This window comes from Acinetobacter sp. UBA801 (assembly GCA_002296655.1).
Taxonomy (GTDB): domain Bacteria; phylum Pseudomonadota; class Gammaproteobacteria; order Pseudomonadales; family Moraxellaceae; genus Acinetobacter.
This window is the reverse complement of sequence record DBIN01000019.1, coordinates 1-57,671: the sequence shown is the minus strand read 5'-3', so window position 1 is coordinate 57,671 and position 57,671 is coordinate 1. Positions and strand designations below refer to the sequence as shown.

Here is a 57,671-nt window from a genome sequence, read left to right as displayed (position 1 = left end):
AAATGCTGGCGGTCACCTGCCAAGAAGGTTAAAGCATCACTAATACGCACATCTTTATCTATGCGTACATGTTTCATTTTCATGCCTTTTTCATACTTACCCGAACAAATTCGCATGAATGCAATACGGTCACGGTGTTTCGGATCCATATTGGCCTGAATCTTAAATACAAAACCACTAAAGCCTTCTTCATCAGCTTCTACAATACGTTCTTGAGTTGGATGTGCTTTTGGTGGCGGCGCATATTCACTAAAAGCATTTAATACATGATCTACACCGAAGTTACCCAAGGCTGTACCAAATAATACAGGGGTTTGACGACCTGCCAAGAATTCTTCACGGTCTAATGGCTCATTCGCCATTTGTACCAATTCAAGTGATTCTTCAAATGCAGCCCATGCCAATTCACCTACTTTTTCACGTAGGTCTGCATGGTTATAGCCATCACGCACCTCAATCTCAGTAATGACTGAACCGAAACCGGCTTTATACACGTAGAATTTTTCTTCGATTAAATTAAATACACCAGCAAAATCACGGCCAGTACCGAGTGGCCAGGTGATCGGGACACATTTAATTTTTAGAACGTTTTCAATTTCATCAAGAAGTTCGAGCGGCTCACGGATTTCACGGTCCATTTTGTTGACGAATGAGATGATCGGGGTATCGCGCATCCGACACACGTCCATCAGTTTAATAGTACGGTCTTCGACACCTTTTGCTCCGTCAATCACCATCAGTGCAGAGTCCACCGCAGTTAAAGTCCGATAAGTATCTTCTGAGAAATCTTCATGCCCTGGGGTGTCAAGCAAGTTGATCATTTTGTCTTTATATGGGAATTGCATCACCGAGGTGGTAATGGAAATTCCACGCTCTTTTTCCATTTCCATCCAGTCAGATGTAGCACCACGGTCAGACTTACGGCTTTTTACCATCCCTGCAACCTGAATAGCCTGTCCCCATAACAGCAGTTTTTCTGTCATGGTGGTTTTACCAGCATCGGGGTGGGAAATAATCGCGAAAGTGCGTCGCTGTGCGACCTGCGCCGCTAACTCATCTTTAAAACTCATGCAAGACACCTACTGCAGAACTGCAGTGTATAAGATCAAAATGATCAATATGAAAAATTGGCGATATTGTAGCAGATTTGAAAAGGATTTTAATGTTCGTTGATAGGTCTTGATTTATTCACAAATGAAAATATAGTTACTTTTTCAATCTATACTTTTGCTTTGGGCTTTTCAGTTTTTCTGGAATCGTACGTTCAATCTAACCTAATTCTATGGCAGGATTCAGATAATTCTTTTGGAACGTTGCTCGATGAGTCAATCCGACCAATTGCATCAACTCAGCGAAAGTATAGTCTCCTTGTTTCATCGCTGAAATTGGCCGCTAGCTTGAGCGGTAGCATGATCGCTAACTTAAGTCGAATGTTTAAACAACTCTTCTAAATGCTCAACATCCATAGGTAAGCCCAATAAATAGCCCTGCAATTGCTGACAGCCTAAACGGGTTAAAATTTCAGCTTGTAACGGCGTTTCCACTCCTTCAGCAGTCACCGTCAAACCTAGTTTAATCGCCAACTGAATAATACTTTCTAAAATTAATTCTTCTTTGCTGTCCAAACGTAAGTCTAAAATAAAAGCACGGTCAATTTTCAACTCATCGACGGGCAATTTCTTCAAATACAAGAAACTCGAATGTCCTGTACCAAAATCATCAATCGCCAATTGAATCCCCATTTGACGCAAACGTTCAAAACTACGAATACTCGATTCAATATGATGCATTGCTGTACTTTCAGTCACTTCAATCATCAAGTGTTTAGGTTGAATCTCATAGCGTTTAAATAAGTTTTCTAAAGTAGAAAACAGGTGCTTATGTTCAAACTGCACTGCCGATAAATTCACAGCCACAGGAAATAACGGTGCGCCCAACCTTTCCCAAATTTGAATTTGTTTAAAGGCTTCTTCTAGCGCCCAATAGCCAATTTGAATAATCAAACCCGTTTTTTCAGCCCCTTTAATAAACATATTTGGGGTAAGTAAACCATGCACAGGGTGATACCAACGAATTAAAGCTTCTACACCACAAATTTTATGGTCAGCGGCTTTAAACTTTGGCTGATAGAACAGCTTAAATTGTTGTTGTTCAACTGCTTTATATAAATCATTAATCAACTTACTTTGGCTTTTGGCCTCAAGTAACTCCAGATCATAATTAAAGACTGAACTGGTGTTACGCCCCTGATATTTAGAGGTCAGCATAGCGGCATCGGCATTCATTAAAATATCTTGCAAATTGGTACCATGCTCTGGATACATGGCAATGCCAATACTGCCTGAAATATGAATGACCTTGCCCGCAATTAAAAAACCTTGCTGAATCAGTTCCAATATTTTTTCAGAAATGGCAGTGGCTTCGGCAATATCGGTATGTTCTATCACCAAAAGAAATTCATCACCACCAATTCTTAATAACTGGGTATTTTCACCCAAGTGGGATTGCACACGTTTCGACAGCTGAATCAGTAATTGATCGCCAACATGATGCCCAAATACGTCATTCACCGCCTTAAAGCGGTCTAAGTCAATATACAAAAACGCAATTTTAGTGTTTTTTTGCCGATGTTCAGAAAAAAGCAATTGTGCATATTCGGCCAAATATGAACGGTTAGGCAATTTGGTCAGGTTATCTTTGACTGCCTGATTGGCTAATTCTCGATTGGCCAAAGACAATTGTCTGCTTTTTTCTTCTAAGCGCAGTTCCAATAAAGATACGCCCACCGCAGCAGCAAAAATAAGACTGGTCACTAAAATGACCACCAACAAGGCTGACCCTTGCCCCATCTGGAAATTCCTTGATTGAGGCAACTCGGCTGTGGAGTAAAAATGCAGTGCTTCCATGCCAATATAATGCATGGCAACAATGCTCAGACTCATGAGCACCGCAATGAAAATTTTATATTGTGCCTGACGCCGCAAGCTGTAATTCGAACGGAACATAAACCAAAAGGTAACTATTGCCCCACCAATCGCCACCAATACAGACAGTAAAACGATCGTGGGATCATAATAACTACGGTAACCTTCTACCTGAATTCCCATCATACCCGTATAGTGCATGCCTGAAATGCCCAACCCCATCAAAATGCCGCTAAGGATTAAGCGTGCTATAGACAAAGTCGATCGCGCAGTCAGCCAAACCGCAAACGTAGAGGCGATAAATGCAATAATAAAAGACAGGGTCGTAAAGCTAAGATCAAATTGATACGGTGCAGGTAATTGGCATGCCAATATGCCCACAAAGTGCATACACCACACTGCCGCACCCAGCAGCAAACCACTCATGATTAATGCAATTTTTTTGAGTTGTTGTTGTACATTTTGAAACAGCATTTGCTCAACAGACACTGCAAAATAGCAGGCCAATACTGAGATTGCCACCGAGCCAATTAACAAGCTCAAATCATAATGTACATGCATAATTAGATGTATCCATACCTGTTATATTTTATTGCTTTTCGGTTACTCAATCTCACACTCTCTTATAAACAATAACTAAAAAGCAACCTGAACGGCGGATTGATCTAACAAAGACCGCATTGCCTTTAGAATCTAATACAATTACGCCTTGGTCAATAGTCAAATATTAATATCTCATCACGAAAGAATGGCAATTTTAAACTGCGTACAGCTGTCTAACTCAAAGCTATACACACATCTTGTCACTTTACTTTTCGCTTTAGGAAAAAAAACCAGCAACTTTTAGCTGCTGGCTCTATTTGATTAAGGTTCTAAGATTTTTAAGATTGATTCGGCTCAGAAACACTTTTTTGTAACATGGCATAGTCTTGCAAAACCTGTGCTGCTTCAATCACAAAAGCTTCCTCCTCAGGCAAAGCAGGGCGTTGTGCTGCCTTCATTTTGGCACGCGCTTCTGCCAAAGCATCAATGGATGCCTGATAGCTTTCCCAATTGGCAAATGGTTTCAAACCTGTTTCCTGACGGCGTTTGTTTTCCGCAGCCAGCGTTTGTTGTTCCAAAGCCAGCAACTCGGCTCTGCGTTGTTCAATATCTAAAACAATGCTTTTGCGATCTTCAGTTTGTTTGGCAATTTGCTTACGTTGTTCTAAATATTGAAATTGTGGATCAAGCGTAACACGTTGCTGTGATAATTGACTCAACTTGGTGATATATGGCTGCACTGAACCTTCACGCTTAAATGGCGCAGTTGGAATGGTATCCCATTTCAAGGCATTTTTAGCTTTACGCTCACCAAACTCATCATTGTAAATATCAACCAGTTTAATGTCTGGAATCACACCTTTGTTTTGAGTACTGCCGCCCGTAATACGGTAGAACTTACGTTGAGTTAAGGTCGCCTGACCATAGGCCAAGGAGTCAAGTTGTACCTGCGCTGTGCCTTTACCTGTGGTGGTACTACCAATCACAATCCCGCGTTGATAATCCTGAATTGCTGCAGAATAAATTTCACTAGCAGAGGCTGAAGCTAAGTTAATCATCACCGCCAATGGGCCTGCATAAGTCTGTGCACCGCCATCGTCATCTTCAAACACACTCACATTGCCATTGCCATCACGGATTTGCACCACAGGACCAGACTTAATCACTTGCCCGAGCATACGCGCCACTTCTTCGAGTGAACCGCCAGGATTGTTACGTAAATCGACAATAATCCCTGCGACATTTTTGGCCGCCAAACTTTTCAGGGCATTGTTGGTATCTTCCGACACCGAGCGATACTCATTACCTGCCCGACGCGCACGATAATTCAAATAAAACGATGGAATTTCAATCACACCATAGGTATAGGTTTGACCATCACGTTTGATGTCAATGGTCCGCGAACGAACTCCCGCATCTTCTTCTTGAATCACATCACGTATAATGGTGACATTACGCGCCTGATTCATGGCCGCACCTGCACCCAACAATCGTACAGTGACTTTGGTGCCGCGTTTACCGCGAATCAGCCCAACAATTTCATTGCTCGGCCAACCCACAACATCCACCATTTTTTCGCCATCTTGTGCCACACCAATAATGCGGTCACCCGATTTCACCTGCCCTGTTTTGCTGGCAGGGCCACCCTCAACAATGGTTTCAATTTTGGTGTAATCTTCATTGCCCCGTTCAGGACGAATCGACACCCCAATCCCTTCCAGCTGTAAAGTCGTTTGACGGTTTAGCTCCATCGCATCAACCGGCGGAAAGAAGTTACTATGCGGATCATAAGTCAGCATCATCGCATTTAAAGTTTTGTCCAGTACATCATCACTCTTTAAACGATTCATACGCTCTAACTGACGGGTATAACGTTTGGTTAACGTTTGCACTGGAGTCAAATCTTCAGGGCTAGCCAAATCTTGCCCATTGGTCAATTCGGGATTGTCTTTAATGGCTTTTTGTTTTGCTAATTCTTCTTCTTTGCTAATGGTCAGGTTAATGAGCTGTGACACTAGCATTTTTTGCCAGTGTGCACGCATTTCTGCTTCTGTTTTAAAGAACGGTGCTTTTTCACGATCTGTTTCAATACTGACATTTGGCTGTTTTAAATTTTGTGGTTTTTTCAGCTCTGCCAACATGAAATGATAAAACTGTTTTAAACGCTCACGATACTGTGCATGAATTTGATACGGCCCAGCCAAATTCCCTGCCTTTAAGGACGCACCAAAAGTTGGGGCATATTGTTTGCGGTATTGCTCAACTTCTTTAGCCAAAAACAAAGTATGGTCTGGGTCTAGACTGTCGATATAAAAATCAAAAATGCGCTGCGACGTCGCGGCATCTAAACGCTGATTTAAATAATGCTGACGATCGACCAAGGTCGCCAATTGACGCGAAACCAATGCTTGCTCCTGCGTCGGCACAATACTGTTAGCAACGACAGCGGTATTATTGGCTGCAATTGCCTCGTTAATGGCGTGAGAAAAGAAAAAACCGCCAGTTGCTATCGCAACCGCACAAGCGATGGTTTGAAGTTTCATAAAAATATTTACGTCCTTGGTTTTTGACCAATCTCTGCTTTTCACAATGAATTGAGCAGATTCAAAATCTTATACAACTTAATTTAGGTCTGTCGTGTAGTTTTATCATAATCTGTGCTGTCAAAATGTAGCAAATCATTGCAGAATTCAGGTATTGTTTTTTTATTGATAAAAATCGAATACGGACACCCAATATGATTGGCGCATTGATGCTCGACATCGCTGGCACAGAACTTACTCAAGAAGATATTGAACTATTAAGCGCTCCGCAAGTCGGTGGCGTGATTTTATTTGCCCGAAATATCCAATCTCCTGCGCAAGTACGCGATCTGACCGACCACATGCGTCAGGTGCGCCCTGATATTTTAATTGCAGTGGATCAGGAAGGCGGACGCGTACAACGCTTGAAACAAGGTTTTACCTTATTGCCTGCTATGGGCAGATTTGGCGAGTTATATCAAAGCGAACCTGAACGTGCCTTAGATTTAGTCGAAGAATGTGGCTGGTTGATGGCCACCGAAGTATTAGCAGTAGGCATTGATTTTAGTTTTGCGCCCGTTTTAGATCTAAATGGCGTCAGTGATGTAATTGGAGATCGCGCTTTTGCTGCTTGTCCTGCCAATATTATTGCTTTGGCAGATGCCTTTTTACGTGGAATGCATCATGCGGGAATGGCAACTACAGGCAAACACTTTCCTGGACACGGTTCAGTTAAAGCCGACTCTCACGTTGCTGCTGCGATAGATTCACGTTCTTTTGCCGAAATTCAGCAACAGGATATGCAAACCTTTCTGCAACTGCAGAATCAACTAGATGCTCTCATGCCTGCGCATGTCATTTATGATCAGGTCGATCCGAACCCTGCAGGTTTTTCTGAATTTTGGTTACAGCAAGTGCTTCGCAAAGACTTGGGCTATGATGGGGTACTTTTTTCAGATGATTTAAGCATGCAGGCCGCTTGTGTAGCAGGTGATGCCGATGCGCGTATTCATGCCGCTTTAGTCGCAGGTTGTGACATGGGACTGGTCTGCAACAATCGTGCAGCACAACGATTGGCTTTAAGTGCGATTACCGATTTACCCTTGCCTAATCAGACACGTTTAGAACGTATGCGCGGTAAAATCCCCGAACTCAGTACGGAGTTTAAGATTACTGATGTTTTGGATTTAGGCGATGAATGGCGAAGCGTCCGTGATCGTATCTTGGCATTTAAAGAACAAAGTGCCGCGCTACTGGCAGCGCAAACCAGTCACGACCCGACCAATTATTCAAGTAGCACTAAAAACGCTGCAACGTGAGACAGCCACAAACTAACCATACACCTGCACTTTTTTCACAGCATTTATACGACAAAGGAACACGACAGCGTGTTCCTTTTTGATTATGATGAACTTATTCTATTTTGAGTATATGCATGACACCGCAACTTGAGTGTCAAAGCATGCCTAAAAAGACAACGACCACCATTCAAACAATTAAGGTCTAGACGAAAATGACAAAAACACTCCTGAACAGCAAAATCGCAACAGAAAAAAGCACCGAAATGCATAACTCGGATGATAAACCAACTCACTCAGACACGACTGCATTGTCCAAACATCGACATATTTCTTTTACCGCACACTACACGGGATATATCTGGTATCAAATGGGGATTTCACATCCTGTATTTGCGACCCGAAAAGGCAAGTTTTTAGCCAAATTGGTACATCCTTTAGAAAACTGGGCAGAACGTCATGTGGGCGGCAGTATGCGCAGCACCCTCAAACAACGTCACCAAATGATTGATGCACATTTGAGCCAACTGATTCAGCAGCATCCACAACTACAAGTACTCGAAATTGCATCAGGACTGTCACCACGTAGCTGGAATTTTCGACAAAAATATCCTGAACTAAATTACCGTGAACTGGATTTGCCCGATATGGCGCAAATTAAAACTCAAGCCTTACGAAAAATTGACCACGATGCACCTGAAGTGCTCACAGGTGACATTTTCAGTGAATCTTTCCAAAACATTTTTGAATATTTTGATCACTCGCAGCCCTTGGTGCTTATTAGTGAGGGTTTAATTAACTATTTTACCAAAGACATGCTACATAAGCTGTTAAATGGCATGTGTAACTACACTCAAAACTTTCCAGAACTGCATTATTTAACCGATATTTACCCTGAACCTGTAAAGAACAAGCTCGCCAACTTTATTTGGAACTGCAGCCGTTTATTGAAGTTGATATCACGCAGTGCTTTCACCTTCCACTTTCAATCTCCGCAGGAATTAACTGAATTTTTTCAAAGCGCAGGTTTTGAACAGGTGCAGCTAGAACAACCACAACTGTATTTTTCAAATACCTCTTTAGAAAAAACAACGACAGAACATTTAGGCGATTTAGTTTGGATGATTCATGCCTACAAAAAAAATAGCGTGGTTTAATACGCTATTTTTTTCTATTTGTTATGAACAATTTCAAACTCAGCCAATGATTGCACCGACTACTAACAGGCGTATTCCAAATTTTGCGCAGCCGCTTTTTGACGTTCCACATAACGTAACAAACGCTCTGCCACTTCAAAACTACCATGCTTAAATAATGCACGTAATTGTTGCCCTTGGCTTTCAAAAATTAAACATTCAATACCAAAACTGCCTTCTTCATCCTGTAATTCTAAGGCCATATCTCGTTCAAACTGTGCTGCCTGTGCAGCCAACGCAGCATTTTCAAAATCAAGCAATACACCAAAGAAGTTTAAATCGACAATGTGCGTAGCAATTTTCAAATCAGAATGACGATACTGCAAATGACTTTGTGGATTTTGCACCCGAATACGCGCTTCACCACGACGTTCCATCGTCAACAACTGGGCACGTGTCATAGGAATAATGCCATCTAATTCCTGAATAGATTCATGGCTTAAAAAGGCCGCAAATAAATTCATGGTTTCTTTACGACGCTGTAATTGCGGCACATGATCTGCATTGGCAATCATGGCAAACTCCATGTTCGGGCATTGCAACGCGAAATTGGCATTTTCATGTGGTAAGGTAAAACTGTCATATTGCCCACACGCCACCAAAACCTTACATTGTGGAATTGGCACATTGGTTAAACGCAATAAACGGTTGCAGTTCACATCGTAGCGATCTTGCTCTGTGGCGGTAAAGTCGGCCATTTGTCGGTAAAACAAACGCTTAGCAGTCGGAGACATGCGAGTTTGTTCCATTTTGGCATGATTGACCAAGTACAAAATCACCGCCTGACCAAACTCATCCATGCGTTGCTCTTTCATTAAATGCAGCGATTCTTCAAGCAACATGCGCCAACTTTTACGGGTCTTTTGCATCACCCCCATTAAAATCATGCGGTCAATCAATTCAGGGCGCTGATCTGCCAAACAGGACGCCACCACCGAACCCAATGACATGCCCATGACGGATACTTTATCTAAGCCGACAATATCCAGCCAATCACCCAACATCTGACCTAAATCATGCAGTTCTAGCGTTCCTGCAGACTCACCTGTTTCAACATTGATCATTTGCTGATTAGCCCCCATAGAAGGCATATCAATTAAAATAATCGGGCCAGCACGAAATAGTTGCTCTACGCAGTATTTATAAGAATTAAAATTCTGGAATGCCCCGCCAACAATCACAATAGGAGTTAAATGAGCAGTTTCAGGCTGTGCAATCGCCATGTATTCCACTTTCCAGCCATTGATCCAAGTGGTGCGAGCGGGTTGTTTAAAACTGTGTTTATCATAAATATCAAAAAAACAGAGATGCGAACTTGCGTCCTGTACGTCCGTGTCCATCTGGATCATGGAATTCATATTCCTTACCTCCATGCGCATTTTATTTTTATTGTGCAAGTGTTCGTCATTGAACGATTACCCACTTATCTGAATTAAAGTGGCATCTTGCTTATTGTTGTGAATGACATCAATGTCGTTATCGCATCATTCTATACAGGTGCTGATTTTATACGCAACATTTTCTATGACCGCTCATCTACTTTTAAAGTATAAAGCATTTCAAAATATTTATTTTAAAGATGAAAGCATTGAAAAATATTTAAAGATTGAACAATTTAGTCGATTTTCTACCGAGATGCTTCATTGTGCAGGCACAGACTGTTAATATCGAATTGAAATTTCTAAGTGATCAAACCGCTATGCAAGAGTCTATTGAACAATATATGCAAACGGTAGGACAACAAGCACGCCAAGCCTCTCGTGTCTTAGCAAGCGCTTCTACCCAATCTAAAAACAATGCGTTATCGGCTATTTATACGGCGTTGGAAAATAGCGAGTCCGCTATTCTAGCTGCCAACCAAATGGATATGACCAAAGGTCGTAACAACAACTTAGATAGCGCACTGCTTGATCGCTTAGAACTTAACCCCGCACGTTTTAAAGGCATGTTACAAGGTCTAAAAGATGTGATTGGCCTCATGGATCCAATTGGAGAAATTACTGATATGGCTTACCGTCCATCAGGTATTCAATTGGGTAAAATGCGGGTGCCACTAGGAGTGGTGGGCATGATTTACGAATCACGTCCCAACGTGACCCTAGAAGCGGCGTCTTTGGCGTTAAAGTCAGGCAATGCGATTATTTTACGTGGTGGTTCTGAAGCTCTGAAATCGAACCAAGCGATTGCTGCTGCAATTCAACACGGTTTAAAAACTTCGGGCTTGCCAGAAACATCTGTGCAAGTGATTAACACTTCAGATCGTGCTGCTGTTGGGCAATTAATTACCATGTCTGAATATGTAGATGTGATTGTGCCACGTGGCGGTAAAAGTCTGATTGAACGGATCAGCAATGAAGCACGTATTCCAGTGATTAAACATTTGGATGGTAACTGTCACGTATTTGTGGAAGCACAGGCCGATTTACAAAAAGCCCTGCCTATTGCTTTGAATGCAAAAACTCACCGTTATGGTGTCTGCAATGCGATGGAAACTTTGTTGGTCGATGAAGCTGTTGCTGCACAATTCTTGCCACGCATTGCCGAGCTGTATGCAGAAAAACAAGTCGAATTACGCGGCTGCCCTGCAACTCAAAAGATTTTAGGCACGACTGTCAAAACTGCCACAGAAGAAGACTGGTACACCGAATATCTAGGTCCAATTTTGGCGGTTAAAGTGGTTTCAGGCATAGATGAGGCGATTGAACATATCAATAAATATGGCTCACATCATACCGATGCCATTATTACTGAAAACTTTAGTTTAGCGCGTCAATTCTTGGCTGCAGTAGATTCAAGTTCAGTCATGATTAACGCTTCTACACGCTTTGCCGATGGTTTTGAATATGGTTTAGGCGCTGAAATTGGGATCTCTACCGATAAAATTCATACCCGTGGGCCTGTCGGTTTAGAAGGTTTAACCTCACAAAAATGGGTGGTGTTTGGTGATGGTCAAATCCGCCAATAAAATCAATCTGTAATTTTGTAATAGCCAAACATAATGTTCAGTTTCACAGTAAGCTGAACATTATTCAATTCTTTTGAACACACTATTTTAAGACACAGTTCGACTACACATTTCTACCCCCAGCTCACCTAAAATAGAAACACCATCACGATTAGAAAAATCATCAAAAAGAGTGGCGATGCTTATGTTTTATTATTTGATTATTAGTACCTTTGCTTTGGCTCTGCTGGTGTCATTCATTGTCATGCGTTTGTTTTCTAACTCCATCAATGCAATTTTGGCACGCATCATTCACGACCCAATTCATGAAGCATGGGCAAAGTACACTAAATTTGCAGGCATGGTGGTCGGTACATCTTCAGGCATTCGTATTTACGATATGGAAAAATACATTACGCCACTTACTTATGCCGAAAATGACAAAAGAATTGTGATTGAACTGACGCAAGAACGCTGGGTACTGGAAATTTACCGCACGATTATTGAAACCTTACAAGGCTTGGCGTGGATGATGTTGGTGTTTTTTATGGTGGCGCTGATTGCTTATGTGATTGTCCGTTGGTCAGAAATTAAATACGCTGCCAAATCAAAATAAACTGACAAAAGTTGAGGAAATAATTTAAAACAGTTTGCCACTCGCCTGCAGAATGAAGTGTGCTATGTTAAGAGAATACAACAGGAATTAAGCAGAAATTTTAGACCATCATTTCATGGAAAAATGAAAGTTTCGGACTGATAAATTTTAATTATTTCTGATTTCATGGTCGATAATGCTTAAGTCTAATCTCCTAAAGTCTATCTAGGAGCAATAAAAAACCCATGATAAAACATACGTAATGATCAAGATTGCAACACAATAGATTGCCATTTGCCATATATTGCAATGCAGCTTGATTGACTAGGGATAACTTCAATTAGAATTCGGGTACATAAAAGTGACTACATCAGTATTAGTGATTAACTGCGGATCTTCTTCTATCAAATATGCGCTTGTATCTGAAAGCGTTGGGGATCGTATCTTTGGTTTGGCAGAAAATCTAGGTTCTGCTGATGCGCGCATTAAAGGCATTACCTCAGGTGGTGAGCCGCTCGAACTTTCTATTCCACATGCTGACCATGAAAAAGCATTGGAAACTATTCTTGGTCGCTTATCTCAATATAAGCCACAAGCCATTGGTCACCGCGTTGTACACGGCGGTACTTTAACCAAAGCAGAATTATTAACCGAAGAAATCGTACAACGTATTCGTGAAGCAACTCCGCTTGCACCTTTACACAACCCTGCACACTTGGTAGGTATTCAAGCAACAATGCGTTTGTTCCCTGAACTTCCACAAGTGGCTGTATTTGATACTGCATTCCACCAAACGATGCCTGCACATGCTTACCGTTATGCAGTACCTAAATTCCTATATACCGACCACAACGTACGTCGTTATGGCTTCCACGGCACAAGCCATGCATACGTTTCAGAGCGCGGTTCAGAGTTGGCTGGCAGCTTTAAACAAGGTGGCTGGTTAACTGCTCACTTAGGCAATGGTAGCTCGACTTGTGCAATTTGGAATGGTGAAAGCGTAGATACGTCTATGGGCTTAACCCCACTTGAAGGTTTGGTGATGGGTACGCGTAGTGGTGATGTAGACCCAAGCTTACACAGCTTCCTTGCAAGTAACTTAGGTTGGGATATTTACAAAATTGACAAAATGCTAAACAGTCAAAGTGGTTTACTTGGTTTGTCAGGCCTATCGAATGACATGCGTACCCTGATTGAAGCATCTGAACAAGGTAACGAAGATGCAACGCTTGCCATTGAAGTATTCTGCTACCGTTTAGCTAAATCTTTAGCTGCACTTAGCTGTGGTTTACCACGCTTAGATGGCTTATTCTTCACAGGCGGTATTGGCGAAAACTCTGCTTACATCCGTGAAAAAACGGTCGCTTACTTGCCACACTTCGGCTTTAACTTCAGTAAAGAACGCAATGACAGCTTAAAACGCGGTACCGAAGGTCGTATTGATGCAGGCACAGGTGGCCCACAAATTTGGGTTGTACCAACTGACGAAGAAGGCCGTATTGCGAAAGAAACTGCGCAAGTTGCAGAGGAGCTAAAGTCAGCTGCAAAAAAGTCTGAATGTGACGCTGCGATTGCTTAAGCAATCGTAGTGCTCAGCCACTTTCAATCAGTCCCTTTACGATCTAGAAAAAATTATGAAAACAATACTTTTGGTTCCTACAGAAATTGGTGTTGGTTTAACATCAGCATGTTTAGGTTTAATTTACGCTTTGGAATGCCAAGGTATAAAAGCTGGTTTCTTAAAACCATTTTCACAAGAATTACAGCCTGAAGCAGACCGCACGACGGCATTGTATCGTCATCTGTTCAAGCATGAAACGGTTGAACCAATTACTTATGCTGCGCTGACTGAGCGTTTAAAAAATGATGAAAATGACGAATTGCTTGAAGATGCAGTCCGTTTACATCGTGAAATTTCTAAACATCACGATATCATTATTGTAGAAGGGGTTTTACCAAACGGACGTGATCCATTTGCAACTGAATTGAATGCAAATTTGGCCAAAGCACTAGATGCGAAAGTCATTATTGTCAGCAATGCCGACATCAACAACCCCGTTAAAACAGCGTCAAAAGTAGACAATCAATTACGTTTCTTTGGTGGTGCGTCTGGTGAACGTACTGCGGGCGTATTGTTCATGCGTACCAAAGGTTTGCCAGAAGATTCTGCACAAATTCCTGTTACGCTTGATCCAAGTTTACGTTTAATTAGCGACACCAACCAGTTTGTCAGCAAAATTCAAACCACACATCCAATGATTGGTAAAGACTGCATGCCAGTGATTGGCTTAGTTCCTTTTAGCAACACTTTAAGTGTACCACGCATGTCTGATTTGGCTGCGCACATTTCAGCAGAATGGATTAACCAAGGTGAAGCAGCACAGCGTCGTGTATTACACAGCAGCTTAATTGCATCGAATATTGAACACGAAATGCATAAATTCGTAGCAGGCGAACTGATTATCAGTGGTTCTGACCGTGTCGATGTATTGCTTGCCAGTAGCTTAGCCAGCAGTAATGGTATTCCACTTGCAGGTTTGGTGTTAACTGAACAAAAAGCGCCAAGCGCACAAGCTTTAGAATTCTGCCAAGCGGCAATAAAAAATGGCTTGCCAATTTTACATACTAAGTTGAGCACATTTGAAACAGCGCAACAGTTGTTAAATCTGAGCAACGAAATTCCTGTAGATGATACTGAACGAGCAGAACAAGTTACCCGTTTTGTAGCTAGCCACATCAATCAAGAGTGGTTGTCTCATTTAATTAGCGATTCGTACAAACCACGGTTATCGCCTTCTGCGTTCCGTCATGAATTGGTGCAAAAATCAATCGCAGCTAAAAAACGTATCGTGCTTCCAGAGGGTGATGAGCCGCGTACCGTTCAAGCTGCAGCGATTTGTCAATCACGTGGTATTGCCCACTGCGTATTATTGGCAAAACCAGAAGCGGTGGTTGATGTTGCCAAAGCACGTGGTATAGAGCTTCCACACGACTTAGAAATCATTGATCCTGACTTGGTTCGTGAAAATTATGTCGAAAAAATGGTGGAAATGCGTAAAGGCAAACTCACTGAAGATCAAGCACGTGAACAGCTGCAAGACACTGTCGTATTAGGTACGATGATGTTGGCACTTGATGAGGTTGATGGTTTGGTGTCTGGTGCTGTACATACGACAGCGAATACCGTTCGCCCTGCGTTCCAGCTCATTAAAACTGCACCTGAATATTCATTGGTATCTTCAATATTCTTTATGCTGTTACCTGATGAAGTCTATGTGTACGGTGACTGTGCGATTAACCCAGACCCAGATGCAGAACAATTGGCTGAAATTGCGATTCAGTCTGCAGACTCTGCAAAAGCGTTTGGTATTGACCCACGTATTGCCATGATTTCTTACTCAACGGGTACTTCAGGTGCAGGTGCTGACGTCGAAAAAGTTGCGAAAGCAACTGAAATTGCGAAACAACGTCGTCCTGACTTACTGATTGATGGTCCATTACAGTACGATGCGGCATCAGTTGAAAGTGTTGGTCGCTCTAAAGCACCGAACTCTCAAGTTGCAGGTCGTGCCAATGTATTCATCTTCCCTGACTTAAACACAGGTAATACGACGTATAAGGCAGTACAGCGTTCTGCCAATGTGGTGAGTGTTGGTCCAATGCTACAAGGCTTGAATAAGCCAGTGAATGACTTATCCCGCGGTGCATTGGTAGATGACATTGTGTTTACCATTGCATTGACTGCGATTCAGGCAGAGCAACAAGCAGCTCAATAATTCGTAAAGTTAAGTTTTACAAACCACCTGATTGAAAAATTGGGTGGTTTTTTATGTGTTATGTTTTAAAAAGTAGTATATTTTTATAAACAATCTCACAATTGCTGAGTTTATATTTGTTCACACAATCCTCCATTCCAATCACTTCGGCATTCTTTTCAGAATAAGAGTTTGATGGGAAAAATGTTTTCTGACCATTTAAACCGTATCTAAGATTCAGTTGGAATGTACCGTCTGGACGTTGTCCTTTGGTAATCACTGTACCAGGCTCTTTGTCTTTTGTGTATCCAGAAACACTAGAAATAAGCTCGGAGCATCTTCTTTGATTCTCATTTATTTGTTTGCACTCTTTTGCTGCTGAGCGCATAGCCAGTTCACGCGATGTGGCTGTATAGATCGAAAATATGCCATTCTTCGGGTCGTAAGCAACACCAGCATACCAATATTGTGGCTGATAACTACTGCTATCCCCCAACCGCATACACTGTCATCAACTGTCTGGCAGTAACCTTGGGTAGGGTTTGCTTGAACTAGTGGACTAAGACTGAGCAATCCAATTACACTTAAAGAAGCAAAAAAATAATACTCCATCTTCATTCCCTAAATTATTGTGTTTTAATTAAATAAATATATCTAAATCACGTAATTAACTCGAATAGCAGATAAGAAATTGCCTTAATAAATAGGAGGATGAAAGCCAGTAGTTGAATTACCAAGTTAAACCTTAAGCTCTAGCCCTCATGTCTAATAATACCGAATTATTCTGCGTGCTTGATGACTTTTTTCTTAAATTTGAAGCAAATTATTGGAAATTTATAAAACATAGTCCCCGCTATCCAAGAACCTGACAGGGAAACTTACTCCCTTTCAGAAATTATCTTTATCTCCATCTGGTACACATGCTCTCAATGTAATAATTTCAAAGCCCTTATTCAAATTATGGAATCATTTGCTAAAACAGAATTCGAGGTAATTTAAGATTCCTAAAATCAACATAATACACATTATAAAAATTATCATTATAAATCAATACATTAAAACCTATTTTACAACCCACTCACCCTCGAATGGGCTTTTTTATATGATTTTTCACGTTACACGCTCAATTCTCAATCATTGTTCCACATTATTATTTAGCATGACTAAATCACAACTTCTGTGCCAACCACACCGTATGCCCGGCACAGTCCTGATCTTCAGCCTGCATATCCACTACCTTAAACCCATGTTGTACTAACAATTGACGGTATTCATCCTGCGATAAACTGGCATGATAAAGTGCCTCACCAAGCATATCCCCAATCGTCTCGCCCGTAGCAGGTCCGCTGCTAAACATGAGAACCGTATTGGTGGTAGAGCATTGCGCAAATTTCTCGAACATGCAGCGCTGATCGTTTGGCGTTAAATGAAAAAAACTATCCCACGCCAAAATACCATCAAAGCACTGATTCAAGTTCACCGAGCGCATATCGGCTTCAATCCAACACTGTGTAGGAAAATGTTCTCGTGCCATTTCCAGCATGGTGTCTGAACTATCCACACCTGTAAGCCTATGCCCGTGTTGTAGTAGATACGCTGCAATTGGACGCCCCGAACCACAGCCTAAATCTAAAATTTTGGCCTGAGCAGGCAAAAAATCAAGAAAACGATCCAGCCAAGCTTTTTCATATAACAACTGACCGCGCAAGTCTGTCCACGCTTTTGCATGCCGTCGATAAATAGAGATAATCTGAGCAGCTAAATAGTCGGAATCATTCATATTTATCCCAAACATCATCGAAAAGAAGTCTTTTAACATAGCTGAATTTGTGCAGCTAGAACAGCAAAATGATGGCGCGTTTTGGCGACATATTTTTTGGATATTTCACAGACTCTCTCAAGCTGACGACTGTTATTAAACTTTCGCCCAAAGCTTGATCAAAGTGCCCACAATTGCTGCATTTTGTCTTATAATTTAGCCCGCTAGCTATCCGCCCGCTCAAGAGATTTTTGATATGACAACTATTATCAAGCAAGATGACTTGATCACTTCGATCAAAGACGCGCTTCAGTTTATTTCCTACTATCATCCACAAGACTTCATCCAAGCGATGAGCCGTGCTTATGATCGTGAAGAAAACAAAGCAGCGAAAGATGCGATTGCACAGATCTTAATTAACTCACGTATGTGTGCAGAGGGTCATCGTCCAATCTGTCAAGATACTGGTATCGTAAACGTATTCCTTGAAGTGGGTTTAGACGTTAAATTTGATTTAACGATGAGCTTGGATGATGCGATTAACGAAGGTGTGCGTCAAGGTTATCTAGAAAACTCAAACGTACTTCGTGCATCAGTATTGGCTGATCCTGCATTTGGTCGTAAAAATACCAAAGACAACACCCCTGCAGTGATTCACTACAAACTCGTTCCAGGTAACAAAGTTGATATTACTGTTGCTGCTAAAGGTGGTGGTTCAGAAAACAAATCTAAATTAGCAATGTTGAACCCATCCGACTCAATTGTAGATTGGGTACTTAAAACTGTACCGACTATGGGTGCAGGCTGGTGTCCGCCAGGTATGTTGGGTATTGGTATTGGTGGTACTGCTGAAAAAGCCATGATGCTTGCCAAAGAAGCACTCATGGAAGAAATCAACATGGACGAATTATTACGTCGTGGCCCACAAAACAAAATGGAAGAACTCCGTATCGAGATCTTCGAGAAAGTGAACGCACTTGGTATTGGTGCACAAGGTTTAGGCGGCTTAACTACAGTTTTGGATATTAAAATCAAAGACTACCCTTGCCACGCTGCAGGAAAACCAGTGGGCATGATTCCAAACTGTGCGGCAACTCGTCACGCACACTTCCAGTTAGATGGTTCAGGTGTAGCGCATATTCAAGCGCCTAAACTTGAAGACTACCCAGAAGTAACTTGGGACTCTTCTAAATCTAAACGTGTAGATTTAGACAACATTACCCAAGAAGAAATGAACTCTTGGCAGCCGGGCGATACGTTGTTATTAAACGGTACGATTTACACAGGTCGTGATGCTGCGCATAAACGCATGGTTGACATGATCAACAATGGTGAAGAATTACCAGTCGACTTAAAAGGCAAATTCATTTACTACGTTGGCCCTGTCGATCCTGTTGGTGATGAGGTCGTTGGCCCTGCAGGTCCAACAACGGCAACTCGTATGGACAAATTCACTCGCCAAGTCTTAGAGCACACTGGTTTGTTCGGTATGATTGGTAAGGCAGATCGTGGTCCTGCAGCAATTGAAGCGATTAAAGACCATAAAGCAACTTACCTGATGGCTGTAGGTGGTGCAGCTTACCTCGTATCTAAAGCAGTACGTGAAGCAGAAGTAGTTGCTTTTGAAGACTTAGGTATGGAAGCAATCTACAAATTCAAAGTGGAAGATATGCCTGTGTCTGTTGCGGTTGATGTCAACGGTACATCGATCCACGCGATTGCACCAAAAATCTGGCAAGCTAAAATTGGCAAGATTCCTGTTGTAGATGCTACGGCAGAATAATATTCCAGTTTAGCAATAAGCCAAACCAAAAAGCACCCAAATTTAGGGTGCTTTTTTATGCGGGTTAGAAATGAATGAAAGCGATGCGCGAGATAAAGATACAAGCCCTTACCACGTTCTCGGATCCCACAATTTAAAGGGTTGGGTTAAATGTACATCTTCCGCAGGGTCATATTTTTCATGCTTGATTTTTTGTGGCTTTTTACGCAACTTGCCTGTGTTTTGATCTTCCGCAACAAAGTTATAGCTTTCTGTTTTTAGTTGAGTAAATGCAATTTCCTGTTGTGCCGTACTTGCAGGCATAAGCATTAATGGCCCTGAAACTTCTTTGCGGGTACTTAGGTTTTCTTCATCATACTTAATAAAATACGACTGTCCTGCCTGCACCTGAAAATCCAAATATTTCGGTTTTTGGAAATGTAATGCCCCCAAAGGACGGCTCACACTCAGACGATACGCACCTGGTGCCAATTCAATCCAATAATAATGATTGTGTAATAAACTTGGAATCCGATGTTTGTTGATAAACATACTAGCTGCGACAATTTCCTGTCTGTTCCATTTGGAATCTGGGCGATATAAATACACGATGGCAGCATCAGCATGTTGTGCCTGAACAGGTTTAAAATTTTGCCCGAGTTTTTGATTGACCCAACCACCAATTGTCATCATGCCCAAACGGTGCTGTTCTACAAAACCCGGTTTTTGTTCTAAATTTAAAACTTTTAAGGTACTGGGTGGTTGCGTTTGTTGCACCACGTTTTTTTTGCCATGACATCCCAGCAACATTAAACTGGTCACGACCAAGATTGCGACACCACGCATGTCTATCCCTCGCTACGTTTCTTATTTTTGTAAATCAAGTTTTGAAATCAAGCTGCAAATTCATTTTGCAATTGTTGTTTTGAATAATAGGCATCCACGCCTAGGCTTAAGATTAACACTGCCTTAATTTTTTTGACAATAAAAAACGTGCCGAAACCTAGCGTTTCGGCACGTTTCAGACGAATAGCGTATTAAGCAGTTTTGCTGTCTAACACTTTTAAGTCAATTTTTTCTGCTGCAGGCTCTTCTATTTGAGGCTGACGTTCAGGCAAAAATTCGGGCTTCGCACCGTCTTCAATCACTGCTTTGGTCACCACCACCGTGCCAACATCGGTACGACTTGGTAAGTCGTACATGGTTTCGAGCAAGGCATTTTCCAGAATTGAACGCAAACCACGCGCCCCCGTATTACGCTCAAGGGCTTTTTTCGCGACTGCACGTAACGCTGCATCTTCAAAGACTAAATCGACATTTTCCATCTCGAATAAGTATTGATACTGACGGGTTAAGGCATTTTTCGGCTCGGTCAGAATTTGCATCAATGCATCTTCATCTAGTTCGTCTAGCGTTGCAATCACAGGTAAACGACCAATGAACTCTGGAATTAAGCCAAATTTCACCAAGTCGGTTGCTTCTACTTGACGGAATAAATCAGACAATTTCTTGCCTTCATCTTTTTTCTTCACGTCTGCGGTAAAACCAATACCGCCTTTTTCTTGGCGTTGCTGTACAATTTTCTCTAAACCAGAAAAGGCACCACCACAAATAAACAAAATATTTGAAGTGTCAATTTGAATGAATTCTTGCTGTGGATGCTTACGTCCACCTTGAGGAGGAATAGAAGCCACCGTACCTTCAATCATTTTGAGTAAAGCTTGCTGAACACCTTCACCAGACACATCACGGGTAATCGATGGGTTTTCAGACTTACGCGTGATCTTGTCAATCTCATCAATGTAGATAATACCTTTTTGTGCTTTTTCTACATCGTAATCGGCTTTTTGCAACAGCTTTTGTACGATATTTTCGACATCTTCACCCACATAACCCGCTTCGGTTAATGTGGTTGCGTCTGCCATTGCAAAAGGAACATCCAACAGGCGCGCCAAAGTCTGTGCAAGTAAGGTTTTACCCGAACCTGTTGGCCCAACCAGCATGATGTTACTTTTTGAAATTTCGACAGTATCGTCTGACTTATGCCCTTGCTGGGTCACTTTCAGACGTTTGTAATGGTTATACACTGCAACCGATAAGGTTTTTTTCGCAGTGTCCTGACCAATCACATACTGGTCTAGCGCAGCACGAATTTCATGTGGTTTTGGCAATGGACGTGTTGCCCAATCACCCGACTCAACTTGTTGACTGGTCTGAACCAAGTCTAAGCATACGTCCACACATTCATTACAGATGTATGCGTCCTCGCCTGCAATCAGCTTCCCGACTTCAGACTGCGTTTTACCGCAAAATGAACAATGTTTTTGTCCCTGAGGATGTTCGGACATAGTCACTCCAATATTTCAATCTTTAAAACTTATGGACGTTTTGTTAAAACTTCATCCACAAGACCGTATTCCTTCGCTGCCTGTGCAGTCATGAAATTGTCACGGTCGGTATCTCTTGCGACAGTTTCATAGTCCTGACCACTATGTTCTGCCATTAAACGGTTCAAACGCTCTTTAATGAATAAAATTTCACGCGCATGAATTTCAATATCTGACGCCTGACCACGGAAACCACCCAGCGGCTGATGAATCATAACGCGGGCATTTTCAAGACAGTACCGCTTACCTTTTGCGCCTGCATTAAGCAGGAATGCACCCATAGATGCTGCTTGTCCCATACAGTAAGTCACAACATCTGGTTTAATAAATTGCATGGTATCGTAAATTGCCATACCTGCAGTCACTGAACCACCTGGTGAGTTAATGTAAAGGTGAATATCTTTATCAGGGTTCTCAGCTTCTAAAAACAACATCTGCGCCACAATTAAGTTGGCCATATTATCTTCGACTTCACCCGTCAAGAAAATGACACGTTCACGTAAAAGACGTGAATAAATATCAAAAGAACGCTCACCACGAGAGGATTGTTCGACCACCATGGGAATTAAAGCATTTTCAATTGTTGGAACATACATAATGGTTATTTATTCCTAAATTTATGTGACACGACTCATGTTCACAATATGAGGGATAATTGTCTAAATTGCAAAATATTCACGGTTTAAATCGTAGATATTTTGAGTGAAATGCGATCACTCTCTGAAAAAACTGCAAACCGCGATGTAATAAAAAAGGCGCACGAAGCGCCTTTTTGTATCAAAGCCAATTAGCCTTGTTGACGAGCCTGCTGCTCTTTCAATAAATCGTCATAGCTTACAGTTGTATCGGTTACTTTTGCAGAAGCTAAGATGTGATCTACAACCTGGTCTTCTAAAACAACAGCTTCAATTTGTGAACGTTGTTGTTTGTCGTTTTTGAAGTATTCAATCACTTCGCTTGGATCTTCATAAGAAGAAGCCATGTCTTCGATGTAAGCATCTACACGTGCTTGATCTACTTCGAGTTTAGCATTTTCTAATACTTTGCTCACCAATACGCCAAGTTTTACAGATTTTTCAGCTTGTTCTTTGAATAATTCATCTGGAAGCATGCTTGAATCAAATGCTTTTGCACCTTGCGCACCAAACTGCTGTGTGAATTGCTGAATCATTTGTTGACGTTGACGGTCAACTTCTTGAGCAATCATCGCTGCTGGAAGTTCAACTTCGTTTGCAGCTACAAGTGCATCAAAAGTTGCGCCTTTTACTTGGTTACGTAAACCGTTTTTCACTTCACGTTCCATGTTTTTACGAACGTCGGCTTTTAACTTGTCTACGCCTTCTTCTTCAGAAATACCGAAGATTTGTAGGAATTCTGCATCAATTTCTGGAAGTTTTTGCTTTTCAACAAGCTTCACTGTGATTTTGAATTGTGCTGCTTTACCTGCAAGGTTCGCTGCCTGGTAGTCTTCAGGGAAAGTTACATCAATAACTTTCTCTTCGCCTTTTTTCATGCCCACGATACCATCTTCAAAACCAGGAATCATGCGACCAGAACCAAGTACCAGTTTAAAGTCTTCAGCAGTACCGCCTTCAAACTTCTCGCCATCTACAGTGCCTTCAAAGTCAAAAGTTACTTGCATGTCTTGTTTCGCCATGCCTTTGGTTTCTACCCAAGAAGCACGTTGCTTTTGAAGGTTTTCAAGCATTTGTTCAACGTCTTTGTCGTTCACTTCTGAAGACTTACGTTCAACTTCTAAACCTTCAAATTTCACTTCAACTTCAGGATAAACTTCAACAGTCGCTTCGTACACTAAAGCGTCGTCTTTCATTTCAGTTTTTTCGATGTTCGGCATACCCACAGCATTGATTTTTTCTTGCTGGATTGCTTCAAACACGGTGTCACGAATAATGTCGTTGATCACTTCTTGATAAATACCCGCACCGTATTCACGACGAACAACGTTTAGAGGCACTTTACCTGGACGGAAGCCGTTGATCTTCACAGTTTTGGCAGTGCGTTTCAAGCGAGCTTCAAACTGCTCGTTAATACGGCTCGTCGGTACAGATACATTTAAACGACGGGCAACGCCCGAAACCGCTTCAGAAGTTACTTGCATGGCTTCCTCGATATAGTTAGTAATAACAGTTTATAAAAAAGTGCCACATTATATGACAACATTAAAGGATATACAAAATACGTTCTGATCTTGACTGAATTTTTTTAATCGGCACGCTATTTTCTGTAAATTTTCAACTTTGTGTATATTTCCTGTCGTAAATAAGAATAATTATCATTAATATTAACCAACTCCTTCATGAATGATTCTAGTTACCGTATAGGTCTAAATTAGGTTCATTGATTCATATTAGAGATATAATTTTATGGCTAAGTTCAACCTACACCCGCTGTGTCTTGCATTACTTGGGGCAACCTCTACTACTGTTTTCGCAAATACCTCTACCGATGCGACTTCAACCCATCAACTTTCCACAATTGTGGTTTCAGCGGCAGGTTTTGAACAAGATATTAAGAATGCGCCTGCGACAATGACCGTCATTACAGCAGAAGATTTAAAGAATAAACGCATTAATTCAATTGCAGATGCCTTAAGCGATGTTGAAGGTGTCGATATCAGCCCAACAGCAGGTAAAACAGGTGGTTTAAATATTCGTATTCGCGGCATGGATTCAGAATACAGCTTAGTTTTAGTCGATGGACGACGCCAAAACAGTACAGGTGACATTACACCAAACGGCTTTGGAGAATCAAATAACAGCTTTATCCCCCCTATTTCTGCAATTGAACGCATTGAAGTCATCCGCGGTCCAGCCTCAACTTTATATGGTTCCGATGCAATGGGTGGCGTTGTTAATATCATCACCAAGAAAGTCAGCAATGAATGGACGGGTGCAGTTACTTTAGAAGGCACTTTACTTCCCAATAGTTCAGAATTTGGCAATCAACGCTCCGTTGATACTTATGTAACAGGTCCAATTATTCCAAATTTACTGGGTATTCAATTACGAGGCCGTAAAGCTGAACGCGATCAGTCTCATCTGACTCGTTCGGATGATGAAGGTGGTTCTTCTGAATTAAATATGGGCAACAACCCAACCAAGTCAGATTTAGAAACTATTGGTGTACGTCTTACTTTAACGCCAACAGATCAACACGATCTTTCTGTTGAGTATGAACAAACTGAACAGTGGTATGACAATAGCAATGGACAGTTGGGTACGCTTGGTGCAAATGGCGGCTATGATAAAGCTCAAGAATATAACCGTGACAAAATCATTTTAGCCCATACTTGGCGTAATCAAATCGGTACACTTGAATCCAGTATTGCCAATACTCAAACTGAAACTATTGGGCGTTTGATTCCAGCACGTGCGCAAAATATGTCTCAAGCCATCACGCCTCGTATACTGGAAAGTGAAGACACGATTTTTGATACCAAATTTACCACTTAATATTTTGATCGACACAATATAGCTTTAGGCGGTCAATGGTGGGATGCCAGTCTGCAAGATGGCTTAAGAGAAAACAAAGAAATTTCATTTACCCAAATCGGATTATTCGCTGAAGATACAAGGGCACTGACGGATCATTTAGCACTTACTCTAGGTCTGCGCTTTGATGATCACGATACCTTTGGAGACTTTTGGACTCCTCGTGCCTATTTAGTTTGGAAGGCGAATGATAACTGGACATTCAAAGGCGGTTATTCTGAGGGCTATAAAGCGCCACGCTTAGAGCGACTCACCAACGGTATTTATAATGTTGGCGGTCAAGGGCGTAACCCCCTCTTCGGTAATCCAAATTTAAAGCCTGAAACCAGTAAGAATTTTGAGTTCGGGACATCTTTCACCAACAATAAAAACTTCGACTATAACATCACCGCTTTTTACAGCCAGATTGAAGATAAAATTGTCAGCGGCAATACTGAATTCAGCTGTAATACCGATACAACATCAACCTCTGGAAGTAGCTGGTCTAAAGCAGACTGTGAAAAATATATGGCTTCTATTGGCACACCATGGGTGATGGGCTATCACCCAACCACTGGCAAAGCTGATTCTTGGAACGTCACACGACCTACCAATGCCGAAGATGCTGAAGTCTATGGAATTGAAACGGGGTTAAATTGGGAGTTCTATCCTGCATGGAACTTCGGTATTAACTACACGTGGACCGAAACTGAAATTAAAGATTCTAAGCTTGGTAACCCACATCTCAATGACACGCCAGAACATATGGTCAATGCATCACTTAAGTGGCAAGCTGATGACAACATTCAACTTTGGGCTCGCGGTGAATACCGAAGTGAACGCGCACGCTATACAAAAACTTATGCCAATCTGACCAAAGATGAAAAAGCCATTTACAATGCTTTAGGTGACTACAAAGCATATGCTCTTCTACATGTCGGCTCGAATTTCACTGTGAATGATCATTGGGACGTTGGTGTTGCACTTTATAACGTGTTTGATAAAAACTTCACGGATTATGAAAAAGTTGCAGATATCGGTTGGTATAACCACTATAGCAACACACAAGAAGGTCGCAGAGTACAATTAAGTACTACCTTTAAGTTCTAAAAATTTTCTTTTCCTCTAAACCCTGCTTCGGCAGGATTTTTCTATATCCACTTAAAATCATACACTTATATACAGATTGTTACACAATATCATTTATTTTCACATTTTCATCATAACTTATTATAGATAATTCCAATTATTCACAATTGCTAAACTAAACAAGAATCATTATTATTTGCATACCAATTTACAACGCTAGAACTAGATTCGTTATGACCTTCATCAAAACACGTAAAAAACTGGTTTCTTCAGCAATCGCTTCAACACTCTCTGTGGTTGCAGTCAATGCTGTTGCGCAAGATCAAATCGCGCAATTAGAAACAATTCACACGGAAGCGGCAGCAGAACAAAGTTTAAAAGTAGATAATTCTGCAAATAGCAAATTTGTTGCTCCCCTACTCGACACACCAAAGTCAGTATCTGTTATTTCTAAACAGCTGATTGAAGACACTCAAGTTACAACTTTAAGCGATGCTTTACGCACAGTGCCTGGTATCACACTTGGTGCAGGTGAAGGCGGCAACCCGAATGGTGACCGTCCTTTCATTCGTGGTTATAACTCTGAAAGTTCAATGTATGTTGATGGTATTCGCAACTCTACTTCACAAAATCGTGAAATGTTTGCGATTGAGCAAGTCGAAGTTACCAAAGGTTCTGCGTCAGCAATGGGTGGTGCAGGCACAACTGGTGGTAGCATCAACATGATTTCAAAAACCGCTAAAAAAGGTGATTTTTTAGAAGGTTCTGTGGGAGCAGGAACGGATGATTACCAACGTATTACTTTAGACGGTAACAAAGATTTTGGTAATGGTATTGCTGCTCGTGTTGCCGTAATGGGTCACCACAACGACAAAGCAGGTCAAGAAAATGGTACTGAATATGCACGTGCAGGTATTGCGCCAAGTATTACGTTTGGTCTAGACAGCGACACGCGTGCAACATTAAGCTACTACTACCTCAAAACTGATGATACCCCTGATTCAGGTGTGCCATACAACAATCCTACGGGCTATTCACAATACTCAGGAAAACCAATTGATGTAAAACAGGGTGTTTACTATGGTTGGAAAGACCGTGATTTCCAAAAACAAGAAAATCAATCAGGAACGATCAAGCTTGAACATGACCTGACTGATAATCTAACCATTTCAAATACCGCAGTTTATAACAGCTCTAAAAATAATTATCTGTGGACAAACCCAGATAGCTCCCAAGGCAACATCTATAAAAGCGGCAATGTTTGGGCGCGTGCAAACTCACGTATGGCAAATACCGATGCATTTACAGACCAATTGGCTTTAACGGGTAAGTTTAATACAGGTCGCTTAAAGCACAGCTTTAACTTAGGTGCTGAGTACTCAGGCCAAGAAACTGATCGTACCCAATATATTATTGATGGTAAAAATACAACAGGTGCTGGATACAATGCATGTACACCAGAAAACATTGCTACGGGCTGGTGTACTTCTGTCCAAAATCCTAATCGTGGTCCATGGACAGGCAGCATCAGTACTGAAGGCGCTGACCGCTATAACATTCAGAATAAAAACACTTCTGTATATTTCCTCGATAGCATTGAATTACACCCACAGTGGATCTTGGATTTAGGCTTACGTTGGGATGACTACTCAGCAGAACAAACCATGATTGCAGGTCGCTATAACTCAACCTATTCGGAAGGAACCGTTGTTAACCTTAAAAACGATTCAGACTTTGTAAACTATCAAGCTGGTTTAGTTTATAAGCCTGTCGAAAATGGTTCAATCTATGCAAGTTATGCAACCTCATCAAACCCAGTCGGTGTGGATGGTGGTGATGGTTCTGAAGGGATTACAGCAGCTATTCAAAACTTAAAACCTGAAGAAGTCCGCACTATGGAACTGGGGACTAAATGGGATGTCTTGAATGAAAAACTTAATTTAACAGCAGCCATTTTCCGTACTGAAAAAACCAATACTCGTGCAACAGCTGATGACGGTACAACCAAAAATATTGGTGAAACACGTGTCGATGGTTTTGAATTAGGTGTAAATGGTAATATCACGGACAAATGGGCATTATCTGCTGGATATACTTATTTAGACAGCGAATTAGTTGATGATGGCGCTGGTTTAAATGACGGCAAGCAAGTTCAAAACGTTGCTAAGAACTCTGCAACACTATGGACCACTTACCAAGTCATGCCACAGTTGACTTTAGGTGCTGGTGCTGTTGCGATGGATAAAGTGTATGGTAATGCGGCAAATACCAAATTTGTTCCAGGCTATGTCCGTTACGATGCCATGGCACGTTACAACGTTAACGAAAATGTTGACCTGCAATTGAATGTCAATAACCTGTCGGACGAACGCTATTTCACTAAAGCGTATGCCTCTCACTACGCCACTGAAGCAGAAGGTCGTAGTGCAGTGCTTTCTCTAAACTTTAAATACTAATCCCATATATTAGCTATGGAATTGTGATATAAAAATAGCCTCTGCCTGCAGAGGCTATTTGCATGTATAAGTTATTCTAAATAAAAGGTGTTCGTGTGATTCATCATATCCCTAATGTACTAACAAAAGAGCAAGTTCAATACTTCCGTGATGAAATGGACAAAATTGAATGGGTCAATGGAAAAGTTACCGCAGGAACTTTATCTGCGACAGTAAAACAGAATCAACAACTCCCTGAAGATCATCCGCTCACGCATCATCTTAGTAGCATTATTTTAGAGTCGCTTGGGCAGCATCCTTTATTCCTTTCTGCAGCTATTCCTTTAGATATTATTCCACCTCTATTTAACCGTTACGAAAACAATGAATCTTTTGGTTTTCATGTCGATAATTCAATTCGTCGTATTCGTGGCACCAATGAACGCTTGCGTACCGATTTATCCTGTACGGTATTTTTAAGCGAGCCTGACGAATATGAAGGTGGTGATCTCGTGGTTGAGGACACTTATGGCTATCATGAAGTTAAACTTCCTGCAGGGGACATGATCCTCTACCCTTCTACCAGTTTGCATGAAGTAACTGCGGTAACGTCGGGCTGTCGTATTGCTTCCTTCTTTTGGGTACAAAGCATGGTACGCGATGATGCTGATCGTCATATGCTGTTCAATCTTGATCAAACTGTGCAAAACCTACGTATGCAGTTGGGTGATCAACATGAAGAAGTGATTAAGCTCACCAACCTTTACCACAACTTGATGCGCAAATGGGCTGAACTTTAAGACCTTAAAACCGATTTAAAAATACTTGCTACTGTAGTCGCCCGCACTTAAACAGTAGCGAGAAAAATTTAAGTAAATATTGTGATTTACTTTTACAATCATTTAAACAATTACCAATATTCAATAAAAAATACTCATAAATAAATAAAATTAGAAAAAAAATCTCATTATTGTTTTATTCAATCAGATATTCGGAAAACATTCTCAACACAAGCGCGATATGATATGACTATGAACTTAGCACTCATGCAATTTTTCCTAAAAGGTTTGCATAAGTAAAACCTTTGTATTGATCTTGATGGTTACATGATGAAAACGAATGATCTTTTTGCTTTTCCGACTTACGCTCAACCTCAATTGAATCTCCTGATGCTGCGCCACGCGCGCCTATAAAAAATTTGCTTTTCTAAGCAATTTCCTCTGAATATCCCTTTAATTTTGTTTAAATAGACACCATATATTATTAGTAGTACGTTGCATTTAATAAGACTGAGCAACAGGCGCTACACAAGGAGTTCCTCATGATGTTGGCAGATCCAAGCAAGAAATACCGTCGTATGTACCAGCGTGTCGACTTACCAGACCGCCAATGGCCAAATAACGAAATTACCAAAGCGCCAATTTGGATGAGTACCGACCTACGTGACGGTAACCAAGCGATCTTTGAGCCAATGAACATCGAACAAAAATTCAAAATGTTCCAAATGCTTGTGAAAATTGGTTTTAAGCATATCGAAATTGGTTTCCCATCTGCATCTCAAGTTGACTTCGATTTCACCCGCAAATTGATTGAAGAAGGTCATATTCCAGATGACGTGTATATTGAAGTCTTGGTACAAGCACGTGACCATTTGATTGCACGTACTTTTGAATCTTTACAAGGTGCAAAACGTGCAATTGTGCATATTTATAATGCCAACTCGCCTACCTTCCGCCAAAAAGTCTTGAATGTAGATATTGCGGGTGCCAAACAATTGGCCATCAACGCTGCAACCAAAGTAAAAGAATACGCAGCGAAGCAACCTGAAACTGAATGGGTATTCCAGTACAGCCCAGAATGTTTTACTGCAACTGAGTTAGAAGTAGCTAAAGATGTATGTGATGCGGTAACTGAAATTTGGGAAGCATCGCCAACCAATAAAGTCATTTTAAACTTGCCTGCAACAGTGGAAGTATCTACACCAAACGTGTATGCCGACCAAGTGGAATGGATGCACCGCAATATTGAGCGTCGTGATGGCGTGATCATTTCAGTGCACTGTCACAATGACCGTGGTTGTGGTATTGCCGCTTCTGAATTGGCCATCATGGCGGGTGCAGACCGTGTAGAAGGTTGTGTATTTGGTAACGGTGAACGTACCGGTAACGTTGACGTTGCGGCAATTGCCTTAAACATGTACACCCAAGGTGTTGCACCTGAGTTGGATTTCTCAAACATCAACGAAATTATTGCTACAGTTGAAGAATGCACAGGCTTGCCAGTACACCCTCGTCATCCGTACGCAGGTGACTTAGTCTTTACTGCATTCTCTGGCTCACACCAAGACGCAATTAAGAAAGGTTTTGAATTCCAGAAAAACGAAGAAATTTGGGATATGCCTTACTTGCCAATCGACCCGAAAGATTTAGGGCGTGACTATGATGCGGTGATTCGTGTCAACTCACAATCGGGCAAAGGCGGGATTGCGTACTTGTTAGAATCGAACTACAACGTGACTTTGCCACGTCGTTTACAAATTGAATTCTCGCAAATTGTGCAACAACGTACCGATGAGCAAGGCACAGAAATCAGTGCAAGTGAAATCTGGAATTTGTTTAAAGACACTTACGTTGCAGTAAAAGATGCGCACTATGCGACGCAAAACTACAAATTATCTGATGAAAATGGCAATCAAGTCATTGAGTTAGATGTGGTAGTGAACGGCGAAACGCAACGCTTACGCGGCGAAGGCAACGGTCCAATTTCAGCAATTTTGAATGCACTTCAACTACCAATTGATGTCTTGAACTACGAAGAGCGCAGCATTAGCTCGGGCGCACATGCAAAAGCGTTGGCTTTAATTGAATTGCAAGTGAAAGGCACAGGTAAATCTGCCTTTGGTGCAGGGGTACACGACAACATTGTGACTTCATCAATTGATGCGATCATTGCTTGTACAAATCGCTTGATTGAGCAAGGCGTATTAAGCACGGATCAAGTAGTTGCAGCAGCAGTATAATCTTGCGGTAACATGTAAAAGCATTTTGAAAAGGATACCCCAAGTGGTATCCTTTTGTTTATTCATCCTCAGGATTTAAGGCGAATTATTCCCGTGTCTTTTCCAGCTGACTCAGTAGGCATTGTTGTTCCAGAAAAGTTCCAATTTGAAGAACCTTTAGAACTCGAATGTGGTCGTGTTCTGCCCCGCTTTGAACTCATGGTCGAAACCTACGGCACGCTCAATGCCGACAAATCCAATGCAATTCTAATCTGTCACGCACTATCAGGGCATCATCATGCTGCAGGTTATCATCATGCCGATGATAAAAAAGCAGGCTGGTGGGATGCCTGTATTGGCCCGGGAAAAGCCATTGATACCAACCACTTTTTTGTGGTGGCCTTAAACAATATTGGTGGCTGCAACGGCTCTACGGGGCCCACATCACCTAACCCTGAAAATGATAATCGCCCTTATGGCCCAGATTTTCCATTGGTCACTGTGCGAGATTGGGTCAAAACTCAAGCCATGCTATCTGACCGTTTAGGGATTGAAGTCTGGTATTCAATTATTGGCGGCTCTTTGGGAGGCATGCAGGCTTTGCAATGGTCGGTAGATTATCCTGATCGTCTCAAAAAATGCGTCATTATTGCCAGTGCACCAAAACTGTCCGCACAAAATATTGCCTTTAACGAAGTCGCGCGTCAGTCGATTTTATCTGACCCAGATTTTCATCATGGGCGTTATTTAGAACACGACAGCTACCCAAAACGTGGTTTGATTTTGGCGCGCATGGTCGGACACATCACCTATTTGTCTGAAGAGGCCATGAAACAGAAATTTGGTCGTGACTTAAAATCTGGCAAGTTTATGTATGGCTTTGATGTCGAGTTTCAGGTCGAAAGCTATTTACGCTATCAAGGCGAACAATTTAGCCGTAATTTTGATGCCAATACCTATTTAATTATGACTAAGGCACTGGATTATTTTGATCCTGCACGTGAATACGAACAATCCTTACAAAAAGCCATGGCGAACACAAAATGCAAGTTTTTAGTGGTGTCTTTTACCACCGACTGGCGTTTTAGCCCTGAGCGTTCGCAGGAAATTGTGGATGCCTTAATTAGCAATCATAAGCCGGTCAGCTATTTAGATATTGATGCCGAACAAGGACACGATTCGTTCTTGTTCCCAATTCCACTATACGTGAAAGCCATGCGTGCATTCTTGGGTGGAACAGAACATCTTCAAGCAACCCCACAGGAGGCCGTGTAATGCGTCTTGATCAGCAACTTGCCGAAAAGTGGATTAAACCGAATTCTAAAGTACTCGATTTAGGTTGTGGCGATGGCGAACTGTTGGCTCACATGAGCAAACAGCATAATATTCGTGCATACGGATTAGAAATTGATCAAGAAAAGATTGCAATTGCGATCAGTCGCGGGTTAAATATCATCCAACAAGACTTGAATTTGGGGCTTAGCCGCTTTGCCGACCAGTCTTTTGACTATGTGGTCATGGCACAAGCCTTGCAAGCAGTAGATGCACCTGACGTATTATTAAGAGATATGGTGCGTGTGGCTAAACAGGCAATTATTACCTTTCCAAACTTTGCGCATTGGAAGACTCGCTCTTTTCTCGCCTTAAAAGGAAAAATGCCTGTTTCAGACGCATTACCTTATATGTGGTACAACACCCCAAATATTCATTTATGTACGTTTCGTGATTTTGAGGCACTTTGTGCCGAAAATAATATTCGCATCATTAACCGACTTGCCGTGAATGGGAATCAACAAGATAGTTTACTCAGTAAGCATCTACCTAATTTGTTTGGTGAAGTCGCAATTTATCGAGTGAGCGCTCTATGAAAAAACTATTATTAAGCACCACGCTATTGGTTGGACTGTTGAGCATTCAAGCCCATGCAGATTATGTTTCACCATCATCTTCTGTAGCGAGCCAAGCGGCTCAATATTCAACTATGGATATTAATGGCTTGATTAAAGCAGCCAAAGCAGGTCAGGCAGGCGCACAATTTTACTTAGCGACGAAATATCAACAAGGTAAAGACGTTCAGCAAGACAGTCGTCAAGCGTTTGCTTGGTACAAAGCAGCTGCAGATCAAGGTTTATCTGCAGCACAATTGAATGTAGGCCGTATGTTGGCAGATGGCATTGGCACGAAAAAAGACGAAGTCTTGGCGCGTCAATATTTTGAAAAAGCAGCCAGCCGTGGCGACAACCGCGCAAGCTTTAACCTTGCCATGATGGAAGAACAAAAGAAAAACTATATGGGCGCATATCAGTGGTATGAATTATCTACCCGTGATGGCATGCTCGACAATAAAGTCATTTCTTTGTCTGAAGGCAAGAAAACCGCTTTGGCAGCCAACTTAACTCAAGAACAAATTCGTCAAGCACGTGACCGTGCTGACCAATGGATTCAAGCACAATAAATTTAATTGCGCTTAAATTAACTCAATGCACCTTCGGGTGCTTTTTGTTTTATCGGAAATAAACCGCCTGCATAGCCTGTAGCAATTCAGGGCTGAATTCTTCTACTGCAGCAGAACCCAATACTGCATCTATACTACAATACGGACAAATTGCGGTTTGCTCATTATCACACCAATCTTCAATTTCGCTATAAGCAAAAGTTTCCAGACAGTAAAAACAACCACAGCGCTCACTTTGCTGCAGTAATGCACGGTGCTGACTCGAATAATGGTAGATCTCTGAAATTTTGCTCATCATGATTCCCTACTTTTGCAACCTAAATATTATTAGCATGTATGAAAACAAATCTGTGCAAGATTAAACGTTTAATTCTGCAAAATCCGTTAAAATATCCAAGATTATTTTGAATTAAGATCTGAATTATGGCTGCAACTGATTGGCGCGCTCAAGGTACTTTGGTTTTAGCAAGCAACAATAAGGGAAAAATTGCAGAATTTGAAACCCTGTTTGCGCAATTAGACTTGCCTGTGCAAGTGATTCCGCAGGGTCAACTAAATATTGAAGATGCGGTTGAAGATGGTTTGAGCTTTGTTGAAAATGCTATTTTAAAAGCGCGCCATGCCGCAAAAATTTCAGGAAAGCCCGCGATTGCCGATGACTCTGGTTTATGTGTGCCTATTTTAGACGGCGCACCGGGGATTTACTCTGCACGTTTTGCAGGCGAACATGGCAATGATGCAGCCAACAATGAAAAACTTTTAAATAAACTCAAACCACTACGTCAAGACGGCGCAGCGATTGAAGGCATGTTTGTTTGTGTTTTAGCTTTGGTTGAACATGCCGATGATCCATTACCACAAATCTTCCAAGGTATTTGGAAAGGCGAGATTTTAGCAGAAGCTCGTGGTGAAAATGGTTTTGGCTATGACCCGCTCTTTTGGCTGCCTGAACTGGGAGTGTCGAGCGCGGAAATGTCGAAAGCAGAAAAGAATAAAATCAGTCACCGTGGTCAGGCGATGCAACTGTTTAAGGCAAGTTTACAAGCTTAGATTTAACAGATGTGATTGATCTTACAGCCCGTTTTCAAACACGGGCTGTTTTATTTTCAAGCTATACAAATCAGGTCAAACATCCCTTGTCGTCAAATCGCAACACATTCGTCACCGCATTGTCATACAGACCTGTTGAGATAGGCTCAATTATTGAGAGGTCTATATCATGGCAGGATTATCTATTTGGCACGTGCTGATTTTTGCAATTGTAGTCATTTTATTATTTGGTACATCTAAACTTAAAAACTTAGGTAAAGATGTGGGTGGCGCGGTCAAAGATTTTAAAAAATCAATAAAAGATGATGAGGCAGAAGTGGCGCAACTCAAAGAACCTCGTACGATTGAACATCAAGCCAATAGCAGTGATGTAAATTCGACGGTTAAGCATTAAGGCTGAGGGTTTTAGATTATGCTCAATATTGGAATGACGGAACTGCTGATTTTCGGCATCATTGCATTATTGGTGCTGGGTCCTGAAAAACTCCCTGAAGCAGCGCGTTTTGTTGGCAAATGGTACGCTAAAATTAAACGCATGGTCAGCAATGTTCAAAACGACATCGACCGTGAATTACGTTTATCTGAATTACGTGAACAAATGCAGCAAGAAATGGTACGTATTCAAGAGCTTGAGGCAAAAATGCAGGCTCAGATGTCTGAAATGAAAAATGAAAAAATCTTTGATGATGCAAATACATCGACAGATCTAAAACAAGCATCTTTAAACAACTTACAGCAGCAGTTTTATCAACCTGTTGAAAATACAGAAAAACAGTGCATGGTGCGCATCCCTAAAGCGCCAATACGGACTGCATCAGCATCTATCTCACCCATTCAAAATACAACAACATATACTGAAATGAAGGTCGCGGTATGAGTCAGCCCAATTCTACTCAGCTTCCTCATTTAGCGGTGAAGTCTGAGCAACCCGCATTAGAAGAAATGCCAATTACCAAGCACTTGATGGTACTGCGTAAACATCTTTTTAAAATCGTAGGGCTCATTCTTGCCTTATTCTTCTGTTTATTGCCCTTTGCCAATAAAACTTATCAAGTATTGTCGGAACCATTGCGCGCACAGTTGCCGCAGACATCAACAATGATTGCGACTGATGTCACCGCAACCTTTATGGCGCCGTTTAAACTAAACTTTTTTGTTGCGCTGTTCATTGCGATGCCATTTATTTTGTATCAGATTTGGGCATTCGTAAAACCTGCACTATATGAGAAAGAAAAAAGTTTGGCCTTACCTTTGTTGATTGGCAGTATTTGTCTGTTTTATATCGGCATCAGTTTTGCCTATTTTGTTGCACTGCCTTCAATCTTACACTTTTTTATTAGTGTGTCGCCTGAAACAGTTGCACCTATGACGGATATTAATAGCTACCTCACATTTTGTTTGAAGCTGTTTTTGGTTTTTGGCTTCACCTTTGAAATTCCAATTGTCACCCTTTTGCTGATTATGATTGGTGTGGTATCTACCCAAACCTTGGTTGAAAAACGGCGCTTTATTATTGTGGGTTGTTTTTTTGTAGCCATGTTTGTCACACCGCCAGATGCCTTGTCGATGATCATGCTTGCCATTCCGATGTGGTTACTGTTTGAAATTGGTTTGTTTTTTGGCAAATTAATTGAGAAGCGTCGAGTCAGTCACAGCTAACTTAAGATATTGAATTTAAAAAAAAGAAGCACATGGTTGCTTCTTTTTTTGTGTGTAGATCACAACTGGACGGATTTAATCAGTTTGACACATAAGCTTAACCCGCATGTCATGTATAACCACTAATTTACATATAACTTTCAAACAGCCAAGCAATTTGCTAGGAAAAAAAATGACTGATTTTAATCCACACCAAGAAGATAATGTTTACGATAGTAATAATTCGGGTAATCTTGAATTTCGCGACATCTTAGAAAAAAATATTTCACGTCGCAGCTTGATTAAGAAAACTGCAAGCGGCGCAGTGGCCTTGACTGTTGCAAGCTCACTTGCTGGCTGTAATGATAGCGAAGACGATGTAGCTCCACCAAAAGCTGAAGAACCAGCTATCAATCCAATAGCGCAGCCAAATGAATTAAAATTCAAAGCGGTTGATAAAAACACGTTAGATATGGTTTCTGTTCCAGAAGGTTATGATTTTAAAATTTTGCATGCTGTAGGTGATCCATTACACCCTGCTTTACCTGAATGGGATGAGAATAATATTCCAGCAGGCGTTTCTTATGAAATGCGTGTGGGTGACAACCATGATGGTATGACCTTCTTCGGTTTAAACTCAAATACTCAAAAATATGATGCTAAACAATCTGATCAAGGTCTATTGGTGATGAACCATGAATATCTTGAGCGCCAAGATTTACACCCACGCGGCACAGTATTCAATCAAAATACGATTACTGAAGACGAAGTAATTCGTGAAGTAAACGCTCACGGTGTATCAATCGTACATTTGCATAAAAATCCTAAAACTCAAGCAATTACAATTAATAAATCATCCTTATTTAACCGTCGTATTACCGCTGCAACAGAAATTGAATACCGTGGTCCTGTGCGTGGCAGCACGCTTATCAAGACTCAATTTAGCCCAGATGGAAGCAAAACTCGTGGCACAATCAATAACTGTGGTAACGGTTATACGCCATGGGGAACTTACTTAACGACTGAAGAAAACTTTGACCAGTATATTGCTCGTCAAAAAGAAGGTGAAAAAGGTGATGAGCGTGATGCATTTACCGAACACGCTTTAGTACGCTATAAAATCCGTAATGGACGCGCAGGCTATAATTGGCAAAGCATTACTAATCCAACTTTAATTCAAGACAAAACATTATTCAGTCGCTGGAATAGTATTGTCAGCGCTGACAAAGCTGAGAATGACTTCCGTAATACAGCCAATACATTCGGTTGGATTGTGGAAATTGACCCTTTCACAGGCGAAAAACCAGTAAAACGTACTGCACTAGGTCGCTTTGCACATGAAGATTGTCGTGTTAGCCGCGCAATTCCAGGGCAGCCATTAGCCTTCTATATGGGCGATGACTCTCAAGGCGAATATATTTATAAATTCGTATCTGACAGCAACTGGGATCCTAAAGATATCAATGGCGGCTATATTGCTGGTGATAAATATATGAACTCAGGCAAGTTATATGTAGCTCAATTCAATTTTGATGAATCTACTGGGAAAGCTACAGGCAAATGGCTTGAACTTTCTATGTCGAACCCAAACATCACAGCTTATGATAAATATAAGTTTGTAGATCAAGCAGATATTTTAGTCCACGCCCGTATTGCTGCAGACGCTGCTGGTGCAACCAAAATGGACCGCCCTGAATGGGTTGCAGTAAACCCAAATAACGGTGAAATCTATGTGACTTTAACCAACAACTCTAGCCGCGGTACAACACACTCAATTGATGCGGCAAACCCTCGTCAATATTCTGATGATGACGATGCAACCAAGCTTTTACGCGGAAATATCAATGGTCACATTATTCGTTTCCGTGAAAATGCGGATGACGTTAAAGCAACAGAGTTCGTTTGGGATATTTTCTTATTCGGTGCAGAAGCAGATGCTTTAAGCGATGTAAACTTGTCAGGCTTAACCGACAACAATGACTTCTCTAGCCCAGATGGCATGTGGTTTGATGACCGCGGTGTATTATGGATTCAAACCGATGATGGTGCATACACAGACACGACTAACTGCATGATGCTTGCCGCATTACCTGGTTCAGTTGGTGATGGTACAGTTAAAACTGCACGTGCTGGTACGGGAACACAAAAAACACCTACTGGTCTTACTCTTGATGAAAGCAAATTACGCCGCTTCTTAACAGGGCCTGAAGGTTGTGAAATCACAGGTGTAACTATGACACCTGACTACAAAGCAATGTTTATTAACGTTCAACACCCAGGTAACATATGGCCAAATAACCAACCGGCACATCTTCTCACTCAAGGTAAAGGCTCAACTCGCCCACGTTCTGCAACCGTAGTCATCACCCGTAAAGATGGTGGTGTAATCGCTGGCGAAGCATTAGAAACAGCAAAAGCATAATCTAGCAACAATCAAAAATGCCGACACCATGTCGGCATTTTTTATGCTTTAATCTTCACTTGCTGTCGTACAATCTTTCCCTTTTGCTCACCATATTGTGTTTTTTCCAACCATGTAAATTGATGCACGTGCATACGTAAAAAATTGGAGCAACGTGTTCCGTACATTGGACTTTGAATAAAAGTCGATGACAACAACGCTTCCATCTCCAACGAAATCCCTGTTTGCGGTAACAGTTCAGGTGCAACCTTGCGTTCATCTTGCAAAATATCCCACGCAGCAGCATTTAAGTCTGCCGTTGCAAGATCAGGCAATTGCAGCATCGGTAAAAACTCCTGCGTAAAGCGTTTGCGTAAACGTGCAGTTTTTTCCCAAGGGTCACTCATCAATCCATTCGACACCACATAAACACCTTTGACTAAAGCCTGCGGAGCTTCTCCACGGTTACTCATGTACACCGCTTGAGTGGTATCACCCACAAATAAATTAAAACCTGCATATTCACATTGCTGTTTTTCCAAGGCTTGCGCAAAACGGATAGGCGTTTGCTCAGATTCTAAAAAAGCCTGAATAATATGCCCACGTGAGGTTGGATATTCACGAACATCATTCGCATCACGATAATTGGTAATCACTGCCCAGCGCCCAGACTGAGTAACGCCCATCCACGTACCGCCCGATTCTAAATCCTGCCCAGCAAGAATTGGACTCTGAGGCCATGCTGCCAGTGCTGCTGTCGGACGCCGATAAAACTCATCCCGATTTGAAAGCAAACACAGTGGTGTGTCTGTCAAGACCTGCCAAGCCAATGCCACAATACACATAATTCAAACTCTTGATCTTTACACATTGAATGTACAACATTTTTCATCACATTCAGCTAAAATCTGTGCAACACAGAATCACAAGGAACAGGAATGCTCACCTATCCAAATATTGACCCCGTTGCGATTTCGCTCGGGCCTTTACAAGTCCATTGGTATGGCTTGATGTATTTACTGGCATTTTTATTTGCATGGGGTTTGGCAACTTACCGTGCCAAACAACGTGGATGGACACCAGACATGGTGTCCGACCTGATCTTTTACGGCGCTTTGGGCGTAGTCATTGGTGGACGTGTCGGTTATGTATTTTTCTACGGCTTTGAACAATTTTTGGCAAATCCGCTATGGTTATTCCAAGTCTGGACAGGCGGCATGAGTTTTCATGGTGGCTTTTTGGGCGTGATTTTAGCCATGCTGTTCTGGTGTAAAAAATACAAAATGACCTGGTTTCAAACTTTGGATTTTGTTGCCCCGTGTGTACCCACAGGTCTAATGTTTGGTCGTATTGGTAACTTTATTGGGGGCGAGTTGTATGGTCGCCCTGTGACCGATCCGAACTTTGCCTTAGGGATGATTTTCCCGACTGATCCTTTGCAATTGGTACGGCATCCATCACAGTTATATCAAGCCTTATGCGAAGGTTTAATTCTATTTATTGTACTGTGGTGGTTTAGTGCCAAGCCACGTCCACGCATGGCAGTGTCTGCCCTGTTCCTAATGGGTTATGGCTTAGCACGCTTTGTTGTCGAATTTTTCCGCGAACCCGATCATGGTCAGCTCTTTATTGCATGGATGAGTAAGGGACAATTCCTAAGCTTGCCAATGATTTTGGTGGGCATGTGGATGATGTGGTATGCCTATCAAAAGAAAATTTATGATTGGGGTCCGCAGAAAACTAGCTAAACCGCTATCCATTTACATGCGGGTTTCATCCATTCAGGCGAAGTCAATCTTCGCCTTTTTTTATGCTAAAGTACCATCTAGTACTTATACTTTTCAGACATCAATCTCTCACATGCTTGAATTTTGGTTTAACCCACAGGTTACCGTCACAAAGAAAATTGCCCTGCTGATGGTGATCGCACTGGTCACCGCCGCGTTATATCTTTTAGAACCCTTAAAGCTCGATGCGATTTTAATGTTTCTGGCTGCAGGTCTTGTTTTTTTAATTTGTCGTTACTGCAAAATTCATTTTACCGCCCAACATCCAACAGGTTGGTTAGCACGACTATTGACTTGGATTCCACTGGCGTTGTTACTCGCACTCATTTTTATGCAGATTCAACACGGTGAAATTTTACTATCGGGTGCACAAGGCATTGGCTTTACCGCTTTGGCTATTTGCCTGTTTTCACCACTGGCTTTACTGCATCAACATCACACTTCCGACACACAATAAAGTCACAACTTAAAAAACTCTGCTATTATTCTTTCTGATTTACTGGGCATCGAATCGCCCAACCAAAATATTCATTTTTGCTTGACCAGAGAACGCTATGCGCCAGTATTTAGACCTACTCCAACATATTCTTGACCATGGTGGCGACAAAGGTGATCGTACCGGAACAGGTACGCGTTCTGTATTTGGACATCAAATGCGTTTTAACCTTGCGCAAGGTTTTCCACTGCTGACCACCAAAAAAGTACATTTCCGTTCTATCGTGATTGAGCTGTTATGGTTTTTAAAAGGCGATACCAACGTCAAATATCTACAAGAACATAAAGTCAGTATTTGGGATGAATGGTCTACCGCAGAACAAACCGCGCGTTTTGGTCGTCCTGAAGGTGAACTTGGCCCAGTGTATGGACATCAATGGCGTAATTTTGGCGCAACACAAAAAGTGGATGGTTTGTATGAGCAAGATGGTTTTGACCAAATTACATGGTTAATCAATGAAATTAAAACCAATCCAAATTCACGTCGTTTAATTGTGTCGGGCTGGAACCCAAAAGAAGCAGGACAAGTGGCTTTACCGCCTTGCCATACTTTATTCCAGTTTTTTGTGCACAACGGCAAACTCTCATGCCAATTATATCAACGCAGTGCCGATGTTTTTTTAGGCGTACCTTTTAATATTGCTAGCTATGCTTTACTGACCCACATGATCGCACAAGTCTGTGATTTAGAAGTCGGAGATTTTGTTTGGACAGGTGGCGATACGCATTTATATGCCAACCACTTTGAACAAGCGCAATTACAGCTAAGCCGTGAACCACTAGCATTATGTCAGTTAAAACTCAATCCTGAAATCAAAGATATTTTCGACTTTAAATTTGAAGATATTGAAATTGTAGGCTATGAGTCACATCCTGCAATTAAAGCGCCTGTCGCGGTTTAATTACCTATTGCTAGATTTGGTATCTCAACATTTAATTGATCCGAACATCCCTAAAACACTTTGCAGAAGAAGAAAATACGAGCCGAATTATGTCATTTCAAAATTTAGAAGTTGTACACGTGGTCGCTATGGATCAACAACGCTGCATTGGTCAGGGTAACCAATTGCCGTGGCATATTTCGGCAGACTTAAAACACTTCAAAGAAATCACCCAAGGTGGCGTGGTGATTATGGGACGCAAAACACTGGAATCAATGGGGCGCACTCTCCCTAAACGTGTCAATTGGGTGATTACCCGCGACCCAAACTGGGCATTTGAAGGCACAAAAGTCGCACACAGCATTGAAGATGCGCTGCAACAAGCCGTTGCCGATGTACACGCCTCAGAAAAACCAAACACTTTATTTATTATTGGCGGTGGTGAAATTTTTAGCCAAACCATGCCGCTTACTGACCGTCTGGAACTGACGCATATTGAGCTGGATGTGCAGGGAGATGCACATTATCCTGCCATTCCTGCCGAGTTTAAAAAAGTGACCTCAGAACAGCATGTCGATGAAAAATCAGGTATTGTCTTTGAGTTTGCCCGCTATCAAAAATAATGCTGACAGCTTTGGCAATCTGTGATTATCATAACTTAAACGGAATTTAACTTGCCTCAGGAATGGCGGATGCTGCATTTCATCTTCAGTTTAGGTGTCATTCTTTCTTCTATTTGGCTGAGTATGGCCTTGTGGATTCATCAACCTTTGGGTTGGTTGATGAGCCGTGTGCTGATTGGAACTTGGCTAGCCTTTACGCTCAGCATTTTAGGCATCTATATCACTCAGCATTTGCTGAGTCGCAATCAGGATATTCTGGTTTACCTATTAGGTTTTGCCTTAGGATTGTTTTGGTATTTTGGGATGGATGCCAAGCAAGACCGAGACTGGAACCCTGAAGTGGCTCGCATGCTGCATTATGAACAAGTACAAGATCAGGTCACACTGCACAATGTCCGCAATTTTGACTGGCATGCCGATGGTCGCTATACCGAACACTGGGAAACCCGCCAATTTAATCTGAAACAGATTACTGGAGTGAATATCATCACCTCATACTGGATGGGGCCTAAAATTGCGCATACCTTGGTTAGTTTTGACTTTGCCGATCAAGCGCCTCTGACTTTTTCCATTGAAATACGCAAAGAAAGACATGAAGAGTTTTCTGCGATTGGTGGCTTCTTTCGAAAATATGAGTTGAGCCTTGTTGCTGCCGATGAAAAAGATATCATTTACACTCGCAGTAATATTCGGGGTGAACAAGTTTATTTCTTCCCAATTCAAATGAATCCTCAAGAAGTGCAGGCTTTATTTCAAGAATATCTGCGTAAAGCCGATGCTTTGGCGGCTAAGCCACGTTGGTACAACACTTTGACCAGTAATTGCACCACATTGTTGTTTGATATGATTCAGTCAGTAACACAAAAACGCTTCCCTGCAGACTATCGCCTGTTGGCTTCGGGTTATTTACCCAATTATTTATATGATTTGCATGCGCTGGATCAGCGTTGGGATATGCAAACTTGGTATCAACGCGCCCACATTAACCCACGTGTGGAAAACTTAAAAGATATCCACAGTCAGGACTTTTCCAGACTTATTCGACAAGGGGTACAGCTCGATTCTTCAGCGAAAATCAGCACGCCTTACTCGCATCCAACCGATCAAAACAAAGTGCTGCCTTGACCTATTTTGGTCATTTTGCCCAGATACAATTCATTCAAATAGAAAACCACCATATCTTGGAAAAGTTGCAGCAAACATACAAATTCAACTAGAGTCACGGCGCATAATTTGTTTAGATAGCAACAATTTCAAAAAATTAGAGATCATTCCATGTTTAAAAAATCTTTTGGTGTCGCAATATTTGCTTCAGTCATGCTTTTCTCTGGATGTGAAAATATGCCAACTCAAACGAGCACCAGCCAAATTACCGCAATCAATCAAGCTAATTTAGTACAACGTACATGGACTGCTACGCAATTGGGCAACAGCATGTTAAATACTGCAGCAAACCGCCAAAACTTGCCATATTTAAACTTTGATGCCGCCACACAAACAGTCACAGGTTCAGATAGTTGTAACCGAATCACTGCTAGCTATGCCGCAGGACGTGACACCCTACAATTGGGGCAATTGGCAACCACACGAATGGCCTGCTTAAATAACAACAATTTAGATCAAAAATTTCATGAGGCCCTGAATAAAGTGACACATTATCAGGTCTATGGCAAAACTCTAAAATTGCTAGATCGTCATGGAAATTTACTAATTCAATTTGAAACACCAACGGCTGTACGTTAATGTCTAAGCCTAATCATAAATAGGCTTAAAATGGTTGATTTGATAAAATATAAGGACAAAATCATGCAACAAGCATTGTTTGGTGGCGGATGTTTCTGGTGTGTCGAAGCTGTATTTTTACAATTGCAGGGCGTAAAAAAAGTCACCAGCGGTTATGCAGGTGGACATACCTTAAACCCAAGCTATGAAGATATTTGCCGTGGCGACAGCGGACATGCAGAAGTCATTTTGATTGATTTTGATGAACAGCAGATCAGCTATTCACAATTACTTGAGGTGTTTTTTGCCACACACGACCCAACCACATTAAACCGTCAAGGCAATGATGTCGGCACACAATATCGCTCTGTGATTTATTATTTGGATGCTGCACAACAACAAACTGCAGCCGAGATGATTGCAGCCTTACAAGCAGAAGGTGTGAATGTTGTGACTGAACTCAGTGCAGCCCCTGAATTTTACCCTGCGGAAGACTATCATCAGAATTTTTTTGCCAAAAATCCAAATCAGGGCTACTGCAATTTTTCTATTCCACCGAAACTGAATAAATTACGCAGTAAATTTCAGCATTTAATCAAAGTATAACCTTCGGATTTAAAAGCAATGATAAAACGGTGATACTCATCTTTTGGGGCATCACCGTTTACACCGCTATTTATTTCACAAAAGTCGTCCAAACAAATGCCTGAGTGCGTCCTTGTAAGGTCATCTTCAATTGATCGCCCGACTGTAATGCTGCCACCCCTGCAGGTGTCCCAGTCATTACCACATCACCAGGTTCTAAACTAAACACTTGACTAATATCTATCAATAATGCCGCAATATCAAAAATCAATAAACCCGTATCGCCTTGCTGACGTAATCCGTCATTAATGTCCAAACGATATTGCACGTTTTTCCAGTTCTGAATTTCCGATACATCCACCCAGTCTGCCAACACACAAGAACCATCAAATGCTTTGGCTCGTTCCCATGGCTGCCCTTTTTTCTTGAGTTCATCCTGCAATTCACGCAAAGTTAAATCCAAGCCCAAAGTCACAGCACCTACAGCATCCAACACTTTGGCAGGATCTGTGCCTGAATTTAAGGTTTGGTCAATGCGTAAACTCAGCTCACATTCATAATGACAATTGCCCCAGACTTTATTCCACGTAATCCCATCATTTAAACTGCGTAAACTACTTGGCGGTTTAATAAATAACACAGGACGATCAGGTACAGCATTACCTAATTCTTTGGCATGGTCTGCATAACTGCGACCGACACAGACAATTTTAGATGGACGTGTATTCATGATCATCCTCAAATAATTCGTAAATTGGGAAAATTAAAACTTACTTTTTAAAGGTATTTTCAAAAACCGTTTGTTCTGCAGGCTGATTAAATGCACGTTTCGGCACAATCACCACTGTACGATTTTTTAATTCCAGCATATAGGTGAGTTTACCTACAGCGAAATTTTGCACCTCGTTGTAATGAAATACCTGTTTACGACCATTGGCATACAGCTCGGCATAGTCCTGAAATAAATCAATACCTTGTTCACTTTTTCCAAATTGGTACTTTACAAACTGACGTTTAAACATCATTGGCAAGAACCAATAACGCATTAGAGTTTGTAAGATTAAAAAGAAAGCACCGAGCGCAACATAATAGCGACCTACCCCATCGAAGCCCAAATAAAAGCCCCAAGCAATAATCGCCATACTAATCAGTGGTGTAATAAAACGGGTGAATTGTTTTTTTCCAAAAGTGGCAAGGGCAAAGCCGTCTTGAGATTCTTCTAAATTTAAAAAATAGCGCAAAGACAATGCTGGCTGCGTGTCAGACATAAGCTCATCATCAAGTCATTCAAATTGAGCTAAATCTTACACTAGATTGAGCACTTTCCTTATTTTTTTCGTGTTTATTCGCTCAAAGCCAGGTGTAAAACAATAGTCATACTTTTGACACAGAAATTTCATCATTTTTAGATAGTGTAGATGCAAAAAAACCGCATCAAAAGTGCGGTTTTTTTAATTCAAGTTGGTGCGCTCAGAGAGATTCGAACTCCCGACCCCTTAGTTCGTAGCCAAGTGCTCTATCCAGCTGAGCTATGAGCGCGACGACTTGATGGGGTGCATTATACGTGTTTTTTTCTGGCTGTTAAGTATTAATTCATTATTTTGCAATCAAATGCACAGATATTGGACGATTAAAAAAAGTTTTACCGCAATACAACTATTGCATAGGCTTGGCTTCGGGTCAATGCAGATACCCACTCTATATCAGCAAATTCAGGCACAAAAAAACCGCATTTAAGCGGTTGATTGTTCAAGTTGGTGCGCTCAGAGAGATTCGAACTCCCGACCCCTTAGTTCGTAGCCAAGTGCTCTATCCAGCTGAGCTATGAGCGCATTACTTGTTTGCCAATTTAGGCGATACGTTACTGTTCAGTTTACTTATTGGTGCGCTCAGAGAGATTCGAACTCCCGACCCCTTAGTTCGTAGCCAAGTGCTCTATCCAGCTGAGCTATGAGCGCGACATAAGTAAAGCGTGGCGGTGAGAGAGGGATTCGAACCCTCGATACAGTTACCCGTATGCGTCCTTAGCAGGGACGTGGTTTCAGCCACTCACCCATCTCACCGTAACGTGCCGCCATAATACAAATTAAGTGCTAGCACTGCAAGCTTAGACACCACAATTTTTGCATATTTTTGCTCAATTAAATATTTTTTAAACAATTTTCAGGATTCATTGCCAGAATTGCGCCCGAACTTTTGGCAATCATTACACAAAAACCAGAAACATCGTAAAATAACGACAGAAAACACATTATTGCAATCATTTACGTGCAGTCTTCACGTACATGACTTATGCTAAACCTACCTTCTGACATGAAGTTTATTCCATGATGAAAAATTGGGTCGATCCTGAAGCGAAAGCTGAAGCCGAACGTTACGAAAATCCTATTCCAAGCCGTACCTTAATCTTAGAAACCATTGAAACACTGCAAGCGGCACAGTCACATGCAGACTTGGTCGAGCATTTTGCCATTGCAGATCAAAAAAGTATTGATGCGTTAAGCCATCGTTTAATTGCCATGGTGCGTGATGGTCAGCTCATGAAAGATGGATTCAAGTTCCAGCTGGCTGCAGAACAACCGACTCATGACGCCACGGTTTACATCAACAGTAAAGGTTTAGGCACAGCCAATATTGCAGGTCATGAAGATATTTTATTGCCTGAACGTGAACTACGTTTGGTGTTTAATGGCGATCAAGTCAAAGTCCGCCAGACTTCGGTAGATCGTAAAGGCAAGGCATGGGGCTTTATTACTGAAGTCACCCAGCGTCGCGTCAAACAAATCATTGGTAAATTGTCAGAATACGATGGTGAATATTTTATTCAGCCTGCCCAGCCGAATAGCCATCAACCCATTACCCTTGAAAAAGAATTAATTGAACACGCCCAAGTTAAATTGGGCGATTCTGTGCGCATTGCCATTGACGACTATCCAACCCGTGAAGAATTCGGCACAGGACATATTATTCAGTCGATGGCAGACAAAGCCGATACAGAAATTATTATCCCGCAAACCATTTTAGAGTTTGGTCTGCCATATGAATTTCCTGAAGAGGTCATTCAAGAAGCCGAAAGCTTTCAGGAACCGACTGCCCAAGACCGTGAAGGACGTGTTGATTTACGCGATTTAGCCTTAGTCACCATTGATGGTGAAGATGCCCGCGACTTTGACGATGCGGTGTACGCCGAAAAACGTCCAGGCGGTGGCTACCGTGTCGTGGTCGCCATTGCCGATGTCAGCCATTATGTCCGCCCAGGCAAACCATTAGATCATGAAGCTCAGCAACGTGGGACTTCGGTGTATTTCCCGCATTTTGTATTGCCAATGTTGCCTGAAGCTTTATCGAATGGCTTATGTTCGCTCAATCCGCAGGTTGACCGTTTATGTATGGTCTGCGATTTAAAACTGTCACGCGCAGGTCGGGTCACAGGTTTTGAATTCTATCCATCGGTCATGCATTCCAAAGCACGTTTAACCTATACCCAAGTGGCACAATATTTTGAGGGTGATAGTGCGGCAATTCCAGAAGATCGGGAGGTGCGCAAATCATTAAATACTCTGTTCCAACTGTATCAAGTGCTGAAAGGCTTACGTGCTGAACGTCATGCCATGGAGTTTGAAACAGTTGAAACCTACATGACCTTTGATGAGTTAGGTGGAATTACGCAAATTTTGCCGCGCACCCGTAACGATGCACATAAACTGATTGAAGAATGTATGTTGCTCGCCAACGTCGCAGCAGCAGAATATGCACTCAAACATGATGTGCCGATGCTGTACCGTGTGCATGAACCGCCTGAGTTTTCACGTATTCAAAAAGTCCGTGATTTTGTCAAATTACTTGGGCTACATTTCCCAGAACAACCAACTCAGGCCGACTATCAAGCGGTGATTGAAGCCACTAAAGATCGTATTGATGCGCCAAGTATTCACGCGGTGTTATTACGCTCCATGATGCAGGCCTATTATGGTGCCAACAATGCAGGACACTTTGGTTTAGCTTATGATGCCTACACGCATTTCACTTCACCAATTCGCCGCTACCCTGACCTGTTATTACACCGTGCCATTAAAGCGCATTTACAACACAAGCCATCACCACTTTCGGGCGCAGCTTTAGATGATGCAGGCGAGCATTATTCTGCAACCGAACGTCGTGCCGATGAAGCTTCGCGCTCTGTCACGACATGGCTAAAATGCCACTATATGCAGCAGCATTTAGGTGAAGAATTTGTGGGCATCATTTCTGCAGTGGCAGAATTCGGTCTATTTGTTACTCTCAAAGACCTTTATGTCGATGGCATGATTCATGTCAGCCAGTTAGGCGATGATTTCTTTGTATTTGATCAAGCAAGTCAAAGTTTGGTCGGTCAAGGTCGCGGTCAAACCTTTAGCTTAGGCGATGAAGTCAAAATTAAAGTAGCGGCTGTGAATTTAGAAGATCGCAAAATTGATTTTCAACTCATGCAGCAACTCACCCATGCAGGTCGTGTTATTCGTATGCGTGCACCGCGCGTGGCAAAACCGTTCAGCCGTGAAACCACTGAAGAAGTTTTTTCTGAGCGTCCAAGCAAGGCGACTTTAAGTGAAAACGGTGAGCAACCTGTGCCAAAGAAAAAGCAAAAAAACAAACCGAGTTCTTATGGTAAAAAAACCTCAGCGAAGTCGGAAATAAAACCGAAAGAAAAAACCAAGAAAAAGACCAAAGAGAAAAAGAAAAAAGCCAATGCCAAGTCTAAATTTGACTAGCATCGGCTATTTTCCAACTACTTCAAAAAGAGCTACGGCTCTTTTTTGTTTTTGGGGATCGCCTCAAACGTGCGTTTTCTGCCAAAGTTATCACCTTGATTAGCTAAATCTGCCCTTATGCCTTGATTTCAGCCCTCAAAAGCCCTACATCTATTCATCATGAAAGAAATTTAGATGGCATTCAAAAAATGAAATTACAGCAAGCAACTTTACCTGTTCCACAGTTTGATCAAATTACACTGGCAGATTTAAAACAAAAAATTGAGCATGCTATTCAGCAGGGACAAAGCTTTTTAAATAAGCTGATTGCAGTACCTGAAAGTGTTACGGCGCAATTAAATGTTTTAGAACAGATTGATCAGCTCGAAAATAATATGAGCGAAGCATGGGGCGTGCTATCACATTTAAATGCGGTCATGAATAATACTGAAACCCGCGAAGTGTATCAGGCGTTATTACCAAGTTTAAGTGACTACTATACTCAGCTTGGTCAACACAGGGTGTTGTATCAAACTTATCAACATATTCATGATGCCAACACCTTTAAAGATTTGCCTACTGCACAACAAAGTGCAATTCAACTGGCCTTGCGTGACTTTAAACTGTCAGGCGTGGCCTTAGAAGGCGAAGCCAAAAAACGCTATGCTGAAATTTCAGCGCGTTTATCGCAACTGTCATCGGATTTTTCCAATCATGTCTTGGATGCTACTCAAGCCTATTACAAAGTATTGTCAGAAGATCAGCTCAAAGGTTTACCGCCAAGCAGCGTTGAATTGCTGAAACAATATGGTCAGCAACGTGAGTTAGAACAACCTGTGGCAACACTGGATATTCCTGCTTATTTAGCGATTATGACCTATGCCGATGATCGTGCTTTACGTGAAACCTTGTATCAGGCATACACTACCCGCGCATCTGATCAATCAGACCAGTCTGAATTTGACAACACCCCGATCATGGAAGAAATCTTGCGTTTACGTCAAGAAATGGCGCAATTGCTCGGTTTTAACAACTATGCAGAATTATCCCTCGCTAGCAAAATGGCACCCAGTGTCGAAGCAGTCGATCAATTCCTGCGTGAACTAGCAGAACATGCTCGAGCACCTGCTGAACAAGAAATTGCTGAACTCAAAGCCATTGCAGCTCAAGATGGGATTGATACCTTGCAACCATGGGATACAGGCTACTATTCTGAAAAATTAAAATTACAGCAATTTAACCTTTCACAAGAAATGTTAAAGCCGTATTTCCCTGCACCAAAAGTAGTTGAAGGTCTATTTAGCATCGTTAAGCGTTTATACGATGTCGATATTATTGAACGCGCTGCCCCTGTTTGGCATCCTGATGCACGTTATTTTGAACTTGAAGAGCAAGGTCAAGTAATTGGTGGTTTTTACTTTGATCTATATGCCCGTACCGGCAAACGCGGCGGCGCGTGGATGAGTGGCTTCCGTTCACGTATGCAATCGACACAAGGTTTACAAAAACCCATTTGCTATATGGTATGTAACTTTACCCCACCTGTGGCTGATCAACCCGCGCTTTTAACGCATGATGAAGTCATTACCCTATTCCATGAGTTTGGACATGGCTTACATCACCTGCTGACCGAAGTGGATAATATTGCTGTGGCAGGTACACATGGTGTCGCTTGGGATGCGGTGGAATTACCAAGCCAATTCATGGAGTTCTGGGCTTGGGATCAAGACAGTTTAGATATGCTGAGTGCGCATATTGAAACCCAAGACACTCTGCCTGAACATCTGCTTAAAGCACTGTTAAATGCACGTTTCTTCCAATCGGGAATGCAAAGCCTACGCCAAATTGAATTTGCTCTATTTGACTTAAGTATTCACCGCAGCAATCCTGCTTTAAATGCCGAGCAGATTCAAGCCATGCTAGATGATATTCGTGAAAAATATGCCGTTGCACCAACTACAACCTACAACCGCTTCCAGCACAGCTTCAGCCATATTTTCGCAGGCGGCTATGCTGCAGGATATTATTCATACAAATGGGCAGAGGTTTTGGCCAGTGATGCCTTTGATCGCTTCGAAAATGAAGGGCTGTTTAATACCGAAACGGGTAAGCAGTTTAGACAGTTTATTCTAGCAGTTGGCGGAAAAGATTCAGCCCTTGACGCATTTATCAATTTCCGCGGACGCGAGCCAAAAATAGACGCACTATTACGTCATCAAGGTTGGACGAACACAGTTAAAAACGCTTAAACTATGAACTTTAGATGAAGTTAGGGGAGTCGTGATGACCATTAAACGTCGTTTCATTGCAGGCGCAAAATGTCCACAATGTCAGGCGATGGATCGGGTTGTCATGCTCACCGCTGGCGAAGCTGAATGGATCGAATGCATCGAGTGTGATTATACGGAAAACCGTCCAACACATATTGATGAACCTGAAATCCCAGAGGTTTCAGATGAAATTGGGGTGATCCAGTTTAAGCCACGTCAGTCAAAATAAAACAATAAGGTTTAACGCATGACTGAAGATCAACGACACAACCCTAAGCTCCTGTGGGCGATTGCTGGGGGCTTAATTGTTGTCATTATTTCCGTGTTTATCTTTCAATGGATGGGTGAGAGCGACAATACTGCACCTATAGAAACTGCCCCAACCACGGCGCCTGCAACGAAATCTGCGCCTGTTGAAGCAACGCCATTGCAAGATGATGAAGCAGCACCAAAACAGTTGGTGACTGAAGATTTACTTAAAGCACCTGTACCTGAAAATCCAGCGCTTGCCAAAGAAGAAGTGGCTAAATTAGATGACATTCAAAATCAGCTATATGATCAACATACCTTATTAAAACAGCAACATAATGATTCCGATGAGTTGATTAAACTCAAAGAAGAGCAAATCAAAATCCTGGAAGCTCAACTGGCACAGTAAGCCTCATTTAATTAACATCAGTCGTTTTGAAATAAGATAAAGCGTCAGAGTTATAGCCAATTTAAGCTAGAATAGCCTGAGGTTATTCTGGCTTTATTTGTATGACATCTTCTGGTTCTACCCAACAAAATTTGCTCAAAGCAATTATGCTGTTGACCTGCTCTGCTTTTCTGTTCTCACTTATGGGGGTCTGCGTTCGTTACGCCTCTGAAACGGTAGACAATGCCACCGTGGTATTTTTCCGTAACTTTATTGGTTTGTTTATTTTTATCCCACTCATTTTCAATAAAGGCTTGGGCTTTTTTAAAACTGAAAAGTTATGGATGCACACTTGGCGTTCGCTGGTCGGATTAACTGCTATGTATGGTTTTTTCTACGCAATTGCCAATCTGAAACTGTCCAATGCGATGGTCTTTACCTATTCGTCGCCTATTTTTATCCCCTTAATTGCATGGCTATTCCTTAAAGAAAAAATCACCAAACCAATGCTATGGGCTGCGTTCATTGGTTTATTTGGCGTGTTGTTTGTCGCCAAACCCGATGCAGGTATGTTTAATAGTATGTCCGCGATTGGACTCAGTGCCAGTTTTTTAGCAGCAATGGCTTTTGTTACAGTACGTGCTTTGACTCAAACCGAGCCGCCTGAACGTATTGTGTTTTATTTTTGCATGATTGGAACACTCATTTCTGTTGTACCGATGTTCTGGTCATGGCGCCCCTACAACTTAAAAGAATTGAGTTTTTTAATTGGCGCGGGATTGCTGGCCAATATCAGTCAAATCTTTATGTCCAATGCCTACCGTCTTGCCCCTGCAGGGCAAATTGGCCCTGTAAATTACATTGCGATTATTTTTGCGGGGATTTGGGGCTTTAGCTTTTGGCATGAAACGCCAGACTTATTTAGTTTGATTGGCTTTGCCCTAATTTTGCTTGCCATTATTTTGTGCAGTCCACTGTTACAAAAACACCTGAATCACCACTCACCACATTCTTAATTCCACTTTATATTCCCTACATATCAGCCTATTAAAAAAACACCCCATAGTGAACTACAGGGTGTTGTTAAATAATAAGATGACTGTGATTAAGTATCCATGTGCTTATTCATACCAACCGAATAGCTTAAACGCATACGGTGCATAGGCAATAATCAACATCGCAGGAAGCATCACAATCATAGGTAAAATCCAACGCTCATAACGATAATAGAACGATTTATGCCGAACTTCTGCATCGGCTGCAGCGACTTCTTCATCTCCAATCGACTGCCTTGCCAATAAATGATTCAGCGCTACAGGTGGTGTCACATAGCCTAATTCAAAACCAATTAGGGTAATCATCCAGAAATGTGCAGGATGAATCCCATATTGATAAGCCACAGGCGCAACCGTTGCAGAAATTAGAATCACCGCACCGAATGGATCCATAATCATGCCCACAAAAATCATCAGGGCAACAATCAGGCTAATCACAATAAAGATGCTGCTAATGTCTGTTGGAAACGCTTCCATAATTTCAATGCGTTCTAAATAGCCGCCCACACTGACTGAAAGCGCCATCAAAATCACCAATGCACCAATATGTCCCACCGTTTCACTGGTCGATAAATGCAGTGCTTTGAAAAAACCATATTGACGCAATGGTGAATCAGGTGCGGTCAATAATGAACGCTCAGATGAAGCTGTTATCTGTTGTGCTGTAGGCTTGTGATCTAAAGTCTGATCCCACTGCCCCATGGCTGGAATAGGTGCAGGTTCATGGCGCAATTTATCAAACAGCACCATCATCAATAAAATAACTGGCATCATTACAGGTGCAGTAAATTCATTCATATTGGTGTCTAAAGCATATTTATAGAACAGCCAAATCAACACAAAAATAAGGATATAGGGCATTACAGGGCCAAAAGCACGTAAGGACAATGGCGCAGCTATTCTTGGTGCAGCAATGCGGAATTTATTTTCAGCAAAGAACAACGAAATCACTAAAAACAGGGTTGAAGTCAGCAGGAACACATACAAACCATAGTGATATAGCATGTCCGTTGTGACTTCTTTATTCAGCGATGCCACTACAACAATCAATAGGCAAGGGCGAAGCACCACCCCCATTGAACCCGACATGGCAGTTGCCGCTAATGCAAACTGACGTCGTCCACCCGCATTCCAAACCTCTTTATAAATGATCGCACCTGCGGCAATGACAAAAATCCCCGATGCACCGGTATAAGCTGTTGGCAATGCTGCGGCAATCAAAATCAACCAAGTCAAGGTTTCAGGTGCCAAATTCCACGGTCGAAGAATATTCAGGAACAAATCCACAATTCGGGTTTGTTTAAGCAACATCCCTGCCCAAATAAACAATGCCAAGTTCAAGAAAATACTGGAGAATTCGATCAACTGCCCTAGGTAAATCCCTTGCCCCATTGGATAATCCATTAGGAAGGTAAAGGAGAAACCCGTACTAATTGCCATATAGGCATACAGAGGCACACTCAGGAAAGCAAGACCTAAACTACCGCCTTCACGGGTCGGTGCAGGTGGCTTAATGAGCTGGAATAAACTAATTAAAGTCAGGGTTGCAAACAGAATCATCCACATCCAGTAAATGATTTGCGTTTCACCACTCATCGGTACGCCTGAATCGAGTACTGAACGATATTGACTGATACTTGACGAGGTTAAGAAACCATTCGCTACCACCATTAAAGTCGAGTACACCTTAAAATCAATTTTGGTCGCAGGGCCACGTAAACCAATGTGATGGGTTTTTAAAGTGGCACTGATCGCGGCAAAAACCACCATCAACACCAATAAAATGGCACGATTTTCAGTACCAAACTTAAAAATACCAAAAAAAGAGGTTTCAATGGTTCGATACATTTTCAAGCCTGGATGGGCTTGAATATGCTGAATCGCCTGATCATGAAATTGAAATTTTTCTTCACAAATTTGTTTGGCTGCCAAAATGGAAGCGCGGACATCTGACTCAGAGGCAGTGCCAAAAATATCGGCAAACTCATCAGCAGCATTGGCTTGCATTTGGGCATGAACTTGCGCATCGATATCGGGGTTGCGTTCGCAGTCAGGTGCAGTGGGTTCGGCACGCAAAAATGAATACTGCATACCCGTTGCAGGGTCACCATATAGGCGTTCACCCATGCGCAACAACTGACCATGTATCATTTCACCTGTACCAATAATGAGCGTCAGTAGCAACAAGATCAAAATAACGAATGTAGAAATCCATTCTGTCCATATATGTCTGAGCAAAGCCAAGCCAGACCTGCGTTGTCCGTTATTGTGCATATATTTTCCTGTTTTTATTTTGTACAGAAACCGAGACTCTCGAATTTCTGTCTGTCCTTATTCAACGGAATATCCATCTTCCATTGAGCATTTTTGTATTCGGTTTAAATGTGAATGAACGTTGTTATTTTTAAAATGACAATATGGATTTTCTTTTAAGTAAAAATGGTCAATTGTGAGTTTTTTTTTGAGTCCTCTTCGATGTAATTTTAATACGGATCAATGCAATAGGCCCAAACAATATAAGCGAGTGCAAAAATTATTCCCCAAATCACTCCCAATAAATGTGCCTCAACCAATACAGGACTTCCGATTAATTCTGCTGTACCCAAACTGCCCACGGTATTTTCCCAAATCAATTTAGATAAAATAAGCAGCAAGACCAATGTGGCAAAGCCACGTTCTTTTTTATAAAGCAAATGCACACATGCCACCGCCACATAAGCACCATGCAACACCCCAGAAAGTCCTGCATAGGCATCAATATCGGCAAGGAAGTAATAGAAACTCAGACTAATCGCTGGCGGTAGTAGCAGCAAAAGCGCCACAAAATGCCATACTTTGGCATGCGGAAAAATAAAAGGGATACAGGCAAAGGCGATCATATTGAGTAAATAATGCATCCAGCCCACATGCACCCAATGCCCTGTCCATAAGCGCCAGAATTCATCCAATAAATATGTAGACCAATAAATAAAATGCTCTGCAAAAATCTGCAAACATGCCGAAACCGACATACATGCCGCAATAAACACAATTTTTCGACTGAGAAATTGAGATGAATATTGCATAGGCGCTCGCATCCTCCAAATTATTCTTGTTATGTGCTTCGGCAAACGGATTGCCCAATCCTAAAATACTTGTCTATATGAAATTGGGCAATCTTGATATTTTTACAATTGAGCTGCCGTATCTTCATTAAATAAATCATCCAATTCAGATGAATTATCTTGCTCATCCCAGAAACGTTGCTGATCACCAGTACGCACACCTGTATGTTCAGTCCAGTAACGGTCTGAAATTCCTTGTACCATGCTTCCCGCCATAGCATCAATCAATTTAAATTGTGGATTTACAGGTTTTTCGTCACTGCGCGCATGAGAAAAGGCTTTGAGTGCATCGCGGATTTTGGCATCTTCACCACTGGCTTGAGCAGCAACTGCATATAAGGCGTGTGATAAACGCACCCCTTTATTTTCACCAATCTGCATTGACTGCTTTAAGGTTTGATATGGATCAGGTTTACCATCTCCCGCACCTGGAAGCAAAGTCCATACTACGGCACGTGTGGCCTCTGGTACAACCCAGAATTTTTCATTATTTAAACAGGTCATGCCACGTTCAACAATCGCGGCAATGTCTTTAGGCAC

Annotated in this window: 45 protein-coding genes, 4 tRNA genes and 5 pseudogenes (1 of these 54 running past the window's edge); 32 read left to right on the top strand and 22 right to left on the bottom strand. The window is 41.8% G+C overall.

Annotated features, from left to right (window positions below; all coding sequences use genetic code 11):
- From B2W49_RS03140 to B2W49_RS03125, 4 genes and pseudogenes are all read right to left on the bottom strand, one after another.
- Positions 1-1,070 carry the 5' portion of a peptide chain release factor 3 gene (locus tag B2W49_RS03140; protein WP_291334317.1) on the bottom strand. The gene continues 523 nt to the left of window position 1, outside the view, so 1,070 of the gene's 1,593 nt are visible here — the first part of the coding sequence; it begins with the start codon at positions 1,068-1,070; its stop codon lies beyond the left edge, outside the window.
- A 136-nt stretch (positions 1,071-1,206) separates the two neighbouring features.
- Positions 1,207-1,392 (bottom strand): annotated as a pseudogene (locus B2W49_RS03135) (Fic family protein); the annotation flags it as partial.
- 29 nt (positions 1,393-1,421) lie between these two features.
- A complete protein-coding gene (locus B2W49_RS03130; RefSeq protein WP_291334387.1) occupies positions 1,422-3,488 on the bottom strand; it encodes a putative bifunctional diguanylate cyclase/phosphodiesterase in 2,067 nt (688 codons plus the stop codon).
- Between the two features lie 317 nt (positions 3,489-3,805).
- Positions 3,806-6,010, bottom strand: a complete 2,205-nt coding sequence (locus B2W49_RS03125) for a carboxy terminal-processing peptidase (protein ID WP_291334316.1) — start codon at positions 6,008-6,010, stop codon at positions 3,806-3,808.
- A gap of 194 nt (positions 6,011-6,204) precedes the next feature.
- Between B2W49_RS03125 and nagZ the strand changes: the two genes are divergently transcribed.
- On the top strand, positions 6,205-7,308 hold the full coding sequence (nagZ, locus tag B2W49_RS03120; protein WP_291334315.1) for a beta-N-acetylhexosaminidase: 1,104 nt from the start codon (positions 6,205-6,207) through the stop codon (positions 7,306-7,308).
- A 245-nt stretch (positions 7,309-7,553) separates the two neighbouring features.
- Positions 7,554-8,444 carry a class I SAM-dependent methyltransferase gene (locus B2W49_RS03115; RefSeq protein ID WP_291334386.1) on the top strand — a complete coding sequence of 297 codons (891 nt, stop codon included), beginning with the start codon at positions 7,554-7,556 and terminating at the stop codon, positions 8,442-8,444.
- A 62-nt stretch (positions 8,445-8,506) separates the two neighbouring features.
- On the opposite strand, the gene B2W49_RS03110 is transcribed toward B2W49_RS03115, so the two are convergent.
- Positions 8,507-9,841 (bottom strand): alpha/beta fold hydrolase, encoded by a 1,335-nt coding sequence (locus B2W49_RS03110; protein ID WP_291334314.1) that lies wholly within the window; start codon positions 9,839-9,841, stop codon positions 8,507-8,509.
- 341 nt (positions 9,842-10,182) lie between these two features.
- Between B2W49_RS03110 and B2W49_RS03105 the strand changes: the two genes are divergently transcribed.
- The 4 genes from B2W49_RS03105 (at position 10,183) to pta (ending at position 15,798) form a co-directional block, all read left to right on the top strand.
- Positions 10,183-11,448, top strand: a complete 1,266-nt coding sequence (locus B2W49_RS03105) for a glutamate-5-semialdehyde dehydrogenase (protein ID WP_291334313.1) — start codon at positions 10,183-10,185, stop codon at positions 11,446-11,448.
- 184 nt (positions 11,449-11,632) lie between these two features.
- The gene (locus tag B2W49_RS03100; protein WP_019836819.1) at positions 11,633-12,043 is read left to right on the top strand and encodes a hypothetical protein; all 411 of its coding nucleotides are present in this window, start codon (positions 11,633-11,635) and stop codon (positions 12,041-12,043) included.
- Positions 12,044-12,383: 340 nt separating this feature from the next.
- Complete coding sequence (locus B2W49_RS03095; protein WP_291334312.1) at positions 12,384-13,601, top strand: acetate/propionate family kinase; 1,218 nt, start codon at positions 12,384-12,386, stop codon at positions 13,599-13,601.
- 55 nt (positions 13,602-13,656) lie between these two features.
- Positions 13,657-15,798 carry a phosphate acetyltransferase gene (pta, locus tag B2W49_RS03090; RefSeq protein WP_291334311.1) on the top strand — a complete coding sequence of 714 codons (2,142 nt, stop codon included), beginning with the start codon at positions 13,657-13,659 and terminating at the stop codon, positions 15,796-15,798.
- A gap of 58 nt (positions 15,799-15,856) precedes the next feature.
- Here the strand turns inward: pta and B2W49_RS03085 are convergent, their stop codons facing one another.
- Complete coding sequence (locus B2W49_RS03085) at positions 15,857-16,165, bottom strand: hypothetical protein (protein ID WP_291334310.1); 309 nt, start codon at positions 16,163-16,165, stop codon at positions 15,857-15,859.
- A 373-nt stretch (positions 16,166-16,538) separates the two neighbouring features.
- Between B2W49_RS03085 and B2W49_RS12160 the strand changes: the two are divergent.
- Positions 16,539-16,725, top strand: a pseudogene (locus B2W49_RS12160) (IS982 family transposase); the annotation flags it as partial.
- 220 nt (positions 16,726-16,945) lie between these two features.
- On the opposite strand, the gene B2W49_RS03080 reads toward B2W49_RS12160, so the two are convergent.
- Positions 16,946-17,557, bottom strand: coding sequence for a class I SAM-dependent DNA methyltransferase (locus B2W49_RS03080; protein WP_291334309.1), 612 nt, complete (start codon positions 17,555-17,557; stop codon positions 16,946-16,948).
- Positions 17,558-17,792: 235 nt separating this feature from the next.
- On the opposite strand from B2W49_RS03080, the gene B2W49_RS03075 reads away from it, so the two are divergent.
- Positions 17,793-19,319: a fumarate hydratase gene (locus B2W49_RS03075; RefSeq protein ID WP_291334308.1), complete on the top strand. Its 1,527-nt coding sequence runs from the start codon at positions 17,793-17,795 to the stop codon at positions 19,317-19,319.
- 108 nt (positions 19,320-19,427) lie between these two features.
- On the opposite strand, the gene B2W49_RS03070 is transcribed toward B2W49_RS03075, so the two are convergent.
- The 4 genes from B2W49_RS03070 to tig all read right to left on the bottom strand — a co-directional run bounded on the left by B2W49_RS03070 (position 19,428) and on the right by tig (position 23,804).
- On the bottom strand, positions 19,428-20,144 hold the full coding sequence (locus tag B2W49_RS03070) for a DUF2846 domain-containing protein (RefSeq protein ID WP_291334307.1): 717 nt from the start codon (positions 20,142-20,144) through the stop codon (positions 19,428-19,430).
- Between the two features lie 191 nt (positions 20,145-20,335).
- Positions 20,336-21,646 (bottom strand): ATP-dependent protease ATP-binding subunit ClpX, encoded by a 1,311-nt coding sequence (gene clpX, locus B2W49_RS03065; protein ID WP_291334306.1) that lies wholly within the window; start codon positions 21,644-21,646, stop codon positions 20,336-20,338.
- A 29-nt stretch (positions 21,647-21,675) separates the two neighbouring features.
- Complete coding sequence (gene clpP / locus B2W49_RS03060; RefSeq protein ID WP_019836825.1) at positions 21,676-22,281, bottom strand: ATP-dependent Clp endopeptidase proteolytic subunit ClpP; 606 nt, start codon at positions 22,279-22,281, stop codon at positions 21,676-21,678.
- A 191-nt stretch (positions 22,282-22,472) separates the two neighbouring features.
- Positions 22,473-23,804 (bottom strand): trigger factor, encoded by a 1,332-nt coding sequence (tig, locus tag B2W49_RS03055; protein WP_291334305.1) that lies wholly within the window; start codon positions 23,802-23,804, stop codon positions 22,473-22,475.
- A 265-nt stretch (positions 23,805-24,069) separates the two neighbouring features.
- Between tig and B2W49_RS03050 the strand changes: the two are divergent.
- From B2W49_RS03050 to B2W49_RS03020, 7 genes and pseudogenes are all read left to right on the top strand, one after another.
- A pseudogene (locus tag B2W49_RS03050) lies at positions 24,070-26,286 on the top strand (TonB-dependent receptor domain-containing protein).
- A 212-nt stretch (positions 26,287-26,498) separates the two neighbouring features.
- A complete protein-coding gene (locus B2W49_RS03045; protein WP_291334304.1) occupies positions 26,499-28,721 on the top strand; it encodes a TonB-dependent receptor in 2,223 nt (740 codons plus the stop codon).
- Positions 28,722-28,816: 95 nt separating this feature from the next.
- Complete coding sequence (locus B2W49_RS03040; protein ID WP_291334303.1) at positions 28,817-29,500, top strand: Fe2+-dependent dioxygenase; 684 nt, start codon at positions 28,817-28,819, stop codon at positions 29,498-29,500.
- 521 nt (positions 29,501-30,021) lie between these two features.
- Positions 30,022-31,719 carry a 2-isopropylmalate synthase gene (gene leuA / locus B2W49_RS03035; protein ID WP_291334302.1) on the top strand — a complete coding sequence of 566 codons (1,698 nt, stop codon included), beginning with the start codon at positions 30,022-30,024 and terminating at the stop codon, positions 31,717-31,719.
- A gap of 93 nt (positions 31,720-31,812) precedes the next feature.
- A complete protein-coding gene (metX, locus tag B2W49_RS03030) occupies positions 31,813-32,973 on the top strand; it encodes a homoserine O-succinyltransferase MetX (protein WP_104852561.1) in 1,161 nt (386 codons plus the stop codon).
- Positions 32,973-33,566 carry a methionine biosynthesis protein MetW gene (gene metW / locus B2W49_RS03025; protein ID WP_104852562.1) on the top strand — a complete coding sequence of 198 codons (594 nt, stop codon included), beginning with the start codon at positions 32,973-32,975 and terminating at the stop codon, positions 33,564-33,566. The genes metX and metW overlap by 1 nt, the downstream gene beginning before the upstream one ends.
- Positions 33,563-34,153: a tetratricopeptide repeat protein gene (locus B2W49_RS03020; protein WP_070153255.1), complete on the top strand. Its 591-nt coding sequence runs from the start codon at positions 33,563-33,565 to the stop codon at positions 34,151-34,153. Before metW ends, B2W49_RS03020 begins: the two co-directional genes overlap by 4 nt.
- 49 nt (positions 34,154-34,202) lie before the next feature.
- Here the strand turns inward: B2W49_RS03020 and B2W49_RS03015 are convergent, their stop codons facing one another.
- Entirely contained in the window at positions 34,203-34,448 is a 246-nt protein-coding gene (locus tag B2W49_RS03015; RefSeq protein WP_291334301.1) for a cytoplasmic protein, read from the bottom strand.
- A gap of 128 nt (positions 34,449-34,576) precedes the next feature.
- Here B2W49_RS03015 and rdgB point away from each other — a divergent pair, with 128 nt between their 5' ends.
- From rdgB to B2W49_RS02990, 5 genes and pseudogenes are all read left to right on the top strand, one after another.
- Entirely contained in the window at positions 34,577-35,203 is a 627-nt protein-coding gene (gene rdgB, locus B2W49_RS03010; protein ID WP_291334300.1) for an RdgB/HAM1 family non-canonical purine NTP pyrophosphatase, read from the top strand.
- Between the two features lie 169 nt (positions 35,204-35,372).
- Positions 35,373-35,597, top strand: a complete 225-nt coding sequence (gene tatA, locus B2W49_RS03005; protein WP_179993960.1) for a Sec-independent protein translocase subunit TatA — start codon at positions 35,373-35,375, stop codon at positions 35,595-35,597.
- Positions 35,598-35,615: 18 nt separating this feature from the next.
- A pseudogene (gene tatB, locus B2W49_RS12155) lies at positions 35,616-35,865 on the top strand (Sec-independent protein translocase protein TatB); the annotation flags it as partial.
- Positions 35,866-36,076: 211 nt separating this feature from the next.
- Positions 36,077-36,862: a twin-arginine translocase subunit TatC gene (gene tatC, locus B2W49_RS02995; protein ID WP_291334298.1), complete on the top strand. Its 786-nt coding sequence runs from the start codon at positions 36,077-36,079 to the stop codon at positions 36,860-36,862.
- 172 nt (positions 36,863-37,034) lie between these two features.
- Positions 37,035-39,263 (top strand): PhoX family protein, encoded by a 2,229-nt coding sequence (locus tag B2W49_RS02990; RefSeq protein WP_291334297.1) that lies wholly within the window; start codon positions 37,035-37,037, stop codon positions 39,261-39,263.
- Between the two features lie 41 nt (positions 39,264-39,304).
- On the opposite strand, the gene B2W49_RS02985 is transcribed toward B2W49_RS02990, so the two are convergent.
- Complete coding sequence (locus B2W49_RS02985) at positions 39,305-40,087, bottom strand: NRDE family protein (RefSeq protein ID WP_291334296.1); 783 nt, start codon at positions 40,085-40,087, stop codon at positions 39,305-39,307.
- A gap of 93 nt (positions 40,088-40,180) precedes the next feature.
- Here B2W49_RS02985 and lgt point away from each other — a divergent pair, with 93 nt between their 5' ends.
- The 7 genes from lgt to msrA all read left to right on the top strand — a co-directional run bounded on the left by lgt (position 40,181) and on the right by msrA (position 45,356).
- Positions 40,181-40,990 (top strand): prolipoprotein diacylglyceryl transferase, encoded by an 810-nt coding sequence (lgt, locus tag B2W49_RS02980; protein WP_291334295.1) that lies wholly within the window; start codon positions 40,181-40,183, stop codon positions 40,988-40,990.
- A 112-nt stretch (positions 40,991-41,102) separates the two neighbouring features.
- Positions 41,103-41,486, top strand: a complete 384-nt coding sequence (locus tag B2W49_RS02975; protein ID WP_291334294.1) for a hypothetical protein — start codon at positions 41,103-41,105, stop codon at positions 41,484-41,486.
- 97 nt (positions 41,487-41,583) lie between these two features.
- Positions 41,584-42,426: a thymidylate synthase gene (gene thyA, locus B2W49_RS02970; protein WP_291334293.1), complete on the top strand. Its 843-nt coding sequence runs from the start codon at positions 41,584-41,586 to the stop codon at positions 42,424-42,426.
- Between the two features lie 89 nt (positions 42,427-42,515).
- Entirely contained in the window at positions 42,516-43,028 is a 513-nt protein-coding gene (locus B2W49_RS02965) for a dihydrofolate reductase (protein WP_291334292.1), read from the top strand.
- Positions 43,029-43,097: 69 nt separating this feature from the next.
- Positions 43,098-44,153: a DUF4105 domain-containing protein gene (locus tag B2W49_RS02960; RefSeq protein ID WP_291334291.1), complete on the top strand. Its 1,056-nt coding sequence runs from the start codon at positions 43,098-43,100 to the stop codon at positions 44,151-44,153.
- Positions 44,154-44,303: 150 nt separating this feature from the next.
- Entirely contained in the window at positions 44,304-44,771 is a 468-nt protein-coding gene (locus tag B2W49_RS02955; protein ID WP_291334290.1) for an META domain-containing protein, read from the top strand.
- Between the two features lie 63 nt (positions 44,772-44,834).
- Positions 44,835-45,356: a peptide-methionine (S)-S-oxide reductase MsrA gene (msrA, locus tag B2W49_RS02950; RefSeq protein WP_291334289.1), complete on the top strand. Its 522-nt coding sequence runs from the start codon at positions 44,835-44,837 to the stop codon at positions 45,354-45,356.
- A gap of 70 nt (positions 45,357-45,426) precedes the next feature.
- Here msrA and B2W49_RS02945 read toward each other — a convergent pair whose 3' ends face one another.
- From B2W49_RS02945 to B2W49_RS02920, 6 genes are all read right to left on the bottom strand, one after another.
- Positions 45,427-46,065, bottom strand: a complete 639-nt coding sequence (locus B2W49_RS02945) for a fumarylacetoacetate hydrolase family protein (protein ID WP_291334288.1) — start codon at positions 46,063-46,065, stop codon at positions 45,427-45,429.
- Positions 46,066-46,105: 40 nt separating this feature from the next.
- A complete protein-coding gene (locus tag B2W49_RS02940) occupies positions 46,106-46,603 on the bottom strand; it encodes a YcxB family protein (protein ID WP_291334287.1) in 498 nt (165 codons plus the stop codon).
- A 194-nt stretch (positions 46,604-46,797) separates the two neighbouring features.
- Positions 46,798-46,874, bottom strand: a tRNA-Arg gene (locus tag B2W49_RS02935).
- Between the two features lie 216 nt (positions 46,875-47,090).
- A tRNA-Arg gene (locus B2W49_RS02930) sits at positions 47,091-47,167 on the bottom strand.
- Between the two features lie 49 nt (positions 47,168-47,216).
- Positions 47,217-47,293: transfer RNA gene (locus tag B2W49_RS02925), tRNA-Arg, on the bottom strand.
- A 15-nt stretch (positions 47,294-47,308) separates the two neighbouring features.
- Positions 47,309-47,398: transfer RNA gene (locus B2W49_RS02920), tRNA-Ser, on the bottom strand.
- 264 nt (positions 47,399-47,662) lie between these two features.
- Here B2W49_RS02920 and rnr point away from each other — a divergent pair.
- The 5 genes from rnr to B2W49_RS02895 all read left to right on the top strand — a co-directional run bounded on the left by rnr (position 47,663) and on the right by B2W49_RS02895 (position 53,988).
- On the top strand, positions 47,663-50,086 hold the full coding sequence (gene rnr, locus B2W49_RS02915; protein ID WP_291334286.1) for a ribonuclease R: 2,424 nt from the start codon (positions 47,663-47,665) through the stop codon (positions 50,084-50,086).
- A 188-nt stretch (positions 50,087-50,274) separates the two neighbouring features.
- Positions 50,275-52,314, top strand: a complete 2,040-nt coding sequence (locus B2W49_RS02910; protein ID WP_291334285.1) for a M3 family metallopeptidase — start codon at positions 50,275-50,277, stop codon at positions 52,312-52,314.
- 40 nt (positions 52,315-52,354) lie between these two features.
- The gene (locus B2W49_RS02905; protein ID WP_414630576.1) at positions 52,355-52,564 is read left to right on the top strand and encodes a YheV family putative zinc ribbon protein; all 210 of its coding nucleotides are present in this window, start codon (positions 52,355-52,357) and stop codon (positions 52,562-52,564) included.
- Positions 52,565-52,582: 18 nt separating this feature from the next.
- Positions 52,583-52,993, top strand: coding sequence for a hypothetical protein (locus B2W49_RS02900; RefSeq protein WP_291334283.1), 411 nt, complete (start codon positions 52,583-52,585; stop codon positions 52,991-52,993).
- Between the two features lie 101 nt (positions 52,994-53,094).
- Positions 53,095-53,988 (top strand): DMT family transporter, encoded by an 894-nt coding sequence (locus B2W49_RS02895; RefSeq protein ID WP_291334282.1) that lies wholly within the window; start codon positions 53,095-53,097, stop codon positions 53,986-53,988.
- Positions 53,989-54,093: 105 nt separating this feature from the next.
- Here the strand turns inward: B2W49_RS02895 and B2W49_RS12150 are convergent, their stop codons facing one another.
- From B2W49_RS12150 to B2W49_RS02880, 3 genes and pseudogenes are all read right to left on the bottom strand, one after another.
- Positions 54,094-55,467, bottom strand: coding sequence for a TRAP transporter large permease subunit (locus tag B2W49_RS12150; RefSeq protein WP_414630575.1), 1,374 nt, complete (start codon positions 55,465-55,467; stop codon positions 54,094-54,096).
- Between the two features lie 1,043 nt (positions 55,468-56,510).
- A complete protein-coding gene (gene rrtA, locus B2W49_RS02885; protein WP_291334280.1) occupies positions 56,511-57,092 on the bottom strand; it encodes a rhombosortase in 582 nt (193 codons plus the stop codon).
- Between the two features lie 102 nt (positions 57,093-57,194).
- Positions 57,195-57,671: pseudogene (locus tag B2W49_RS02880) on the bottom strand (hypothetical protein); the annotation flags it as partial.

Bases quoted from the DNA above. Each gene is read 5' to 3' on its own strand.
- B2W49_RS03125 (WP_291334316.1), bottom strand. From the start codon at position 6,010: ATGAAACTTCAAACCATCGCTTGTGCGGTTGCGATAGCAACTGGCGGT.
- nagZ (WP_291334315.1), top strand. From the start codon at position 6,205: ATGATTGGCGCATTGATGCTCGACATCGCTGGCACAGAACTTACTCAA.
- B2W49_RS03115 (WP_291334386.1), top strand. From the start codon at position 7,554: ATGCATAACTCGGATGATAAACCAACTCACTCAGACACGACTGCATTG.
- B2W49_RS03110 (WP_291334314.1), bottom strand. From the start codon at position 9,841: ATGAATTCCATGATCCAGATGGACACGGACGTACAGGACGCAAGTTCG.
- B2W49_RS03105 (WP_291334313.1), top strand. From the start codon at position 10,183: ATGCAAGAGTCTATTGAACAATATATGCAAACGGTAGGACAACAAGCA.
- B2W49_RS03100 (WP_019836819.1), top strand. From the start codon at position 11,633: ATGTTTTATTATTTGATTATTAGTACCTTTGCTTTGGCTCTGCTGGTG.
- pta (WP_291334311.1), top strand. From the start codon at position 13,657: ATGAAAACAATACTTTTGGTTCCTACAGAAATTGGTGTTGGTTTAACA.
- B2W49_RS03085 (WP_291334310.1), bottom strand. From the start codon at position 16,165: ATGCGCTCAGCAGCAAAAGAGTGCAAACAAATAAATGAGAATCAAAGA.
- B2W49_RS03080 (WP_291334309.1), bottom strand. From the start codon at position 17,557: ATGAATGATTCCGACTATTTAGCTGCTCAGATTATCTCTATTTATCGA.
- B2W49_RS03075 (WP_291334308.1), top strand. From the start codon at position 17,793: ATGACAACTATTATCAAGCAAGATGACTTGATCACTTCGATCAAAGAC.
- B2W49_RS03070 (WP_291334307.1), bottom strand. From the start codon at position 20,144: ATGCGTGGTGTCGCAATCTTGGTCGTGACCAGTTTAATGTTGCTGGGA.
- clpX (WP_291334306.1), bottom strand. From the start codon at position 21,646: ATGTCCGAACATCCTCAGGGACAAAAACATTGTTCATTTTGCGGTAAA.
- clpP (WP_019836825.1), bottom strand. From the start codon at position 22,281: ATGTATGTTCCAACAATTGAAAATGCTTTAATTCCCATGGTGGTCGAA.
- tig (WP_291334305.1), bottom strand. From the start codon at position 23,804: ATGCAAGTAACTTCTGAAGCGGTTTCGGGCGTTGCCCGTCGTTTAAAT.
- B2W49_RS03045 (WP_291334304.1), top strand. From the start codon at position 26,499: ATGACCTTCATCAAAACACGTAAAAAACTGGTTTCTTCAGCAATCGCT.
- leuA (WP_291334302.1), top strand. From the start codon at position 30,022: ATGATGTTGGCAGATCCAAGCAAGAAATACCGTCGTATGTACCAGCGT.
- metW (WP_104852562.1), top strand. From the start codon at position 32,973: ATGCGTCTTGATCAGCAACTTGCCGAAAAGTGGATTAAACCGAATTCT.
- B2W49_RS03020 (WP_070153255.1), top strand. From the start codon at position 33,563: ATGAAAAAACTATTATTAAGCACCACGCTATTGGTTGGACTGTTGAGC.
- B2W49_RS03015 (WP_291334301.1), bottom strand. From the start codon at position 34,448: ATGAGCAAAATTTCAGAGATCTACCATTATTCGAGTCAGCACCGTGCA.
- rdgB (WP_291334300.1), top strand. From the start codon at position 34,577: ATGGCTGCAACTGATTGGCGCGCTCAAGGTACTTTGGTTTTAGCAAGC.
- tatA (WP_179993960.1), top strand. From the start codon at position 35,373: ATGGCAGGATTATCTATTTGGCACGTGCTGATTTTTGCAATTGTAGTC.
- tatC (WP_291334298.1), top strand. From the start codon at position 36,077: ATGAGTCAGCCCAATTCTACTCAGCTTCCTCATTTAGCGGTGAAGTCT.
- B2W49_RS02990 (WP_291334297.1), top strand. From the start codon at position 37,035: ATGACTGATTTTAATCCACACCAAGAAGATAATGTTTACGATAGTAAT.
- B2W49_RS02985 (WP_291334296.1), bottom strand. From the start codon at position 40,087: ATGTGTATTGTGGCATTGGCTTGGCAGGTCTTGACAGACACACCACTG.
- lgt (WP_291334295.1), top strand. From the start codon at position 40,181: ATGCTCACCTATCCAAATATTGACCCCGTTGCGATTTCGCTCGGGCCT.
- B2W49_RS02975 (WP_291334294.1), top strand. From the start codon at position 41,103: ATGCTTGAATTTTGGTTTAACCCACAGGTTACCGTCACAAAGAAAATT.
- thyA (WP_291334293.1), top strand. From the start codon at position 41,584: ATGCGCCAGTATTTAGACCTACTCCAACATATTCTTGACCATGGTGGC.
- B2W49_RS02965 (WP_291334292.1), top strand. From the start codon at position 42,516: ATGTCATTTCAAAATTTAGAAGTTGTACACGTGGTCGCTATGGATCAA.
- B2W49_RS02960 (WP_291334291.1), top strand. From the start codon at position 43,098: ATGCTGCATTTCATCTTCAGTTTAGGTGTCATTCTTTCTTCTATTTGG.
- B2W49_RS02955 (WP_291334290.1), top strand. From the start codon at position 44,304: ATGTTTAAAAAATCTTTTGGTGTCGCAATATTTGCTTCAGTCATGCTT.
- msrA (WP_291334289.1), top strand. From the start codon at position 44,835: ATGCAACAAGCATTGTTTGGTGGCGGATGTTTCTGGTGTGTCGAAGCT.
- B2W49_RS02945 (WP_291334288.1), bottom strand. From the start codon at position 46,065: ATGAATACACGTCCATCTAAAATTGTCTGTGTCGGTCGCAGTTATGCA.
- B2W49_RS02940 (WP_291334287.1), bottom strand. From the start codon at position 46,603: ATGTCTGACACGCAGCCAGCATTGTCTTTGCGCTATTTTTTAAATTTA.
- rnr (WP_291334286.1), top strand. From the start codon at position 47,663: ATGATGAAAAATTGGGTCGATCCTGAAGCGAAAGCTGAAGCCGAACGT.
- B2W49_RS02910 (WP_291334285.1), top strand. From the start codon at position 50,275: ATGAAATTACAGCAAGCAACTTTACCTGTTCCACAGTTTGATCAAATT.
- B2W49_RS02900 (WP_291334283.1), top strand. From the start codon at position 52,583: ATGACTGAAGATCAACGACACAACCCTAAGCTCCTGTGGGCGATTGCT.
- B2W49_RS02895 (WP_291334282.1), top strand. From the start codon at position 53,095: ATGACATCTTCTGGTTCTACCCAACAAAATTTGCTCAAAGCAATTATG.
- B2W49_RS12150 (WP_414630575.1), bottom strand. From the start codon at position 55,467: ATGGCAATTAGTACGGGTTTCTCCTTTACCTTCCTAATGGATTATCCA.
- rrtA (WP_291334280.1), bottom strand. From the start codon at position 57,092: ATGCAATATTCATCTCAATTTCTCAGTCGAAAAATTGTGTTTATTGCG.